Here is a 57,671-nt window from a genome sequence, read left to right as displayed (position 1 = left end):
TACGGCGCTTACATTTCAAGTGGGGTTATTTTGATGCCTAGTTATGTAAATATTGGTGCGTATGTTGACGAAGGAACAATGGTAGACACTTGGGCAACCGTGGGTAGTTGTGCTCAAATTGGTAAAAACGTACACTTAAGTGGTGGTGTTGGTATTGGTGGTGTTCTGGAACCATTGCAAGCTGCTCCGGTAATTATAGAAGATGGTGCTTTTATTGGTTCACGTTGCATCGTAGTTGAAGGAGTTCACGTTGGGAAAGAAGCCGTTCTTGGTGCCAATGTTTGTTTGACTGCATCTACAAAAATTATTGATGTTACAGGTGAAACTCCTATTGAAATGAAAGGTTTTGTTCCTGCTCGTTCGGTAGTAATTCCAGGAAGTTATACAAAAACGTTTCCAGCAGGAGATTTTCAGGTGCCTTGTGCTTTAATCATTGGAACACGCAAGCCTTCAACAGATTTGAAAACTTCATTGAATAACGCTTTACGTGAATATGACGTAGCGGTATAGTGCGTTTTTAAAATCTTTAAACAAAAAACTATTGGATATTTCAATAATTATTGTCAATTACCGGGGCTGGAAAGCCTTAAATGAATGTTTAGAATCTATTGAAGTAATAATTTCAAGTGCTTTCACATTCGAAGTCATCATTGTTGATAATTTTTCTAATGACCGGCAATTTCCTGTTTTTAAACAAAAATATTCCAAGTTTACATTTATAGAAAATAATGGTAATAATGGTTTCTCAAATGGTTGCAACTTTGGTGCAGGCATTGCTACGGGAAACCATTTCCTTTTTTTAAATCCCGATACAAAACTTACTCTTGAAGCCCTTGAAACCCTTTTAAAAACAACCGCTTCCCATCCAGAAATTGGAATTTTATCCTGTTTGCAAATAAACGAAAACGAAGTTTTTTACAAACAGAATAATTTATTTCCGGTTTTAGGACGCTTTTTTGGAATCTCAAGATCTATTTACAGAAAACTAAATAAGGCAAAATTAGAAAAACGTTTTAATAACAACAAAGATTTGTTTTACCCAGATTGGGTTACCGGAGCGGTCATTTTCATAAGCCGAGAATGGTTTAACAAAATTAAAGGCTGGAACGAAGATTATTGGCTGTATTTCGAAGATGTTGACCTTTGCAAAAAAGTTTGTAATCTTGGAGGAAAAGTTGCCGTAACCAGAAAAGCTACTATTTTTCATCAACACGGTGGAGCATCTCGATTAAATGTCAAGACAAAAGCACTCACAAAAACAGAAGTGATTATCTCTAAACATGTGTACATTAGCAATCAATTTTCAACAGCAATACAACTCTATTTGCATTCATTATTAATTTTAGGAGTCCTTAGTGAAAAACTATTTTTGTCGCTTTTAAGCGTACTTTTATTTTTTAATCCAAAATTAAAAGTAAACCGATTAATGCTTAAAAACTTATCCGTTTACTATTTTAATGCGCTCCAAAAACAAACCTGGATTAGTCCCCGTGCAATGAATTACTTGAAAACAAAAGCATAATTTTTTCAAATTTACTTCAAATGAAAATACTTGTAATTCAACAAAAAATGATTGGAGATGTTTTAGTAAGCTCCATATTATGTGACAATTTGCGCAAAGCATATCCAAAAGCGCAAATTGATTATATGGTGTACGAATCAACAATTGCTGTTTTACAAGGAAATACAAGTTTTGATAATCTTATCCTTTTTAGAGAAAAACATCAAAAAAGCAAGTGGGAATATTTTAAATTATTAAAATCCATTCGTGCAGAAAAATATGATATTGTCATTGATGCCTATTCCAAATTAGAAAGCTGGCTGGTAGTATTATTTTCTGCTGCCAAACAAAAAATATCGTATTGGAAAAAAGGAAGAGATTTTCTTTATACGGATACCGTGAAACGAAAAAAAATAGCTACTACTAATTTGGGTTTAATAATTGAACAACGATTAGCATTACTAAATCCTTTGCATCTGGATATTGAATTAGAAACATTTCCCAGAATTTATGTCACGAAAGAAGAAAATGATTTTGCCACTTCACTTTTTAAATCGCACGGAATAAACCAGTCTAAAAAAACGATAATGGTCAGCATCATTGGAAGCAGTACAGACAAAACATATCCTCGGAAATACATGTCGCAATTAGTTGATTTTATTGCAGACAAACGAGATGTAAATATTCTTTTTAATTATTTTCCAAAGCAAATTGAAGATGCGAAAAAAATCTATGATGGATGTAAAGAAAGCACAAAACACAAGATTTATTTTTCCATTTTAGGCAAAAGCATCCGAGAATTTATCGCCATTATGAATCATTGTGATATGATAATTGGCAACGATGGCGGGGCAATAAATATGGCAAAAGCTTTAGAAAAATCCTCTTTTATTATTTTTTCGCCATGGATTGACAAAAAAGGATGGGCTACATTTGAAGATGGAATTAATCATGTTTCACTTCATTTACAAGAGTTTAAACCTGATTTATTTGAACGCAAAACGGCTAAAATAATAAAAAAAGAAACCATTGCGTTTTATAAAGAGTTTACTCCCGAGTTGATTTTTCCTGCTTTACATACTTTCTTGAAAACACATATAGAATAATGCTCTATTTTTGTAAAACATCCAAAAATTAATGAAATACGATCACAACACGAACATTTCAGTTTTAATAATTACATTAAATGAAGAGAATCAAATGAAAGCACTTTTAGCTGACTTGGATTTTGCTTCCGAAATTATTGTTGTTGATTCATTCAGCACAGATAGAACTGAAGTTATTTGTAAAGCTTTCAAAAACGTAAAATTCATTCAAAATCAGTTCGAAAATTATTCTTTACAAAGAAATTTTGCAATTGCTCAGGCAAAAAATGATTGGATTTTATTTCTCGATGCCGATGAAAGATTAACTCCTGAATTAAAAAAAGAAATTGTAGACACTGTAAAAAATAATGAAAACTACGCCGCTTTTCTATTTTGTAGAACTTTTATGTATGAAAGCGAAGTACTACGTTTCAGCGGGAATCAAAATGATAAAATATTTAGACTTTTTAAAAAAAATAAAGCTAAATATACCACAGACAGGCTCGTACATGAAAAATTAAAAGTGAATGGAAAAGTAGGTGTTTTAAAAAACAAACTGATTCATTACTCCTACTCGAATTTTCAAGCTTATAAATCAAAAACCATTCGTTACGGAAAATTAAAGGCTCAAGAAAAGTTTATAAAGAAGCAAAAGCCTTCCGTATTATTACATTTTTTGCATCCTGCCTATAATTTTTTGTTTAATTACATTGTTAGATTAGGATTTCTTGACGGCAAAAAAGGACTGGTTATTTGCTATTTAAATGCAAATTCCATTTATATCCGATATCAAGAATTACAACGACTTTGGAATCAACTATAGCTATCGCCAAAACAATAATTTCTTTTTGCGTGCCATTTTTCGATGAAATTTCGTTTGAAAATCATTAGTATAAAAGCACATTTTAGCAAAAACTTCATCGTATTTCTTACCGTACAATTTTGCATACTCATCACTCATCACAGCTAGCATTTCAGTTTTTGGCGTAAGCCTATTGAAATTTTTCATTCGGGAATCAAAATCCATTACACTATCAAAATTCATTCGGTTTAAATCCACTAAATAGAAATTATAGTTGCCTTCGATTCCTTTTTCTATCAAGGTGTTTCCCGGAGAATGATCTAAAAATTCAATTCCTTTTTGATGTAAATCAAATGTAAATTGGGTAAACTGACGCAATATATTCTCATGGTCAGGGCAATCCGGATTTTGTACCAATTCTCTAAAAGTCAATTCCGCCAGAAGGTGTTCACTAATGTAAAAACTGTTTTCCAGTCCTGACACTTTAAAATTTTCAGCATAAGCAATGGGCTGCGGAGTTCTTATACCGTTCGTGATTAATTTATTTGCATACTCGAAAGAACGTCTGGCTTTTGATTTTCTAAAATATTTATAAGCTACTTGATTTATAACGTTGGGAATTTTAAACGATTTGATATTAATCATTTTGTTTTCTAAATCAAAGAGTTTAATTTTATTTCTTTGACCGTCACCAAATAAAGTTCCCTGCTTATCAAAATTATTTACACAGTTCCGAATTTGTATCTCAAAAGATTTAAAAGAAGGGTTAAAAATATATTTCATAAAATGTAGAATTGATTGACAAAAGTAGGTATTGAATATAAGACTTAAAATAATTAATGTAATTTTACCTGAAATTATGCCTAAATCATGCTGTAGTATCACATGTATGAGAACGTTTAGGAGGATCGAATTAAATAAATGTTAGAATTATGAATAAACTTTCTAATAAAAACCAAAAATTATTAAAGAAATTTAAACAATAAAATCAATATATGACCATTCTACATATATCTGCAGTAAAAAGTTGGGGAGGTGGCGAAAACCATATTGAAACCTTATGTTATGAATTGAAACAATCCAATCCTGAAATAAAAAATATTGTCTTATGTGTTGAAAACACTCTATTTCACGAACGTCTAAATGAAACCCTAATAGAATTTCAAACTGCACCTTTGGCTTATAATTTAGATCTACGTTTTTCATTAAAAATCATTAATTTATGTAAAACCAAAAAAGTTGACATTATTCACATTCATGATCCATCTGCAATTGCGTTGACTATTATTGCGGATAAATTCGTTAATTTGCCACCTTTTATTTTTAGCAAGAAAACATCATTCCCAATAAAAAACAAAAAGTTGACACTCTACAAATACAATTATTCTAAGATTAAAAAATATTTATGTGTTTCAGACGAGACTAGAAGAATTACTTTACAGTCAATTAAAGATCGAGATAAAGTAATTACAGTTTACCAAGGCACCTCTATTACCAATAAAAGTACTGCAACAGATTTTTTATTACGCGAGAAATTTGCTATTGATGACTCTAAAAAAATAGTAGGGACAATAGGAAATCACATTAGGGCTAAAAATCTTGAGACATTCATAGAAACAGTTAATCTAATTGTGAATGTAAAAAAAAGAACAGATATGATATTTGTGCAAATTGGCTCTTTTACGGAGCGCACAGAAGATTTATTAATAAAAATTAAAGAATTAAAATTAGAAAACTACATCCATTTTTTAGGATATGTACCAAATGCTTCTAATTTCATCCCACAATTTGATGCATTATTAATGACGTCTCAAAGCGAAGGCATACCCGAAGTAATTTTTGAAAGTTTTTATCATAAAAAACCTGTAATAAGCACTAATGTCGGAGGAATTCCTGAAATTATACAAGAAGGTATTAACGGTCTTTTAACCCCCAAAGAAGATTTTGAGATGCTGTCAGAAAAAATAATTTATTTGTTTAACAATAAAGAGCTTAAGGAAAAATTTGTAACGCTTTCTTACGAAAAATTAATTTCAAATTATACCGCTTCAGTTATGGCTCAAAAAACTTTACAAGAATATAAAACTACATTAAATGGAAATTAACGACGAAATACATAAAGCTTACGAAGTTATAAAAGAAGGCGGAATCATCCTGTATCCTACTGACACCGTTTGGGGAATTGGTTGTGACGCCACAAATCCTGAAGCTGTAGCCAAAATATACAAGCTCAAGAAAAGAATTGAAACTCAAAGCATGATTGTTTTGATGAATGGTGAAAAAATGATGTACAATGTCTTTAAAGACATACCAGAAGTGGCCTGGCAAATAATGGATTTAGCTGAAAATCCAACCACTTTAGTTCTGGACAAACCAAGAAACGTAGCCCCAAATTTAATTGCATCAGATAATACGTTGGGAATTCGAATCGTGAAAGAGCCTTTTTGCTTCAAGTTAATGGAAAAAATGAAAAAACCGTTAGTTTCAACATCGGCAAATATCTCCGGACAACCTACTCCAAAAAGTTTTAAAGAAATCAGTCCTGAAATTATAAAAGGCGTGGACTATGTTGTAAATTTGCATCGCGAAAAAATTGCCGGAAAACCTTCTACAATTATAAAATTAACGAACGATTCTCAGGTAAAAGTGATCCGTAAATAGTAATGAGTTTTCAGTCGCAGTTTTCAGTTTTCAGGACTTAAAACCTTAAACTTCAAACTTTAAACACATAAGAATGAATATTAAAACTTGCTATAAAGAGTTTTTAAACAATAAAATTTTCGAGGTCATCTCTCAAGCTTCCCAAGAACTTAACGTTGATAGTTATGTGATTGGTGGTTTCGTAAGAGATTTACTTTTGAACAGAGACTTTAAAAAAGACATTGACATTGTTGCTGTTGGCAGCGGAATCGAACTGGCTTTAAAAGTTTCTCAACTACTCCCTAACAAACCAAAAGTTCAGGTTTTCAAAACCTACAGAACAGCGATGTTGCGTTTTGAAGACACCGAAATTGAATTTGTAGGCGCCAGAAAAGAGTCCTATAATCTCGATAGCCGAAACCCCGTTGTAGAAAACGGAACATTAGAAGACGACCAAAATCGCCGCGATTTCACTATTAACGCTTTGGCTTTATCCTTAAACGTAAAGAATTTCGGAGAATTATCCGATCCTTTTAATGGACTGGAAGATTTAAAACACAAAATAATCAGAACACCTTTAGATCCTGATATTACTTTTTCTGATGATCCGTTACGCATGTTGAGAGGGATTCGTTTTGCGAACCAATTGGGGTTTGAAATCGAAGGAAATTCGTTGAACTCAATAACCAAAAACACAGACCGAATCAAAATCATTTCCGGAGAACGAATCGTCGATGAATTAAATAAAATTCTCTCGACAGACAAACCTTCTGTAGGATTCTTGTTGTTGTTTAAAACCGGACTTTTAGATATTATTCTTCCTGAATTGACTGCTCTGAATCAAGTTGAAGAAATTGAAGGCCATACACATAAAAATAATTTCTATCACACGCTGGAAGTTGTAGATAATATTTGTCCGCATACGGATGATGTTTGGTTGCGCTGGTCAGCATTATTGCACGATATTGGAAAAGCACCAACGAAACGCTTTAATAAAAAACAAGGCTGGACTTTTCATGGACATGAATTTCTTGGTGGAAAAATGGCGAAAAAGATATTTGAGCGATTGCACATGCCATTGAATCACAAAATGAAATTTGTACAGAAAATGGTAATGATGAGTTCACGTCCGATTGTTTTATCTCAAGACACGGTTACAGATTCAGCGGTGCGCCGTTTAGTTTTTGATGCTGGTGAAGATGTTGAAAATTTAATGACGTTGTGCGAAGCAGATATCACTACCAAAAACCCAAATAAATTCAAAAAGTATCACAGCAACTTCGAAATCGTCCGTAAGAAAATTGTGGAAGTCGAAGAACGTGATCAAGTGCGAAATTTTCAACCGCCGATCTCGGGAGAAGAAATCATGGAAATATTCAACTTGAAACCATCCAAAGAAATTGGGATATTAAAAGAAGCGGTAAAAGAAGCCATTATAGAAGGTGAAATCCCAAATGAATATCAAGCGGCTTATGATTTTGTTCTAAAAAGAGGAGAGAAATTAGGGCTAAATAAAGTTTAACTAGTGTTTAGTTTAAATTTTTAAAGATTTTATTTAAATTTACTAAAAATTAGAAACATGAATATTTCCGATTTAAAACGAGATCTGATTAAAAAAATATCTGAAACTGAGGACAGTGTTTTGTTGCTACAAATCAATACTTTATTGAACGAAAAAAACGAAAATGAATCAGAAAAAAATATGTCTTCAGTTCATGAACCTGAATTAAAATATGAAAGTGTCAGAATTTTTTCAGCAGAAGAACAGCGAAAAATAAACATCGCCTTAAAACAAGTTGAAAATGGCGAATTTATTTCTAATGAAGAAGCCCAAATTGAAATAGAAAAATGGTTCGAAGAACAAGAAAAGTAGTTTGGACTACATTTGCAAGAGAATCAAGAACTGCAATTTTTTTATATTGGAAGAAGAGAAATAAATCTACGAATTACAGTAAAAAACTTCATGTCTTATTTCAAGATTCAATACAACAACTTACGGTTTTTCCTGAAAGCTCTATAAAATCTAACAACGAAAATGTACGACTCAAAATTGCAAGTCATTTCGAAATTATCTACACTATTTCAGATACTCAAATTTTTGTTTTAGACATTTGGGACACAAGACAAAATCCTCAAAATTTTCCAATTCAATAAATGAAAAATAAAAATAAATCCGTAATTATCTGGCTGCTTTCAGGATGCTTATTATTGTTTATGATGGTTGTAGTAGGGGGAATCACCCGATTGACCAATTCCGGTTTATCCATGACCGACTGGCATTTAGTAACCGATACTTTTCCGCCTTTGACAGAGGAAAAATGGTCACAAGCTTTTGCCGAATATAAAAAATTTCCAGAGTATCAAAAAATCAATGTTCACAATGATTTTACGCTCAGTGATTATAAATTTATCTACTTCTGGGAGTGGTTTCACCGCTTAATAGGACGAATTATTGGTTTGGCATTTATTATTCCTTTTGTCTATTTCTTGTTCAAAAAACGTCTTTCACCAGAAACAATCAAAAAATGCATTGTACTGCTATTTATGGGCGGTTTTCAGGGCTTCCTGGGTTGGTTCATGGTGCGTAGCGGATTAATCGACAATCCGGATGTTAGCCATTTTAGATTGGCATTACATCTCACATTTGCCTTTTTAACGTTTGCTTACACACTTTGGGTAGCTTTAGATTTAATTTACCCAAACAAAACTGCAGTTATCCAGCCATTGCGAAATCTTGCGCGTGTCACATTAGTTTTTCTGATTATCCAAATCATTTATGGCGGTTTTGTTGCCGGTTTGAACGCCGGATTAATTCACAATCATTGGCCTTTAATGAGCGACGGACAATTCATTCACGACAGTGTGTTCATTGAGAAAAGCAACTTGTTTTTAAATTTTATCGAAGGAAAAAGCGGCGTTCAATTCGTACACCGAACCATGGCGTATGTTGTGGTAGGATTAATTCTCGCACTTTATTTCATCAGTAAAAAACATGTTGTTTCCTCACTTCAGAAAAAAGGAATCAATATCTTAGTGTTGATTGTATTTTTGCAGTTCCTATTAGGCGTGTTTACTTTACTTTATGGTGTTCCACTTTGGCTGGGATTGTTACATCAAGTAATGGCCTTCTTTTTACTAGCGGCAATGACATTCACTTTACATCGATTATCAAAATAAAAGCATAACAACTGTTACACCTGACTATATTGTCGCATTTCATTGTTTATTAACGTAAATGTCTAAACTTGCCGCTCAAGATAAATTTCTGGATTTATCAGATTATGGAAGAACCTTCGGAAAGTTCCTAGCCAATCAATTAAAAAACACCCGCTTTACTCCCATACATGTTACGTTGCTTTTTGGTATTTGCGGTTTGATAGCCATTTATTTTATTCTGGACGGATCTTACTTTTTAGCCGGTTTTTTCATTTTGTTGAAATCAGGAATTGATGCTGCAGATGGCGAACTGGCAAGACTAAAAAAAACGCCCTCTTACACCGGAAGATATTTAGACAGTGTATTTGATATCATCCTAAATTTTCTCTTTTTGATGACAATTTGTTACGTTTCAAAAACGAATATCTGGATGACAATTTTGGCCTTTATCGGCATTCAATTACAAGGCACTTTATACAATTATTACTATGTCATTTTGAGAAACAAATCGGTTGGCGGAGATACAACCAGCAAAATTTTCGAAAATAAATCTCCTGAAGCTTTACCCGGAGAAACCCAAAAATCAGTTGATATTTTATTCCTAATTTATACTATTGTATATGGTGCTTTTGATAAAATAATTCACACACTTGATAAAGATGCTTACAAAGTAAAAACGTTTCCAAACTGGTTTATGACTCTGGTTTCTATCTACGGATTAGGCTTTCAATTATTGATTATAGCTGTAATGTTACCTATGAATTTAATAGAATATATCATTCCGTTTTTTATATTTTATACCACATTAATTTTTGTTATTATTGGTATTCGAAAAGTATTTTTTAAGGTTTAAGCTCATCATAGACATAATCTATATCACAAGCATAAAAACTACATTACCAGTATTTTAGATAATTAAACCTACACTAATAATTTAATACTTGTTTTAATCAAGTTCCATACATTGCAACAAAATAGTAAAATGTCATTTATCGGAATTATATAATAGTTCCATTTAATTGTATAACAATTTTATGGTTTAAAATTGCAAAATTTGTCAAGAACAAATAGTAATTTAAAACTTGTATATTATGCCCAATTCAAAAGAGATTGAAGGAAACTGGAATGAGTTAAAAGGAAAACTTAAACAAAAATTTGCCGATTTGACGGATGATGATTTATTATACGATGAGGGTAAAGAAGATGAAATGTGGGGTAAATTACAACAAAAATTAGGCAAGACACAAAAAGAAATTAAATCATTACTTGATTAATTTTTAAATCCTAAACTTACTTAAACTGTTTCGATTGCAAGGGTCAAAATTTTTCCTTTTCAGGATTTTTTTAACCGCATTTGAAACAGTTTTTTTTACGCTCTAAAACTACCCAATCCAGGTTTTAAAATCGGATACTTTTTCCCTGCTTACAATCACATCTTCTTCTGAAAAGGAAGGCAAAATAACTTTTAATCGGGAGTTACTGTAGACTACAATTTCTTTTATTGCTTTAAGAGGAACTATAAATTTTCGGTTAATCCGAAAGAAATTGGCGGGATCTAATTCCTTTTCTAAAAGTTCCAAAGTACATTCAATTAAATAATCCCTTTTATCAAAAGTGTGAATGTAAGTTCCTTTATTTTCACTAAAAAAACATTCGATTTCATCTATTGAAATCACTTTCAAATGTTGGCCTATTTTTACCGTAAACCGTTTTTTATAATTTTTCTCAAATGGATTGATTAACATCTTTTTGATTTGCTCAAAATCGATTCCAAGGCTCTGTGATTGTATTTCCTCTTTTGGCAAAAGCGATTTGAATTTCGCGACAGCAATTTTTAAATCGTCCTCATCAATGGGTTTCAAAAGATAATCGATACTGTTCAATTTGAAAGCGCGAAGGGCATATTCATCATAAGCCGTTGTGAAAATTACGGCACTCTTAATTTCAACTTTTTCAAATATTTCAAATGACAACCCATCCGACAATTGAATGTCAAGAAAGATCAAATCCGGGTGCCCATTTTTAGAAAACCATTCTATAGATTCTTCCACGGAATGAAGCATCACTCCTACTCCAATATTTAGCTTTCCTAGTTTTCTCTGAAGCAATCTCGCAGCTGGTTTTTCGTCTTCTATTATTATTGTAGTCATATTTGGATTTTGGGTTTTAAGCTTTGGGTTACAATACTACGGTCCAGACACCTATTTATTACTCCCATTTTTCGCTTTTTTCTTTATCCATCAACTCCCTGATTTTTCTATCTTCCCAGTTTCTTCCAAAAATCCAGTTTGGCAAGAAAACAGAAAATCCATGTGCCACTATTCCTACTCCCCACACAAATGCCGTAAAGAAATTTTCTATTTTGAAATAACTTTCTCCTGGATCCAAATCTCTAATATTGATGAATACAATCATTGTATTTACGGCTATATACACTATTAAATGCGTATAAAAACCTTTCAATCGCTTCACTTCCTGTTTGGCGGCTGCGTACTTATCTTCCGGTTGGAATTCTCCAAACTCAAAATTATAATTTCTTTTCATTTTGATATTATTAAGTGTCATTTGAATTAAAAAAAAAAGCAATTCTATTTTAGTGCAAAAATGGGATCTTACGTCCAAGTATCTTTTCTCCCATTTTCTTTATCCATCAACTCCTTAATTTTTTGGTCTTCCCAATCTTTACCAAAAAATGGCATATAATTAAAGACTTTCATACCATGAAAAATCACTCCAATTCCCCACCCTAACAGAGGCCAAAAAAACCATAAATGCTCGGGAGATGTCACTAAATTTATGATTAGGAGAGCAATATTAACGACCACATAGGCAGTCAAATTCCCATAGAAACCTTTAATTTCTTCCACTTGTTTTTTCGCTTCAAAATAGCGCTCTTCATTTTGATATGTATTTTTCATGATTCTTTATTTAAATTTTTCTATGTTTAAAACGCATCTGATTCTTATCTCCAAGTTTGCTTATGCTCTTCTTTGCGCAAAATTTCCTGAATTTTTCTTTCTTCCCAATTGGAACTGTAACCAAAAACCTTGAATGCATGCATCGTCAATCCAAATCCCCATCCGGCTGCAGAAAACCAAAACCATTGAAACTGTGGTGAAAACGTTAAATTTATGTAGATTAAAAATGGAATTACACAACAGTAAGAAATCAAGTTTCCGTAAAATCCTTTTAGCGCTTCCACTCGCTTTTTGGCTCTATAATAGGCGCTATTTTCATTGGTGGTTGTCGTTGTTTCCATAACCGAAATTTGTTTGGTTAAAATAGGTATTTTAACCGTAAATGTTTTTTCGTTTTGAGCAATCAAAACTTTTCTATTGGTAATAATTCCATAACGATTGATGATATTTTGCAAACCAACTCCTTGACGCTCCTGCAAAACTTCTTTCTTTTGATAATCATTTTGAATAGCAAGATAATCTCCTTCAATAGTAATGCGAATGTGTAAAGGCCTTTGTTCACTCACGACATTATGTTTTACGGTATTCTCCAATAAAAGCTGTAAAGAAAGTGGAACTACCTTGGCCTCAGGATTGATGTCTGCTGCAGGTAATTCGTAAAATAAACTGTTCTCAAAACGCATTTTGAGCAGGTTCATATAAGTTTTAGCGAAAGCCAATTCTTCTTCTACAGAAATTAATTCTTTATCTTTTTGTTCTAATACATACCTGTAAATTTTGGACAAGGAAGTCGTAAATCGTTGCGCATTGTCTGGATTTTCTTCGATTAAAGAACTTAATACATTCAAACTGTTGAAAAGAAAATGAGGATCAATTTGGTTCTTTAAACTTTCAAACTTCGCATTTGCTGTTCCTGCGATAATTTTCTGTTCTTTGACTTTGTTTTCATTATACGCTTTGTAAAATGTAATAGTGTAAATGGATAATGTGACAAAAAAAGTGATTATTATTGATCCTAAATAGCTAGAGGGCTTTTCGTTAGTCAAGAAGTAGTCAAAAGAGTTTTTATTGTACACCACTTCCTCAAAAACGTGCATTAAAAAAATGACCAACAATGAAACCAAAAACGAACCTATAAAACCAAATGCTATTCTTTTTACTGAAAAACGTTCTTCAAAATAAGAGTCTAATTTCCAAAAAAGAAACATGTTTGCAGCATATAAAGAGAAAGTATACATCATTGTGAAAAAAAAATTGATCAGCAGTCTCTTACCAAAATAGATTTCACTTCCCATTATCACATTGACTAATTGAATCACTGCAAAAATTAGTAGGGTCAGTTTTATTGCTCTTTGAAGTTCTTTATATATTCTACTCATTTTATTATGCTTTTAATTTAGAAGCTGCAATCACGAAAAGGCTTTGAAAGTTTTACTCTCTATCGTTTCATTTTCCTATTTACAATTTTTCTGTGCTGCTAATGCTCGGTCCAATCCCCATTTTGGAGAAAAAGGTGTTTCAGGTTTAAAAGTAGCAAAAAGTCCGATTGCTTTTTCAATTTGAAGGCATAAAGGTTTAGTATCAACCCCTGTCCAACTTGCACCACCTATTTCAAATTCAGCTTTACCAAAAACTACTCTTGGGTTTTCCGGAGCAATTGCCTGCGCTTTTCCGTACAATTCCATAACCGTTCTAGATAATTTTTGTCCGTTTGTCATTGGGTCAAAAACAATCCAAGCCGTGTAAATCATTGCTTGAATGACCAATAATTCGGCATTATTTGGATTTTTATCCAGTTCTATATCTAATGATTTTTGCGCTTTCAAAAGTAATAAATCCATTTGCTCTTTATCTTTTGTTCTAAAAGCAGTTGTCGTATTCACCAATGCAACATAATAATTTGGCAACCAACTTGTTTTTTCAGCACCAGAAATTCTTTCGAACAAATCAGAAGCTTCCGTGTTTTTTCCTTCGCCCCATAATTGGAACGCTTTTCCCATACCTTGTTCAAATTGCCCTTGAGCCGATAATAAACTACAGATAAAAAATGCGATTGTTGTGATAATTTTAGTCATGATTTCTTGTTTTTTTAAGGGTTGTTATTTTGATGATTGAAACATTGTGTTATTTATACTTCAAAAGTATCTCAGTTTTCATTAGATTAAAATTTATAAATACTGAACTGTCAATTTTGATGGATGAATTGTAATTTAGTCGAAAGTCATAAAGTTAAAAGTCATAAAGTGAAATAAATTTCCGTTTAATAGGACTTTATACTTTTGACATTACGACCATTTTTAAAGATTCCTCAACTGATTGTCTTTTTTATCGTTGCTTATCGTCCAAAAGAATCCGACAAAGAAAAAACGATCTGCCACAGGAATAATTTCTTTTCTTTTGTAAAAGCCGGAATTATCAGGATTGTTTGCATATTCGTATCCAAAAACATTTTGACTTCCTAGAACATTTGAAACCGAGAAGTATAAAATCTTTTGCTGTGATAGCAAATACGCCCAATTGAAGCTCAAACTGTTGTACGATTTGGTTTTTCCATTCATAAATTTCGCTTCATTTGGATTGTTGTATGGCCGTCCGGAACTGTATGAATTCGTGAAACCTATTTGCGATTTCCATTCATTTATCCAGTATTTCGTAACTACCGACAAACTGTGATCCGCCACAAAACTTGGTGTCACTTGAGAACTGAAATTTTTATAATCTCTTTCGGTATCGATGTAGGAATAGGAAACCCAATATTCTAAATTTTTGATTGATTTTCCATCTCTCCAAAACAAATCCAACCCTTTGGCATAACCAGAACCGGTATTATTGTAAACCGAATTATATGCGGCCATTTGGGTGTCGAATTTTACTAAATCGCGATAGTCTTTATAATAGGTTTCTGCACGAAATGTTTTCCCGTTTTTATTGTATTGAAAATTCAAAATGTAATGCGACGCTTTTTCGCTTTCAAACTGATTGTTGTTGGAATACTTGATATATTCCGCGTTTGGAGTTTGGGTGAAATCGCCATAAGCAAATGAAAACTGACTGTTCTTCGCCATTTTATAAGCAAATGAAATTCGGGGGGAAATAACATTTTCATTCAGCAAATCGTTATTTGAAGCTCTTAAGCCTACTTTTGCAGCCCATTTTTTAGAGAAGAAAATATCAGCTTCCGTGTAAACAGCCGCAATGTTTGCATCGTAACCATTGGTAAAAACCGACCCTGAATTTTGCTTGAAATTTTCATTGAACTGGGTAATAAAATAATCGGCTCCAAAGGAAATTTTTACTCTTTCAGAAAAACTTTTTTTCAATTTTAATTTTAAATGAGCCGCATTTTCATCATTTGCCACTTTATCTGAATCAATGTTTATTTTATTATTGCTGTAGCCATAACTCAACCCGGAAGTAATTTGCCAATTATTCCCAAAAACGCCTTTGTAAGATGAATTCAAATAGAAATTATTGTTGTTTAAATCAACTCTGATTTTTTCCGGCGAATTGATATTTTCCTGATTACTATCGAATTTTGAAGAGTCAAAAGCAGCGTATACTTTCAAAATCCCATTATTAAAATTATAACGGTACACCGTTTCTCCAGACAAAGATTGAAAAGGACTGTTCCAAGCCACATTTTGTGGAATCAAAGCCTGATACGGCGCTAAATTGATGTAATTCGCATTTGCGCTAAAAGAAGTTTTTTTCCATTTTTGGGTATTTCCAATTCCTAAACCCACAGTCATCAATGCTATTTCAGTTTTATTTTGGTCTGGGTCATCTTGTGTATTCAAAAGTAAAACACTGGATAATGCTTCGCCGAATTCCGCTGAATACCCGCCAGTAGAAAATGATATTCCGCTGAATAAAAAAGGAGAAAACCTTCCTCGTGTAGGCAGATTATTCGTGGTTGCGCCGTAGGGTTGCGCCACCCGAATCCCGTCAACAAAAGTTTGTGTTTCATTAGCCTCTCCGCCACGAACAAACAATCGCCCGTCCTCGCCTACCGTTTGTGTTCCCGGCAACGTTTGCAAAGCCGCAATAATATTTCCCGCTGAACCCGCTGTAGTTACGATGTCTAATGGTTTCAAGACCGAAACTCTAGCTTTATCGCCCGCTTCTAATGTTCCTGCCGTAATCACAACTGCATCTAGCGACGTCACGCTTTCTCTTAATTTGATGGTTTCATTTCTGAAATTAGCGACATCAATTATGATTTTTGAAGTTTCATAAATCAGGAAACTCACTACTAAAGTTTTATTTCCAGTTGTTGTAGTCGTAAAACTAAAATCACCCGTTTCACCGCTGGAAGCGCCGTCATAAGTTCCTTCGATAAAAATATTAGCTCCAGAAACCGGTTTTCCTTTCTCATCCACCACTTTTCCCGAAATCATATTTTGTGAAAAAATAGTCAAGCTGAATAATAAAAAGGCAAATAAAAAAATTGAATTAAGACTTTTCTTGGAATGATTTGGCTGTTTCGTAAATGTTAGTTTCATCGTATTTGAATTTTTGATGAAGTAAATATATTTTAGAAAATAAGGTTGCAGAACAATACTATACTGAACTGTTGAAATACGAGGATGAGTTGTAATAATTTTAATTTTAGATTATATTTACAACGCACTATTGCGCTTCAGTAGCAGGATTAGCATGAGGGATAGTAGTGAAAATCCTTTCTTGGCTCGCTGTTCAAGCGAGCCAAGAAAGATTGTAACGAATAGCCCGACCGGAGCTTTTGCGCAGGGCATGCCCAAAAATAAAAAAACTAAGTATGGAAATAAAAACCGAAAAAGAAAAAATGATTGCCGGAGAATATTACTTGGCAGGTGATCCTGTTTTAGTAAAAGACCGACGAAAATCTAAAAATTTACTCCACCGATTAAATGTTATTGAGTACAGAGTGACCAAAAAAGCGCGGGAAATACTAAAAGAGTTGATTCCTACTGCAGGAGGAAATCTTTATATTGAACCTCCATTTTTTTGCGATTACGGCTACAATATCAGTTGTGGTGAAAATGTATATTTCAATGTAAACTGTGTTGTCTTAGATTGTGCCAAAGTCACTATTGGTTCGAATGTCTTTTTTGCACCGGGAGTTCAATTGTACACCGCCACACATCCGCTGGATGCCGAACTGAGAAAAACGTTGGAAAATGCATTACCAATAACCATTGGCGATGACTGCTGGATTGGCGGAAATTCAGTTATTTGTCCCGGTATTACCATTGGCAATGGATGTGTAATTGGCGCGGGCTCTGTGGTTACAAAAGATATTCCAGACAATTCTTTGGCAGTGGGAAATCCGGCAAAAGTGATTCGGAAATTGAATGAGTAATGAATTTCAAAAGCAAAATAGGAATTATTCAAAACTAAATTTTATTATATTTGTTATCACAAATTAACCTTAAATAACTCATAATGAAACCTCTAAAAGTATTTCTAGTCTTGGCAATTCTTATTGTCGCAAGCTCTGTTTCGGCACAATCCACTTTTGACAAATGGCCCGCCATAAAAGAATTTCACGAAGTTATGTCGCAAACATTCCATCCGGCAGAAGAAGGGAATTTAGCGCCAATAAAAGCACGTTCGGAAGAAATGATGAACAAAGCAACGATGTTATTAAAATCTGATATCCCAACAGAATTTAGAACGGACGCTATATTAGTTTTAGCGGAACGATTACAACTTAAAAGCAAAGCGCTTCACAAATTAGTAAAGTCTAGTGGAACTGATGCCGCAATTGTAAAATCAATTACGGACTTACACGACACTTTCCATCAAATTATAGGACTTTGTTCCGATGCAAAAAAATAAAAACCTAAAGCCTAATCAACCGACTAGGCTTTTTACATTTTACACCTAATCCATTCAAAAAATATGTCGTAATTAGTATCTAAACTTCAGAACGTTCCCATTGCAATCGTTAGGAAATTCTTGGAAAAAGATAAACCTTTTCAAGTTGAAAATAATATGTTTTCGGAAGATAATTAGCAAAATGCAGATGATGACAATGAAGAGTTATTTCTTTTACGTATCAAAGATATTGATGAAACCAAAGCGCTGATTCATAAACTGAATTCTGACTCTTTGACCCGAGATCCCAACGCAAATATTCCTGTAATAACTTTTTTAAAACAACATGCTTCAACTTAATAAAATTCATCATATTGCCGTTATTTGTTCGGATTATCAGAAATCTAAAACGTTCTACACAAGAATTTTAGGGCTTACAATTATTCAGGAAATTTACCGTGAGGAAAGACAATCGTATAAACTTGATTTGGCACTTGACGGTGAATATGTAATAGAATTATTCTCATTTCCAAATCCACCAAAACGTCCTTCTTTTCCTGAAGCGGCTGGAATGCGCCATTTAGCTTTTGAAGTGAACGATATTCAATTAACTCGCGATTTTTTAGTCCATAAAAATATCAGTTCAGAGGAAATTCGTGTTGATGAGCACACTAAAAAACGTTTTTTCTTCATTGCAGATCCCGATGAATTACCGATAGAATTTTATGAAAAATAAATCATTTTTATTCACAAAAAAGTAAAAATAGTATCAATATCATAAAAGGAAATTGTCAAACTCTTTTTTCATTTCAAATCTGATTTTGTTTCTTTAATTTTGTAATAATCAGATACATTACTTTAAATGATTGCTCTTTTATTTAGAGTATATAAAGATCGCAAACAATTTTAAATGAACAATACCGCAAAAATTAAAAAGAATTATCATTTCATTAAATTTCAAAAACTAGTTATTGTATCCATTCTAATTGGTTTTCTTTCTGCTTTTTTAGGTGTTATTTTAAAAAACACAACAGAGTATTACGAAGAAATCTTTTTTCATCAAACGATTGTAAATCCAATATTTTTTGTTGTTTTTCCAGTTTTTGGCTTGTCAGTTATTTATTTTTTACGGGAATATTTATTCAAGAAAAAGGAAAATAAGGGAATAAAAGAAGTTTTTGAAAGTACTAATTCCATTTCGAAGAATTTACCCAGCTACAAAATTCCATCTCATTTCATTAACGGGTTGTTAACCGTAGTTTTTGGTGGCTCTACAGGAATAGAAGTTTCGACAGTTGTCGCTTCGGCTACTATTGGTTCCGTTGCACAACGCAAGCAAAACGTTTTTAGACAATATAAAACCGAATTAATTTGTGCGGGAGTTGCGGCGGGAATTACCGCATTATTCAGCAGCCCAATTGCCGGAATTTTATTTTCGCTGGAAGTAATCTCGAGAAAAGTAACTCGGGCATTTATATTGACTAACCTAATAGCTGTTTCAATCGCTTTTGGACTCATTTATTTGTTGGACGAAAAACCTTTGTTTGCAGTACACAATATCACTTGGCACGTAAGAGCAATTCCCTACTTCATCATTTTGGGAATTATAGCAGGAATAAATTCGGTTTATTTAACGCGCTGCGTGTTATTTTTTAAAGAACAATTTTCTAAAATAAAAGTACCTTATTTCAAAATCATCCTTGGATCTGTGATTTTAAGTATTTCCCTTTTTGTATTTCCACAGCTTTACGGCGAAGGATATCATGCCATCAAAACTATTTTTATAAATCCAAATGATATGGTGCTGTCGCTATCATTGGTGTTAACTTTTATCGGGATTATAATTTTGAAACCTATTGTTACTTCAGTTACTTTAGCGGCAGGAGGAGATGGCGGTGTTTTTGCCCCAAGCCTGTTTATTGGTGCGTTTTTAGGACTATTAGTTGCCTTAATTCTGAACAAGTATTTCAATGCAAATGTGATTCCGATAAACTTCATTATTATTGGTATGGCAGCGGTTTTGAGCGCCAGTATTCATGCGCCTTTTACCGCTATATTTCTAGTTTGTGGCTTAACCAATGATTATACACTGATTCTTCCTAGTTTACTGGTTTGTTTAATTTCAAAATATACAGCTAAAATCATCTATCCGTTCACAGTTTATTCGTATTCCCCAAGTTTAGCAAAATAATTTTCGATGAAAGTTCAAAAAATAAAAAGGAATTACCGTAAAACCAAATACATTCTGTACAAAGAAACTTTGGTTGATTTCAAAGAACATTTCTGGGCTTTTCTCGGTTCTTTTATAGGTATTGGAATAATAGCGTACTTGCAATCTCAAACGCTGTCACAATCTGATATGGTTTATTTGATCGGTTCTTTTGGCGCATCCAGTGTTTTAGTTTATGGTGTCATTCAAAGTCCGCTAGCACAACCCAGAAACCTTATTGGAGGACATTTGATTTCGGCAATTATTGGTGTTACAGTCTATAAATTCGTTCCGGATGTAGTTTGGTTAACCGCTCCGCTTGCTGTTTCTCTGTCTATTGTTTTTATGCAAATGACTAAAACATTGCACCCACCAGGAGGCGCAACCGCTCTGATAGCAGTCACTGGCTCAAACGAAATTAAAAATCTAGGTTACTGGTATGTGTTTTCTCCTGTTTTAAGCGGTGTACTTATTTTGCTTGCCGTAGCTTTAGTTTTTAATAACCTAGCTCATAGCAGGCAATATCCAAACCATAAAAAATACCATCAGGTCCGAAAAAGAATCGCTACTGTTTTTCAAAATAAGCCAAACCTTTAAAAAACTGAAGCTTCATCCTTACGAATAGTAGTTCGAATAAGAAAAACAATTCCTTTTCTGACTTCTAAACCTTTATTTTTGCATATTTTTTGGTCATGCAAACGCAAATATCTTATCAACAGATCGAGCTGAACCAATGCCAACAAATAACATTCATTTGCAAGTTAAAAACAGTCAGACATTTGGTTTTGATGTTTTTTAATATATCTATAATGAAGCTTATTTTAGTACTATTTTAGAATATAAACGCCGTTTAGCGAACAAACCGCATGAAGTTTATGATTACCGACCAATTGTGTTGTGGGGCACAAATCCTTATAATCGAATGGTTTGAAACTCACCTCTGTCAATTTTTATTCATTTAAGAACTAAAATTTACAGATTTTAAAAAGCATAATCTGTACAATAAAATAATCTTCAAAATAAAGAAATGAGATGCTAGTTTTATTCAAATTTTCTAACATAATAAAATATATTTTTTTCTTTTGTTAAATTGATTCCGATAAATTGGAACCGGATTTTGACAGTATAAAGTTATTACGAGAAGAAATCTCACTATCAATTTATAGAAATTCAGCAGTCAAATAAAATGTAATAACCTGTAAATTTTATATTTAAAGTAGTGGACTGATGTAATGAATTACAGAAAAATTAATTTCACATTCTTACTTAACAACTCACAAAAAACCATCGTAAGGAAAGTAGATATGAAATATAAAAAAAATCGGAAGTGGATGAATCCAGTTCCGATTTTATTATTGCTGTGATAGTCTTTTTTAGATTTTTTTCAGCCGTTTTATTCTAAAATAAAACTTACTAAAACATTAGCCGTGATATTAATTTCTCCTAAAGCAAGAGTTTCTCTTGGTTCACTTGCATCGCTTCTCTCCATTGTTTTCATTGCGGCATACATTGGCTGCGGATAATAGGTTTGCGAATTATCAGATATGGTCATTGCACGTCCTACTTTTTGTCCCAAAACAGATACATAATCTTCAGCTTTCATTTTGGCCTCTTTCATCGCTAATTTTCTAGCTTCAGATTGATATTGCGCTAATTTTGAAGATTGGAATGTTACTGCATCAATTCTATTAATTCCTTCGTTTACTAATCCTTCCATTAATTCATCATATTTTGACAAATCTCTCAATAAAATTTCAATTGTTTGAGTAGCATTGTAACTGTGTTTCTTTTTTTCATAATCGTATTGCGGATTCAACGAAACACGTTGCGTTTTATAATCTGCCGGTGCCAAATTCATTTTTTTAATAAACTTTAAAACAGCATCTATTTTTACATCATTTTCTTTTTTTACATCTTTGGCATTATTCCCTTTTGTTTCAACCGTAACAGCTATTGTAGCTTGATCCGGAATAACTTTTACTTTTCCTTCTCCATTTACATTTATTTGAGGAATTTGCTTTACTTCTTGTCCGTAAGACATCGAAATAAATAGAACAGACAGAATAAATAGTGCTTTTTTCATTTTTGTATAATTTAATTATTTGTACTAATTCCTTTTCAAAAGTTGTGCCATTATAGTTTTCCCATTTTTTCCATCACGAACAGAATAACAATTGGAACTGCTAATAATATAACCATCAAAGTGTGGTCTACAAACAAAGTAGGTTCTTTCAATAATGTAATTAAATAACCACCTACAGCACCGCCAAAATGAGCCGTGTGACCAATATTATCATTCTTCGCCTTCATTCCGTAAATAGAATACAATAAGTAAAGGATTCCAAAAATATAAGCAGGCATTGGAATAATAAAAAAGATTCCCAACATCATGTCCGGCTGTAACAATATTGCCGAATATAAAACTCCAGTTACCGCTCCAGAGGCTCCTACAGCTCTGTATCCATAATCATTTTTGTGAAAAACCATCGTCAGCAAACTCCCGAAAATTAAACTCCCAAAATAAACTAAAATAAACGAGAAATCACCCAAATAACTGATGACAACCGGAGCAAAAAACCAAAGTGTTAACATATTAAAAATCAAATGGGTCATGTCAGCATGCAGGAAACCAGAGGACAACAACCTGATTTGTTCACCTGATCGAATACTGCCAACATGGAATTCATATTTTCTGAAAAAAGAAAGGTCATTAAACCCTTTGTAACTAACTAACACATTTACTACAATTATTGCTATTAAAACGGTATTCATAAAGTATATTTATTGTGAAATGTAAAGATAGTCATTCTCAAATACGCAGACCGTAGGCACTCAAAATTTATCTCGACAATCATTTTTACATTATATTTGCAAAAAAAATTCTGCATGCAATTACTTATTTTTATCTTAACCTTTCCTTTTTTATGGATTATTTCCATTCTTCCGTTTAGGTTTTTTTATTTGTTTTCTGACCTCATCTATCTAATTGTTTACCATATTATTGGATATCGCAAAAAAACGGTTAAATATAATTTGGCACTGGCGTTACCTCATCTTAGTTCCGAAGAGCGTCTTGTAATCGAAAAAAAATCATATCATCATTTGTGTGATATGTTTTTAGAAATGATAAAAACGATGACTATTTCATCTGCTGAAATGAACAGAAGATTCGTGGTAACCAATATTGAATTGGTAAAAGAATATGAAAAAAAAGGAAAAAGTACTGTTTTATTAGCATCTCATTACGCGAGCTGGGAGTGGTTATTGTCCATTAATGAGAAAACTAAATTTAAAGGAATAGGCGTTTATAAAAAAATTGCCAATAAATATTTTGATAAATTACTACGAGACATTCGATCCAAATATAATGCTGAATTAGTAGAAACTAAAAAGGCGATTCCGTTAATGGCAGAAAATCAAAAAAATGGAATTCTTAGCATGTATGGATTAGCCAGTGATCAGTCTCCAAAATTAAACAGAGCTTTTCATTGGGATACATTTATGGGTGTCGAAGTTCCCGTTCATACCGGCGCCGAAATGCTAGCCAAAAAATACGATTTGAATGTTCTATTTGTAAAAGTAAAAAAAGTAAAAAGAGGTTTTTACGAAGCTACTTTTGTTCCTATTACTGATAACCCTAAATCTATTCCTGATTTTGAAATCACCAGTATCTTTTTACGAGAAGTAGAAAAACAAATTCTCGAAGCACCTGAATATTATTTCTGGACGCATAAAAGATGGAAACACAGAAAATAGTGTTCAGTTAGCAGTATCTAACAACAATTTTCAAAAAAATCACATAGTATAAACAATTACGTTTATGCAATGTGATTTTTTTGTTTCTTTTATACCTCCGCTTTCAAGCTCTATCAACAATATTTTCAATTCTCATTTACTCTTTCAACTGAATCAACAATGCGGTTTTTTTCATCTGAAGAAACCCTATAATACCGCTGTTTTCCGTTGCAACTTCATAACACGGACTTCGAATTTCGGTTTCCAATAAAAAAACCAACAAAAAAATTAATCTTTATTGGTTTTAATAATTGAAAAGATATAGGATTGCTTTATTTATTTTTTCCAAACTCTACCTGTGAAGGCTGCATCAACTTCAGCATTAGTAATGTGATTGGAGTAATTACTCATTAATTTTACTGCAATTCCTGCAATAATACCCAACACATGCACTTCTTCATATCCAGCTGCTAAAAAAGAATCTACGTCTGATTGGGAAGCATTACCACGCGTTGAAGTAAGAATTCTTGTTAATGTAGTCAGTGCTGCTAATTTTGCATCCGGAACTTGTTTTCCATCACGGATGGCGTTTGTTACTTCTAATGGAACTTTTGACATTTGATCCGCAATAAAACTGTGAGCTGCAACGCAATATTCACAATTATTCTCGAAGGCAGCTGATAAAAAAATAACTTCTTGTTCTACAGAATTAAAACCTGAATTAGCTCTGAAACTATTGTAAGAATAAATATAAGAATCCAACAAAGCAGGATTTTGTCCCATTTTTGTATACATATTGGGGATAAAACCTAAACCTTTTTGTGTTTCATCAAAAATTTTCTGTGAAATTGGAGAAATTGGATTATTTTCTAATTTTAAATGTGCCATTTTTTTCTTTTTTAAGTTAAATAACGGCTGTGCTATCTAACAAAACAAAGATAGGCTGAATCGGTCGAAAAAACTTTTGTAATTAGTTCAACAATTTGCCTATTTGGTTCAATCGATATGCTGAAGGAGTACAATTAAATTTATCGTGAAAGAGAGTGGAAAAATTCGCCAAATCTTTAAAACCGCAATCAAAAGCAATATCCGTGATTCTCTCTTCAGAAATCAATAATAGGTCTGCTGCTTTTTCTAACTTTTTATTCCGAATATAATTCGCGGGACTGTCATTGTAATTTTTTTTGAATTCTCTTTTAAAAGAAGAAAGACTAAGATTTGTCATTTGTGCAAAGTCATCCATAGTAAAGTGTGAAAATAAATTATTCTCAATAACTTGTTTAAAAGAATAACTTGTTGGAGAAAAAAGTTGAGATAAAATTTGCTGAATTACAGGAGCATTTTTTGTCTGACACAATAACAAAACAATCTCTTTTAACTTTATCACCAAAATATCCTCATTTACAAGCGTTGGATTATCAAAGTAAAACAACATGCCTTCAATGTATTTTTGTATTAGAAAATCATTGTTGATTTTTCCTAAACTTACACTTAGATCTCTTTTCGCAGGCTCTTGAAAAATCTTGGGTAAATCCGTATCATAAATTTTTTTTAAGATTTCAGGATGAAAATGAACAATTACAATCTGATTATTTTTTGACGTTGTACTATTTCTGATTTGGCTAAAATAACTACCGCACTTTAACATTACAGCATCACTAACTGGAATAGTAATGCTTTTATCTTCAATTTCATACTTAATTTGACCCTCTACCATGTAAATAAAACAAGCTTCCTCTGGCATTGGATTTGGTATTTTAAAAGGGGCTTCAATAATCACTTTCTCAAAAATGATTTTTCCAAATAATTCATATTGTTTTCTAAAGCGTATCATTAATATGTATTGGTTTCCGTTTAATAACGACAAAAAATTACAATTGCAAAATTAGCATTTTTTATTTACGTTAAAAACTGTAGGCTTTTATAAACTTAGAATAGAATTTTATTTTGGACAATTAAATTCGTAATAGGTTGACCTAATGTCTTTATTTTACTTTTCATACAAGTTTATCTTCGTTGTATTATTTATTTATCCAATCTAAAAAAATAATAATGAAACAAATGTTCAGTCTTATAAAGAAAACCAATTTTTAACCAATTCATCTTCTAAAGGTTCTGCGTGATGATGCACAAACTCATTGGTAATCGAATTATAATCATAATCCAAAGCCCAACTTTTATGGTTTTCTGCCAATGCTTTTATTCCGGTACAAACAAATTCAATTTCCGCATTTGTAGTTGTGGGATGAATAGACATTCTGATCCAGCCCGGTTTTCTGATTAAATCTCCAAGACTAATTTCGTCAATTAATTTATGCGATGTTTCTTGATCTACATGCAATAAAAAATGTCCGTAGGTTCCCGCGCAACTGCAACCGCCACGAGTTTGAATTCCGAATTTATCATTCAATAATTTCACGCCCAAGTTAAAATGCAAATCTTCCACAAAGAAAGAAATCACTCCTAACCTATCCTGGTGTTGACCTGCCAGAATTTTAATGTTTGAAATACTTCCTAATTCCGAAAAAATATAATCTACTATTTCGTGCTCTCTTTTCAAGATATTTTCAATTCCCATTTGCTCTTTCAACTGAACAGCCAATGCGGTTTTTATTACCTGAAGAAAGCCGGGAGTACCACCATCTTCCCGATCCTCAATATTATCGATGTATTTGTGTTCTCCCCATGGATTCGTCCAACTTACCGTTCCACCACCTGGATTATCGGGAACTAAATTTTGATATAATTTTTTATTAAATACTAAAACGCCGCAAGTCCCAGGTCCGCCAAGAAATTTATGTGGCGAAAAGAAAATGGCGTCCAAATAACTTTCGGCGTCTTCTGGATGCATATCGATTTTTACATAAGGACCGGAGCAAGCAAAATCCACGAAACAAAGTCCGTTATGTTGATGCATTATTTTTGCCACTTCATGATACGGAGTTTTGATTCCCGTAACATTTGAACAAGAGGTGATCGACGCTATTTTAAAAGGTCGCTCATTATATTTTTCAAGTAACAATTCAAGATTTTCTATGCTGAACAATCCGTCTTGCGAAGAAGGAATAACTTCAACATCTGCAATAGTTTCCAGCCAGGAAGTTTGATTGGAATGGTGTTCCATGTGCGAAATAAAAACAATTGGTTTCTTTTCGTCTGGAATAGTAATATAATTTTTTAAGTTTTCGGGTACTTTTAAACCTAAGATTCGTTGAAATTTATTGACAACGCCTGTCATTCCTGTTCCATCAGTAATCAATACATCGTCAGCACTCGCATTCACATGATGTTTGATAATATGACGCGCCTGATGATAAGCTTTAGTCATCGCCGTTCCGGACACGGTCGTTTCTGTATGGGTATTGGCCACAAAAGGACCAAATTGGTTCATTAGTTTTTCTTCAATAGGACGATACAAACGACCACTAGCTGTCCAATCAGTATAAATAATTTGTTTATGTCCATAAGGAGATTTAAACCCTTGATCTATTCCAATTATGTTATTGCGAAACTGTTGAAAGTACTGCTCTAATTGTGTTGGCGCTTCTTTGGAAATCATTGTATGTCTAATTTGAATTCAAAGATATAGGTTTTCTAGGTATTTCTGAAATTAGAAACTTATTTGGAGGATCAGTTATGAAATTCGGTAATACAATTTTCTAATACTTCCAAAAAAGGAACCATTCTTTCCAACTTTAGCCCCGGTTGCAGTGTAAATCCTTTTCCTTTTTTCTTTAAAAAGGAAAAGATTACAACGGAAAACGGGAACAATATCTCTGAAAAATATCCAATAACTCGCTCCCTAACAGGAAAAAAATTTGGCTTAAAATCAAAATCCTTTCAAAAGTTTACACTCTGAAAGAATTTTTATTTTAAAACTAATTACGATTACAAATCAAAGCCTAATGAGAACTGCAGTACTCTGTTTTGTGCTTTGCCTTCATCGTATAAATCTCCTAAACCTAAATGATAACGCACTCCTAAACTAATACCAGAATCCATTTTAAATCCTCCTCCAAAATTCATCCCCCAATCAAAATTATTGGGATCATACTGCTGTGAACCACTAAAAAGTCCCTCATATTCTTCTTTATGTGAAATTGCTAATCCAATCTGTGGCCCCGCTTCCAAAAAGAAATTTTTAGAAGGATAGGCTTTTAGCATTAATGGCAAATTTATATAATCTAACTTTTGCGTAAAAGTCCCACTGCTATTTGTTATTTCGTATCCTTGCTGTGAATACATTAATTCAGGTTGAATAGAAAAACTTTCGCTAATAAAGGACTCGCCATAAACTCCTATATGAAAACCATGTCGTTGTTCAGTTTCTCCATCTCCGTCAAAACTTACGGCTGCTAAATTATAACCTCCTTTTATCCCTCCATTTGATTTGTGAACAGTACTGTCCTGGGCATTCATTGTTGCTATTACACCAAAGAATAACGCTATTGCCATATATTTTATTTTCATCTTTTTTGTTTTTGATTGTAGAAATTATACACTTATTTTCCTCCGTTGGCACGAAGATCAGCAATACATTGCGCATCTAATTGTGGAGCTGCGCCAGATGAAACCATGTTTGAAATACCGCCTCCTGTTTCTGAAGACCAATACATCAAACACGTTTTTTCAATACAATGTTTTGGATGCGCTGCATCTTCATGATTGCTTTGCAAGGCTGTGCCAAGGTTTGTCAATCCAAGAATATGACCAAATTCATGGGTAATTACCGTTGTTTCTAATAAACTTCTGTTGGGTTCAAATGGACTGTTACTTAAATTTTGAATAGTTTGTTCATATATGACAAAAGAAGTATTTCTGTAAGCAGTTCCAAGAATAACTGATGTATCAGTGTCTTTCGAAGATTTTCCATCTGCAAAAAATGCCCAAACCGCTATTTGATCTGAAGTATTGTATTTTGTTCTGTTAGCATCTTCAATACTTACAATCTCCTCACTGGTATAAGGTGAATTTCCTGGAGATGGTATAGAACGTTTGATAACACTGATACCGTTTGGTTTGTATGTTCTTGCTGTAAGAAAATTTACAAAATTATTAATTGCTGTACTGCTTGGTTCAAAACCGGCTACATACACGATTTCAATAACCATGCTTTTGAACTTTTTATCAGATAATAAATCGTTAGAAGAACTTCCTGTTTGCTGTTTATTCGTAATAGGATTTACTGCAACTGAGTTATCTATGGGATCATCTTCTTTTGAACAAGATGCTACTGAAAGGAATAAACCTATAGTCAGCAAAGTAAGTACTTTTTTCATTTATTATTTTTATTATTTAGTTAATTTATATAAAAACAGCTACATTATTTCAGGCAGCTGTTCTTACTAAACTACCAACTGAAATCCAGCTATATTTGTTTCAATACTAATGTAACCCCTGCATTAGTAGTGCTCTGCAATGTGATTGTCGAAGCAGTAAAACTTGTTACTTTCCAAGTATTATTCAACAAAACAAACGAAGCATTTCCTGAAAAATTTAGTTTTAGTAAAACATCTAATTCTGAACGTACTGCATAGGTACCATTTACAGTGGTAGTTAATAAATTTACAGCTGTTACCGATAAATTATTTGCAAAATCTATTGTAAAATCTTTATAATTAGTTGCTGAGTTTACTCCTGCACTTACGTATGAATCAACTTTAAACTTTCCGTTAACCAAAATTGTTTCTAATTTTTTACCATTTTGCACTGCTGCTGCCATCGTTGCTTCTGTTTTTAAAGAGGCAGTAATAGCGGCTTGCAATTCAGCGTCACTGGATATCGTCATTTTGCTTCCATCGGCGATCGTCACTGAAATTGGGTAATTTACCGAAAATAGTTCCGTACTGCTTACATTAGACATATACGTATATAATTGTTGTTCGGATGTGATGACAACACTTCCTGTTTGTACTAAACTAACATTATACGTTAAAATTGTAATTGGAAAGGTGATATTTACCGAAGAAATAGCATCTTGTCCAGAAGCTTCCGCAGATGTACACGCATTAAGAATAGCATTATATTCGGTTTGATTAGTAACGGTGACCTCAGTGTAGTTACTTAATCTTACTTTTAAAGGAAATTGTAATACAACAGTATCTTGGTCATTGTTAAGCTGTCCAAAAATAGAAATAACTTGTTGGTAGTCTAATTGACTTAGGATAGAAACCTGAACTCCATTTACTTTAGCGGTAACTGGTAACAAAATTGAAGAACAAGATGCTCCATCCAAGAAATCATCAAATGAACCATCGTACATGGAAGTACGTTTCAAGTTAGTTGTTGTAGTTGAATTAGCCGAATTAGTATTTGGATTTTCTCCTTGTACGTCATCAATTTCACTTTGACATGATGTAAATCCAAAGATAGCCATCAATGCAATTCCTGTAATCGTTTTTAATTTTTTCATAATTTTCAAATTTAATGTATTTTTATATTTACAAGCGTTGTTTTTAGCGCCTTTCTGTTAGTAAGACAACTAAGCTTATTTTTACCCTATCAAAATTTTAAAAAAAATATAAAACTTTACAAATAAATTCTTAAAATACTATTAATCAATAAATTAAATTTTAAACTATTTTTTCATAAAAAAGCAATTATTAGTAACGCAACTGCTTTTTAAAAAAATAATTTACATTTACAGCCTACAAAAAATGAATTAATACTCAATGAGCGCCGAAAAAAGTACACTTTGCGAAGAAAATCACTTTAGAGACTTTTACTTAAAGCATGTGCAATCAGCCACTAATTTTGCGTATTACAAATGTGGTGATGATGAAACTGCATTAGATTTAGTGCAAGATGCTTTTACCAAAATTTGGGAAAATTGTTCCAAAATTGACTTTATTAAAGTCAAAACATATTTGTTTACCAGCATTAATAATTTATTCCTGAATAACATAAAACATCAAAAAGTGGTATTGAGGTACGCCAAAGATGCGCCTAACCTAGATACCAATATTCAAAGTCCCGAATATTTATTCGAAGAAGAAGAATTTAAACAAAAACTCACAAAAGCTATTGCATCATTAAGTGAGGCACAGCGTGAAGTATTTTTATTGAATCGAATAGATGGAAAAAAGTACCGGGAAATAGCAGAGTTACTCGATATTTCTCAAAAAACCGTAGAAAAAAGAATGTCGGGTGCGCTGCAACTATTAAGAGCCCAAATAGAAAATATATAATTACTCATTCATCTGTAGGGTAATTTAAAAGTTAGTTGTCTTATAAACATAGAGATACAAAATGAAAAACGAAAAAGAGATCTTAAAATGGTTAAATAATGAGCTTTCAAGCGAAGAAATTGAAGATTTAAAACAATCTGAAGATTTGCAAACACTTGAAAAGATTGCTCATTATTCATCACAGCTGGAAACTCCAAAAGTAGATGCTTTCGCTGCTTTAGAAGCTTTTAAGACCCGAAACCAGTCTAAAAAGAAAACAAAAGTCAGAACTTTAAACTTTAAGGCATTCTACAGAGTTGCCGCTATTCTGGTTGTTATGTTAACCTCTACTTATTTTTTATTTTTTAATAACGTCAAATCTTTTGAAACTCAAATAGCGCAAACAAAAACAGTCACGCTTCCTGATAATTCTGAAGTAATATTAAACTCTGCTTCAAAATTAAGTTTTAACGAAAAAAAATGGGCTGATAAAAGAGCTTTAACGTTAGAAGGAGAAGCTTATTTTAAGGTACAAAAAGGACAAACGTTTAGTGTAAACACAGCTGCTGGAGTTGTTACCGTTTTAGGGACACAATTTAACGTTAAGGAACGCAAAAACTATTTTGAAGTGAATTGTTACGAAGGTTTGGTGAGTGTGACATATAATAACGAAACTATTAAATTACCTCCCGGCAAAACATTCCGAGTTATAAATGGGATTATCGAAAATGTTGAAGATTTTAACGAACAAAATCCTTCGTGGATGCAACAAGAATCAAGCTTTAATAAGATTCCGTTAGATCAGGTTATTGCAGAATTAGAGCGTCAGTATGACATAAAAATTAATGTAGAAGATGTCGACACTTCAAAACTTTTTACGGGAAGTTTTACTCATACTGATAAAGAAATAGCGCTTCAGGCGGTTACAATTCCGCTTCAATTGAGTTATAAGATAAAAGGCAAAACCATTATATTTTACAACTATGGTGTTAAATAAATGGCTGATTTATTTGCTGCTTTGCATTGGCAGTTTTTGTTATGGACAAAATACAGTTAAAAAAATACCATTAACTGAGGTAATCATTTCTCTCGAAAAACAATTCAATATTAAGTTTTCATATGCAGTTGAAGATGTAGCCACCATTAGAATTGACAAACCGAATGCATCTTTTACATTACAAGAAACAATTGATTATCTAAATTCGAAAACGCTTTTAAATTTCAAAGCTTTAGACAATCGATATGTGACCGTTTCTGTGCTAAACAAAACAATATCGGTTTGTGGCATTGTTTTTTCCGATGAAAAAAAATCCCGTTTAGTTGGTGCTTCTGTACTTGTAAATAACTTTGTAAGAAGTGCAATCACTGATGAAAAAGGTAAATTTATCTTTACAAATATTCCAATAAATGCGACGCTTACTGTTTCTTATGTGGGTTTTGAATCCAGACAGTTTTCGGCAAACGAATTGTTTTCAGCACAAAATAATTGTAAAGAAATTGTTCTTTCTACAAAAAACGAAGAGTTAAATCAGGTCCTGATAAATGTTTATTTAACGCCAGGATTACAAAAATACCTGGATGGAAGCACTGTTTTAAACACCAAAAAATTTGGTATTCTTCCCGGATTAATAGAACCTGATATTTTGCAATCCATTCAAGCGCTTCCCGGTGTGGAAAGCACCAATGAAAGCATTGCTAATATAAACGTGCGCGGCGGAACTAACGATCAGAATTTAGTTCTTTGGGACAATATTAAAATGTATCATTCCGGTCATTTCTTCGGGTTAATCTCCGCTTTTAATCCTAATCTTACTAACAAAGTTATTGTTGGCAAAAATGGAACAAGCGCTGAATATAGCGATGGTGTTTCCAGTACTATAAATATGCAAACTAAAGACCTGGTTTCAAATATATTTTTCGGTGGCGCAGGAATTAACTTAGTTAGCGCCGATGCTTTTTTAGAAATTCCAATTACTAAAAAATTAGAACTTCATATTTCGGGACGTCGCTCAATTACTGATTTGTTTAAATCTCCTACATATACTAAGTACTTTGATCGTAGTTTTCAGGATACAGAAATCAATGCCGATAGCAATCAACGCGATACGTCTTCTGATTTTTACTTTTATGATTATACCGCTAAATTGCTTTTCGATTTAAATGAAAAACATCAATTCAGGGCGAATATTATCGGTATCAATAACGCTTTGGATTATTCGGAACGAAACATTAAAAACTCAAACCAAACTCAATCTAAAACCAGTAATTTAACTCAGAAAAATATTGGCTACGGCGGAAATTGGAAAGCACAATGGAATTCAAAATTAAGTTCAAACTTCATCACTTACTTTTCCAGATACAATATTGACGCTGCGGATTACAGAGTGGAAACAGACCAGCTTTTAACCGAAGCAAATGAGGTGCTCGAAACGGGAGCTAAACTTAATACACATTACAAAACTAATGACAACTTAAATTTCTTGTTTGGGTATCAATTTAATGAAACAGGGATGTTAAATCAAACTACCGTTAGTGCTCCGTTGTATTCTAGCACTAAAAAAGATGTTTTATTGAATCATGCCATATTTTCTGAAGTGGAGTACAATAAAAACAATACCTATTTGAGAGTTGGATTGAGGTTAAATTATTTTCAAAAATTTGAAAAGCTTTTGGTCGAGCCAAGAATAAACATTCGACAAAAATTATCAGATCAATTTGCTTTAAAATTAGAAGGGGAATTCAAAAATCAATCTACTACACAAATCGTAGATTTCGAAGATGATTTTTTAGGTGTCGAAAAAAGACGTTGGGTTTTAGTAAATGATAAAGATATTCCGATTGCAACGAGTAAACAAGGTTCTTTTGGTTTGGAATTCAATAAAGACAAACTAAATATTGAGGCTACGGGTTTTTATAAAATTGTTGACGGCATTACTGCTTCTAATCAGGGTTTCTATAACAGCTTTCAGTATACCACCGCAAATGGAAGTTACACCGCCAAAGGTTTAGAATTTTTAGCCAACAAAACAGCCCGTCAATATAGCGTTTGGGTAAGTTATACGTTTAGTATAAACGACTATGAATTTGATACTTTTACCCCTTCCACTTTTCCTAATAATGCAGATATAAGGCATTCTTTTTCACTTGGTTTCTATTACAATATTCTTAAAACTTTAAAAATAGCTGTTGGTGGTATTTATAGAAATGGACAACCGTATACAAAACTGATTGCAGGTAAAGAAACCATACAAAACGGAAATAACACTTTAGTGAATTATGATTCTCCAAACAGTGAAAACCTGGATAATTTCATGCGATTAGATGCTTCCATAAATTACAATTTCAATCTGTCGGAATCTATAAAAGCTTCGGTTACTGCCGGTGTAATTAATTCTACCAATAAAAATAATGTTATCAATCGCTATTACAAAGTGAATCCAAATGACCCAAATAATGCTCTCCAAGTAGATAATAAATCGCTTGGATTAACGCCAAATATAAGTTTTAGAGTGAATTTTTAATTCCAAATTATACCGTATAATAAAACATAAAACCCTTTCAAATTTTATTTTGAAAGGGTTCCTTTTATATTAAAACATAAAATTAAATTCCAGCTATTGCTTTTATTTCATCAATAATTCTTAGTGCCAAAGCATCTGCTTTCTCTTGTGAAGCCGCTTCGGTATATATACGAATGATTGGCTCCGTATTCGATTTTCTGAGGTGAACCCAATTTTCAGCAAAATCAATTTTTACACCGTCAATTGTTGTGATATCCTCATTTTTGTATTTCTCCGTCATGGCAACAAGAATCGCATCAACGTCAATTTGTGGCGTCAATTCGATTTTGTTTTTGCTCATGTAATATTCCGGATACGAAGCACGCAAAGCAGAAACCGTCATTTTCTTGTTGGCCAAATGCGTTAAAAACAGCGCCACGCCTACCAAACTATCACGACCGTAATGCAGTTCCGGATAAATGATTCCGCCGTTTCCTTCACCACCAATTACAGCATTATTTTTTTTCATTAATTCCACGACGTTCACTTCACCTACGGCACTGGCTTCATAGGTTCCGCTATGCCCATTAGTCACATCACGCAAGGCACGGGAAGACGACATATTCGAAACCGTATTTCCTGGTGTTTTACTCAAAACATAATCGGCGCAAGCCACCAACGTATATTCTTCACCAAACATTTCACCATCTTCGCAAATGAAAGCCAAACGATCCACATCAGGATCCACAACAATTCCTAAATCCGCTTTTTCTTTAACTACTAATTCTGAAATATCAGTCAAATGTTCTTTTAAAGGTTCGGGATTGTGAGGGAAATGACCATTCGGTTCACAGTATAATTCTACTACTTCAACGCCCATTAATTTTAATAATCTTGGAATAATAATTCCTCCAGACGAATTCACGCCATCAACAACCACTTTAAATTTGGCTGCTTTTACTGCATCAACATTTACCAAAGGCAAATTCAAGACTTCATCAATATGAATATCCATGTAAGCGTCATTAATCATAATTTCTCCCAAATCATCCACATCTGAGAAATCAAAAGCTTCCGCTTCCGCAATTTCAAGAATTTTCAAGCCTTCTTCTCCATTCAGGAATTCTCCTTTTTCATTCAATAATTTCAAGGCATTCCATTGTTTTGGATTATGTGAGGCGGTAAGGATAATGCCCCCTTCGGCTTTTTCTAACGGAACAGCAACTTCAACCGTTGGCGTTGTTGAAAGACCTAAATCAATCACGTCAATTCCCAAACCAATTAAAGTATTTACCACCAAATTGTGAATCATTGGTCCCGAAATACGGGCGTCACGACCTACAACTACAGTAATTTTTTCTTTCCCGATATATTTTTTCAACCAAGTTCCGTACGCCGCGGCAAATTTAACCGCATCAACAGGTGTCAGGTTATCCCCTACTTTTCCTCCTATTGTTCCACGTATTCCCGATATTGATTTTATTAAAGTCATTAATTATTATTTTAAATTTTGAATTATAAAGTATAAATTGCTTACAAATATAATGATTGAGGGTTTATAAAAGTCATTTAGAATTCAAAATTAACCATTTAAATTCCTAAATTAGGCGAATGAATTTTCTAGCACACATCTATCTTTCCGGTGAAAATGACTTGATCAAAATTGGCAATTTCATGGCCGACGGAATTCGTGGAAAACATTTTGAGAATTATCCTTTAGAAATTCAAAAAGGAATTATTCTGCATCGTGCCATTGATACTTTTACTGATGCACATCCAGTTTTTAGACAAAGTACCAAACGGTTGCATGAACATTATCATCATTATGCCGGTGTTATTGTAGATGTTTTTTATGACCATTTTTTGGCAAAAAACTGGACGAAGTATTCCGATGAAAATCTAGTGGATTTTGTGGAACGATTTTACCAATCCTTGCATTATAATTACGAAATGCTGTCAGAACGAACCAAAGGACTAATGCCTATCATGATGAAAGAAAATTGGCTGGTGAGTTATCAAACGGTTGAAGGAATTAAGCATATTTTGACTCAAATGGACCATCGCACCAAAAACGAATCTAAAATGCGGTATGCTACCAATGAGCTTTCGGAATTTTATTCGGAATTTGAAAAGGAGTTCACCGAATTCTTTGAAGAATTGAACGCTTTTGCAAAACAAAAAAGAATTGATTAATGATTTTTTTTTACCACATAGAATTATAGGTTTGTTACATTATAGTGAAAGATTAGAAAATAATTTTTAAACATAGTAGTATTACAAAGACAATATTATATTTAAATCAACAACGCTTTAAGAAGATTAATAATTCGAAAGGACTAAAAGGATGATTACACAAAAATATCTAAATGAATTAAGCTTTCAAATTATTGGGGCAGCAATAGAAGTTCATAAAATCATGGGTAGAGGTTTATTAGAAAGCGTCTATCACCAATGTATGAAAGAGGAATTACGGGTGCGGAATATTAATTTTATTTCAGAGCTTAAAATACCTGTCATTTACAAAGGCAAAATCATGGAATCTGATTTTAGATGTGATTTGTTAGTTGAAAACTTAATTGTTATAGAGTTTAAAGCCGTCTCAGAAATACATCCTGCTTTTGAAGCAAAACTTTTGAATCATATGAAATTATTAAAATCACCAAAAGGTGTTTTGATAAATTTTAATTGTTATAATATTTTCAAAGAGGGGCAAAAGACTTTCGTTAATGAATTTTATAAAATTTTACCAACAGAATAAGTAAATCCGTCTATGAAATCTATTTTTAAGCGAAGTTTTTTTACACACAAACTATAATTCTATGACTCTATGTGGTCAAACCATTTAATGCATTACAATCTAAAACAACCAAAACAATACACCTAAAACCAAAATATATTAGACAATGAAAAAAATAATGTTCCTGCTTTTACTTATCGTTTTAGGTTGCAAATCAAATGAAAAAACCGTTGAACCAACTGGTTTAGTAACTTCAAAAGCTATGGTCGTTTCCGCTCGTGAAGAAGCGTCGCAAATTGGAGTTAAAATTATGAAAAAAGGCGGTAATGCTTTTGATGCTATGGTTGCCATGGAACTGGCTTTGGCGGTTTCACATCCTCAGGCGGGAAATATTGGTGGTGGCGGCTTCATGGTTTTTAGAAAAGCAAATGGTGAAACTGGAGCTATCGATTACAGAGAAAAAGCAACTTTGGCAGCGTCTAAAGATATGTTTCTGGACGAAAAAGGAAATGTAATTGAAGGAAAAAGTACCGAGACTGCTTTGGCATCTGGAATCCCGGGTACCATTGCAGGAATATTTGAAGTACACAAAAAATATGGCTCCTTGCCAATCAGTGAAATTCTCAAACCAGTAATTGCTTTGGCAGAAAGAGGTGTTGTTGTTACTAAATTTCAAGCCGAAAGTTTGGCTTATTACAGAGCTTCCTTTATAAAAAGTAATGGTAAGAACAGTTTGTTTTCCAAAACATATAAAGAAAATGATACGATAAAATATGTCGCTTTGGCAGCAACATTAAAACGAATTGCTAAAAACGGAAGAGATGAATTTTACAAGGGGGAAACAGCTAAAAAGTTAGTTGCTTTCCTTGCTAAAAAAGGTGGAAATGCCACATTAGAAGATTTAAAAAGTTATAATGCCAAATGGCGAACTCCAATTACTTTTCAATACAAAAATTTAAAAATTACCTCTATGTCGCCTCCCAGCAGTGGCGGAATCTGTCTGAATCAAATTATGAAAATGATTGAACCTTTCAATCTTTCGCAAATGGGACACAACAGCGTAAAAACAATTCAGGTAATTACAGAGGCAGAACGAAGAGCCTTTGCCGACAGAAATTATTTTTTGGGCGATCCTGATTTTATAAAACTGCCGTTAAAAGAATTAGTAAGTCCATCCTATTTAGAAAAAAGAATGGCTGATTTTTCATTCGACAAAGCTTCTAAATCTTCGGATATTGCGCACGGAGCAATAAAAGGATATGAAAGCAACCAAACCACGCATTACTCTATTGTTGATGCCGATGGGAATGCAGTTTCGGCAACAACTACTTTAAATGATAATTATGGTTCGAAAATATATTGTGACGAATTAGGTTTCTTTTTGAATAATCAAATGGACGACTTTAGTGCCAAAGCCGGCGTTCCAAACTTATACGGACTAACGGGAAGTGAAGCCAACAGTATTGCTCCCGGAAAAAGAATGTTGAGTTCCATGACGCCAACTATTGTCGAAAAAGACGGTAAACTTTTTATGGTTGTAGGTACACCGGGAGGCTCTACCATTATTACTTCGGTTTTACAAACAATATTAAATGTGTATGAATTTGATATGAGCATGCAAGAAGCGGTAAACGCTCCACGTTTCCACCATCAATGGTTACCCGATGAAATTACTTTTGAACCCAATTCTTTCGCCAAGGACGTGATAAAACAACTGAAAGGAAAAGGATATTTTATCAATGAAAAAAACAAAGAAATAATTGGCGAAGTAGATGCTATTTTGGTTCTTCCAAATGGAAAACTGGAAGGTGGCGCAGACAAAAGAGGTGATAATAAAGCCGTTGGTTTTTAAATTTATACTATTTCGAATGAAAAAAATGATTATTTTATTGAGTGTTTTTTCTATTGGTTGTAAAACCCAAAATGTAATGGTTCAACCCACAGGCCTGGTTGCTGATAAAGCAATGGTAGTATCGGCTCGTGAAGAAGCGTCCAAAATTGGAGTGGAAATCATGAGAAAAGGTGGTAATGCTTTTGATGCGATGGTGGCAACTGAATTGGCTCTTGCAGTCGCTTACCCGTTTGCGGGAAATCTTGGCGGTGGTGGTTTTATGGTGTATCGTAAAGCAAATGGCGAAGTTGGTTCATTGGATTACCGAGAAAAAGCACCATTAGCGGCTACAAAAGATATGTTTCTTGACGAAAAAGGAAATGTCATAAAAGGAAAAAGCACCGAATCTCCACTTGCTATTGGAGTTCCCGGAACGATTGCCGGCGTTTTTGCAGTTCATGAAAAATTGGGTTCATTGCCTATAGCTGAAATTCTAAAACCCGTAATTGCATTAGCAGAAAGAGGGGTCATTGTTACCAAAAAACAAGAAGACCGACTAAATGATTACCGAGCGAAAATCATAAAAGTAAATGGTGACAAAACGTTATTTGCAACTGTTTTTAAAGAAAATGATGTTATACAATATCCTGCGCTGGCTGCTACATTGAAAAGGATTTCAAAAAATGGCAGAGATGAATTTTACAAAGGGAAAACTGCTGAAATATTAGTTAAATATCTTCATGAAAAAGGAGCTATCATCACCTTGGAAGATTTGGCTCAATACCAAGCCAAATGGAGAACGCCACTCACTTTTGATTACAAGGATTTAAAGGTTATATCGATGCCTCCACCAAGTAGTGGCGGTATTTGTCTGGCTGAAATATTTAAAATGATAGCGCCTTTCGACCTGGCTAAAATGGGCCATAATTCAACTGAAGCCATCCAGGTTATTGTAGAAGCCGAAAGAAGAGCTTATGCAGACAGAAGTTATTATCTGGGTGACCCGGATTTTGTAAAAATTCCTATAAAAGCATTAATGGCAGATGACTATTTGAAACAAAGAATGTCGAATTTTAGTTTTGAAAAAGCCACATTATCATCGGAAATAAAAGAAGGAAAAGTAAATTATAATGAGAGTACAGAAACTACTCATTATTCGATTGTAGATCAATTTGGTAATGCTGTTTCGGCAACTACAACATTAAACGATGGATACGGTTCTAAATATTATTGTGATGAATTGGGATTTTTCCTCAACAATGAAATGGATGATTTCAGTGCCAAACCAGGTGAACCCAATATGTTTGGATTAGTGGGAAATGAAGCCAACAGTATTGCGCCACAAAAACGAATGTTGAGTTCTATGACTCCGACTATTGTGGAGAAAAATGGAAAATTATTTATGGTCGTGGGTTCTCCCGGCGGTTCTACGATTATTACATCGGTATTGCAAACGATTTTAAATGTTTCTGAGTATAATTTCAGCATGCAACAAGCAGTAAACGCACCCCGTTTTCACCACCAATGGTTGCCGGATTTAATCACTTTTGAGCCAAATACTTTCGATACAAAAACCTTTACGACCTTAAAGTCAAAAGGATATCTCATTAATGAAAAAACGACACCTGTAATAGGAAAAGTAGATGCGATTTTAGTTTTACCAAATCAAAAACTGGAAGGCGGCGCTGATTTTAGAGGTGATGACACAGCGGTTGGATTTTAGCACTTCGACTGTGATCAGAATAACGAAAAATTTAATATTTATGAATTTTACACGTGCCTTAGAAAACGCTTTTAAACAAAATAAATCCAGAAGCTGTGCGGAAGTTTTTGGCAAATTGTAATTTAAAACCATTAAGCATAAAAGAAGCGTTAAAAAATATTTGTTAGGATTAAAATAATAGTAGTTTTGCACCCCTTTTAAAAAATTATAATGTTCAAAAAATATATATCCAAATTAGAAGTAATAGTTGCCTTAGCGCAATCCTTGCTAACTCCAAAACAGTTTATATTTTTATCCGCAGTTTTAGTTGGTATTTCTTCCGCTTTTGCAGTAATTGTACTAAAAACTTTTGCCCACTGGGTTTTTTCTTTTGCCACGTATGTCAGTGGAATTTTGAAATTAGGATTTCTAAATAGTATTCTGCCAATAATTGGTATTTTGCTCACCGTTTTTGTTATCAAAAGAGTTTTGGGTGGATCAATACAAAAAGGAACTTCACAAATTTTATATGCCGTTGCTAAAAAGGCGAGTATTATTCCAAAAAAACAAATGTACGCCCAAATCATTACCAGCTCACTTACAGTTGGTTTGGGTGGTTCGGCAGGTTTAGAAAGCCCGATTGTTATTACCGGTGCCGCTTTTGGATCAAATTATGCCCAAAAATATAAATTGAGTTACAAAGACCGAACGCTCCTTATCGGTTGTGGTGTTGCCGCAGGTGTTGCCGCAGCTTTTAATGCACCAATTGCCGGGGTTTTATTTGCGATCGAAGTGTTATTGGTTGATGTTAGTATTGCCGCTTTTACACCCATTATGATTGCAGCGGCAACCGGTGCTTTGGTATCTGTAATTGCATTAGATGAGGAAATATTGCTTTCTTTCAAACAGCAACAAAGTTTTGATTATCATAACATTGCTTATTATATTCTTTTGGGCTTATTCACAGGATTCATTTCGGTTTATTACTCCCGTAATTTTCAGAAAGTCGAACATTTTTTTGCCCGACTTAAACTCTCTCCCTACAAAAAAGCGTTGTTTGGCTCTTCTATTTTAGCCATCCTTATTTTTATTTTTCCAACACTATTTGGAGAAGGATATGATAGTATCAAAACATTATCTGACAATGATCCCGGACAATTATTGGAAAATACATTATTCAGCAGTTTTAGAAATAACAGCTGGGCACTTTTACTTTTTGTAGGATGTACAATGATGATAAAGGTTTTTGCCACAGGAATCACTTTAGGCAGCGGCGGTAATGGAGGTAATTTTGCCCCTTCGTTATTTCTGGGTTCGTATGTTGGTTTTTTCTTTTCTAAATTTTTAAATTTAACGGGGCTTACAAAATTACCAGTAAGTAATTTTACATTGGTTGGAATGGCAGGGATTTTAAGTGGATTGTTTCATGCGCCGTTAACAGCGATTTTCCTTATTGCTGAAATTACGGGCGGCTACAACTTAATGATTCCCCTGATGATTGTTTCTTCTATTAGTTTTGCTATTTCTAAACGTTTTGAAAAACATTCAATGGATGTGAAAAATTTGGCACAAAAAGGACATGCATTCACTAGTAATAAAGATACAAATGTACTCTCTACTTTAGATACAAATTCCATTATCCAAACTGATTTTTTGACTATTGCCCCCAATGAAAATCTGGAAAAATTAGTTGATTTAATTTCCCATTCAAACCAAGTGATATTTGCCGTTGTAGATGATGAAAATCAACTTCTGGGAATTGTACATTTTAATACAATTCGGGAAATCATATTTAATTCCTACAGGGTTAAATACACTCTGATAAAAGAAATTATGATGAAGCCTATTGAAATTGTCACTCCGGATGAAAGTATGGAAACTGTCATGGATAAGTTCGAAAAATCCAAAGTTGCATTCCTTCCGGTACTCAAAAACGACAAGTATTATGGGTTTATAAGCAAATCTATTGCACTTGAAGCTTATAGAACTAAACTCAAATCACTGACAATAGATTAATTTTAATATTCTAAAATTTCACCTTTTACATCAAAAAAAATGTGATTTGGCTTTAAATAAAAAAAATGCAGACCTGTAAGCCGGATTCTGTCTCCAATAAATTAGAGCCTCATCATTTATCTAGATCCCGCATTACTGCGGGACTCAAGCTATCTACCCTTCAACAACGGACGAGAAGCCCTTAAATGCTGATATACTTGATATTTCACCGCATAGAGTTTACCTGGTTTCACTACAGCATTACCTGTACATACTTTCTGTTGCACTTGTCCTAATCCCGATAAATCGGTACCGACGGGTATTACCCGCTATGCTTCCCTTTGGTGTCCGGACTTTCCTCCCTTTTGAATACTCAAAACGGCGATAAGGCGGTCTGCGGTGCGAAATTACATTATTTTTTCGTGTATCTCTATCTTAGACAATTTACTTTAACAAGCTTTTTATAACGACTTAATAATAAATTAGTTACCTTTATAATTCACAATTAATCTTCCGTTATTTATGAAACCATCCTATCATTACACCACAGTTTTGGAAGCTTTGGAGGATTTGAAAGAAAAAAGTTTTACCTATGATTTTAATATTCATCAAGAAGACATTAAAACTAATCCACACAATTACGAAGTGAATCATGTATATCGCTACGAAGGTGATACTGATCCAGCAGAAGAATCAGTGGTTTATGGCATAACTTCAAATTTAGGTATAAAAGGAGTTTTTGTATCAGGATTTTCAGCTAATTCAGATAATGATGCGGCATTTTTTTTAGAAAAATTATGTATCGATGGCGGCGGACAGTGCAAACTCTAATTTTGCTCTATTATTTTTGTAACAATGTAAAACTGCTTTTTGAAAGTATCAATAAAATATTTATTTAATCGTGGTGCAGTTATCCGAAATAATAATAAAACGAATCAAAAAAGAAGGGCCAATATCTTTTAAAGATTTTATGGAAATGGCATTGTATTATCCAAAATTGGGCTATTACAATGCCACGCAAAATAAAATTGGAGCTGATGGTGATTTTTACACGAGCCCTTATATCTCTGCTGATTTTGGTGCCATGATCGGGCGGCAAATTGAAGAGATGTGGAAAAATTTAGGAAAAGAACCTTTTAAGATTATTGAATATGGAGCTGGCACGGGTTTATTGTGTCACGATATTTTAGAATATCTCAAAAACAATAATGCTTTATATGATACCTTAAACTATTGCATTATTGAAAAAAGTGTTAGCATGCGCGAAATTGAAAAGCGTCATCTGAAAGAAAAAGTCAGTTGGTACAACTCAATTCAGGATATTCCCCAAATTAACGGCTGTATTTTATCAAATGAATTGATTGACAATTTTTCTGTACATCAAGTCATTATGGATGAGAAACTTAAAGAAATATTTGTAGATTACAAAGAGGGTTTTGTGGAAATTTTAAAGACTGCAAATAAAAAACTGATTCATTATTTTAAAACATTAAACGTACAACTACCGAAAGGTTTTCGCACAGAGGTCAATTTACAGGCAATTTCATGGATAAAGGAAGTTTCTTCTTCGTTACAAAAAGGATACATTATTACGATAGATTATGGATCATTGTCGAGTGATTTGTACACTAACCGTCGAAGTTGCGGTACACTATTGTGTTATCATAAACATCAAAAAAACGACAACCCCTATCAATTTATTGGTGAGCAAGACATTACAACACATATAAATTTTTCCGCTTTATCCCAATGGGGTTTAAATTATGGCATGGAAAGTTGCGGAATGGTAGACCAGGCACAATTTTTATTAGGTTTGGGTATTAAAGAGTATCAAAATATTGCTTTGGTGAAAAATCAAAATAATTTACAGTTAGCAGCCCATGAAGCACTTATGAATTATAGATTATTAGTCGATATGGGGATAAAATTTAAAGTTTTAATTCAACAAAAAAAAGTACCTAAACACACTTTATCAGGATTGAAGTTTCTAAATTCATCATTAGTTATCTCACATTAAAAATGAAATCATAAACATTCTGCACAACCCACAAACAGTTGTGACAGAACTAAAAATTAAAAGTGAAAAATTTTAAACTACTTGACAATATTTATATAAAAACTTATATCCCTCATAAGTATACCTTTAATTAAATAAAATTAACCCATAAAAAAAATATCATGGATAAGCGAATGTATCACTATGCGACTGTTTCTAAAGCACTGGAAGAATTAAAAGAAAAAGGATTTACAATCGATTTTAACGTTCAAGAAAAAAGGATAATTGACAGTCCGGATGATTTTGAAATTGTGCATCTATATCGGTATGAAGGAGAGAGTGATCCTGGAGATGAAGCTACGGTTTTTGGTATTAAATCAAGTACGGGAGAAAAAGGTGTTTTTGTAGCAGGACTATCTGCATTTACTGATAATAGTGCCGCTATGGTTTTAAATGAACTGACGATAAAAGGAAGAGAAGATCGTCCAGAATAATATTACAGGACAATGAACCGCTTACAATCTAAGCTAGAAAAAATGGGTCGGGATCCCATAATTACAGCAAAAGCCGTAAGTCTTCGCTATTGTGTAAATTATACTAAAGGTTATTTTAGAATCAAAAAAAACGACACTTATCATTACATTGATCAAAATGAGAATTCAATTAATGATCCTGAAATCCTAACCCGAATTTTAAAATTAGTGCTTCCTCCAGCATGGGAAAACGTATGGATTTCGCCTTATGAAAATGGTCACTTACAAGCTACAGGCATAGATTCTAAAGGCAGAAAACAGTATCGTTATCATGAACAATGGAACAAAATCAGAAATCAATCTAAATTTTATCGCATTCAAAGTTTTGCTTTAGCTTTGCCTTTGATTCGAAAACATGTGGAACAAGATTTAAAAAATAAAAATTTAACTTACGAAAAAGTTATTGCGCTGGTAATAAAATTAATAGAGATAACAAATATTCGTATTGGAAATGAAACATACAAAAAATTATACGGGTCATTTGGATTAACTACTTTACAAGATAGACATGTAAAATTTCAAAATTCAAATATTCGATTTGAATTTACAGGTAAAAAAGGTGTCAAGCATAAAATCAGTTTTATCAGTAAAAAATTAGCGACATTAGTCAAAAGATGTAAAGATATTCCCGGACAAGATCTATTCCAATATTATGACTTGCAAGGAAATCATCATACAATTGGTTCGTCAGATATAAATAATTACTTAAAAAACATAACAAACCAAGATTTTACTGCTAAGGATTTTCGGGTTTGGTCAGGAAGCGTAAACGCATTAAGTGCGTTCCAACAATTAAAACCACCAGTAAGTCAAACGGAATCCAAACGCAAAATAATTGAAGTAATTGATGAAGTTGCCTTAAAACTGGGCAATACAAGATCCGTTTGTAAAAAATATTATGTTCATCCAACTGTTATTGCTGCATTCGAAAAAGGTTCTATCTGGCAATACAAATCCAAAAAAATTAATGCTAAATTTCTGCCGGAGGAATACGCATTACTAAAGCTACTTGATAAAGAAATAATTGCAAATATTTAGAATAAATTTTTAAGAAATCTAGATTTAATTTGTCTCAGGCCAACACTTAAATTCTGTTTTATTTTTTGTTATTTGACTCACCAAAACCTATATTTGTGCTTGAATTAATTTTTATGGAACAATTTGTTGTATCGGCACGTAAATATCGACCTCAAACATTCAAAGATGTTGTAGGACAAAAAGCCATTACCAATACTTTACTAAATGCCATAGAAAGCAACCATCTTGCTTCTGCACTCTTATTTACAGGACCACGCGGTGTTGGTAAAACTACATGCGCTCGTATTTTGGCCCGAAAAATAAACCAGCCAGGGTACGATGATCCCAACGAAGATTTTGCTTTTAATGTTTTCGAATTAGATGCAGCGTCCAACAACTCTGTCGATGATATCAGGAATTTAATAGATCAAGTTCGGATCCCACCACAAACAGGACAATACAAAGTATATATTATTGATGAGGTTCATATGTTGTCATCGGCAGCTTTTAATGCTTTCTTAAAAACACTGGAAGAACCGCCTAAGCACGCCATTTTTATTTTGGCAACGACCGAAAAACATAAAATTATTCCAACGATACTTTCTCGTTGTCAGATATTTGATTTTAAAAGAATTACCGTAAAAGATGCTAAAGAACATCTTGCCGAAGTCGCCACCAGTCAAGGCGTAGTTTTTGAAGATGACGCTTTGCATATCATTGCTCAAAAAGCGGACGGCGCCATGCGAGATGCTTTGTCTATTTTTGACCGAGTCGTTTCTTTTTGTGGAAAAGATTTAACGCGTCAGGCTGTGACGGAGAATTTGAATGTGTTGGATTACGAAACGTACATCAACATTACCGATTTGATTTTAGAAAATAAAATCCCGGATTTATTAATGGCTTTTAACGAAATTCTTTCTAAAGGATTTGATGCGCATCATTTTGTTTCCGGATTGGCTTCCCATTTCAGAGATTTGTTAGTTTCTAAAACACCTGCAACGTTAACTTTATTAGAAGTTGGTGAACAAGCACAACAAATGTATGGTGTGCAAGCACAAAAATGCAATCAAGACTTTCTTTTGAAGGGAATCGAGATTGCAAATGATTGTGATTTAAAATACAAACTGAGCCAAAATCAGCGACTTCTTGTTGAACTTTGCCTGATGCAACTAGCCTCTATCACTTTTGATGGAGAAAAAAAAAAGTTGAACAATATATAATTCCACCTACTTATTTTAAAAAGAATGATTATTCAATAACGGATCAAACAAAAATTGAAGATTCAAAATCTGCTATCCCAGTTATAGAATTAATTCAAATAAAAGAACCGGAAACTACAACTGCTATTCCATCAATTCCAGTTCCTACCCCTGAAGTAAAAATTAACATTCCACAATCGAATGAACCAAAGGTTTCTGCGTTTTCATTAGCCAGTATTCGTGCTAAAAAAGCATTAGAAGAAAGCAGTAAAGGAATTGTAAAAGAGGTGCTTCATTTGCCAACTGAACCATTCACAGAGACAGAAATGCTGTTGCAATGGAACAAATACGCGCAACGTTTAGGAGACAAAGGTTATAAAATTATGGAATCGTTGTTGCTCATCAACGATCCAAAATTAAATGGAATCGCAATTACCATTGAATTGCCAAATGAAGGCTCAAAATTAGATTTTGAAAAAGAAATACATGGCCTTTTGGGACATTTGAAAGGACATCTACACAATCATGACATCACAATTGAGGTTGTTGTAAATGAAAGTATAGAAAATAAAAGAAGTTTTAATGACCAAGATCGCTACAATAGATTATTGGAGATAAATCCAAACATTGAGCTGTTACGCACAACATTTGGATTAGATTTAGACGCATAATCTATATTAAAATTAAATTTTACCGTAGTACATTGCTTTTACAATTCCATCCGAAAGACCAATTTTTGGTACATAAATATTTCTTGCTCCACTCCATTTCATGGCATTCAGATAAATTCTTGTGGCAGGAATAATTACATCGGCACGATCAGGATTGAGACCTAGTTCAGATATTCTTTGCTCATAAGAAAGAGAATTTAAAAAAGTATATTGAGAATTCATGTAAATGTAAGAAAGCGGCTTATCTTGTAATTTCCCCGACATTTTAAAAAGCTTATTTATATTTCCACCAGAACCTATCAACGTAACTTCATCAAATTCTTGCGTATTTGTTTTAATCCATTTTTCAATTTCATCCCACACTATATCGCAGACCATATCATTCAGTAAACGAACGGTTCCAGCTTTAAAAGATCTTGAGTTGATCATTTTACCATTTGAAAATAACGTAAACTCAGTACTTCCACCGCCAACATCGACAAAAAGATAGGTTTGATCCGTTTTTAACAAATGATGTAAATCGGTCGATGCAATTAAGGCAGCTTCTTTTTTACCATCAATAATTTCTATTTTTATATCTGCTTTTTTCTTTATCAATGCTACAACTTCTTTACCATTATAGGCTTCTCGCATCGCAGAGGTTGCAAAAGCCATGTAGCGTTCCACTTTATGCACTTTCATCAAAAGATTAAAAGCCTTCATGGCATCACACATTCTTTCGATATTCTCTTCTGAAATTTCACCAACTGTAAAAGCGTCCTGACCAAGACGAATAGGTACACGAACGAGGGAACTTTTGTTAAACTGAGGCTCTTTACCTTCTTGTTCCACAATATTAGCAATCAACAAACGCATGGCATTGGAGCCAATATCAATTGCTGCATATTTTTTTATTTTAATCATTTCCAATTCATTATTTACTGATTATAGTGTAGATTTCTTAATTATATGAGTGCAAAATCTCATCCAGATATAAACAATTTATTATACTTTTTCTTCATCAGGCACTACTTCTTGCTGTTTTTTTTGATAGTATTTGTACGTTTCAAATTGCGCTCTAAAAACAGGATTATGATTTCTTGTACGGTATTTATTATCTAGTTTATATGAATGGAAACGGGCTTTTACATTACCTTTCCAGCCAATGTCAAAATTATCAATCAGTTCATTTTTTATTTCCTGATCATAAATAGGACACGTTACTTCGACCCTTCCATCAAGATTTCTGGTCATAAAGTCTGCTGATGAAATAAAAACTTCCGTTTGCCCTGCATTGCCAAAAATATAAATTCTGGAATGTTCCAGATAATTATCCACAATACTTATTGCCTCTATATTATCACTCATTCCTGGAATTCCGGGAATCAACGAACAAATCCCTCTTATTTCAAGTTGAATTTTTACACCGGCTTTACTTGCTTCATATAATTTATCAATCATTGCAAAATCAGACAAACTATTCATTTTCAATTTTATATGCGTTTTTCTTCCTGCCAAAGCATGTGTAATTTCCCGATCAATCAACTTTACAAATCTCGTTCTGGTGTAATGAGGTGAAACAATAAGGTGCTTGTAGCGATGCACTCTATAATTGATGTCAAAGAACTCGAATATCCGCATGATGTCTTTTAAAATCTGTTGATGAGATGTAAAAAGAGTAACATCAGTATACACTTTCGCAGTAGATTCATTAAAGTTGCCGGTTGAAATAAAACCATATCGTTTTATTTTGTCATTCTCAATTCTTTCGATAACACATATTTTACTATGTACTTTAAGTCCTTTTATTCCAAAAATGAGTTCAATACCTTCCAATTGCATTTGTTCAGCATAAGAAATATTGGAAGCCTCATCAAAACGAGCTTGCAATTCAATTTGGACCGTTACTTTTTTTCCATTTTTTGCCGCATTTATGAGCGAACTAATAATTTGAGAGTTTTTTGCCAATCTATACAAAGTGATTTTAATCGAAATTACTTTGGGATCCAACGCCGCTTCACGCAAAAACTTGGTCAAATAGGAAAAGGATTGATAAGGAGCATTTAATAAATAATCTTTCTCGCTTATTTTTTCGAGCATACTTCCTTCAAGACTCAATCCCGGAATAGGAAGGGGATCATTCGTTTGGTATAACAAATCATATCTTCCCAGATTTGGAAAATTCATATAATCACGTCTGTTGTGATATCTTCCGCCAGGAATGATGCTGTCAGTGGACACAATTTTCATTTTGTCCAAGAAAAAATTCAATGTATCGTCTTCGATTAATTGGTCGTAAATAAAACGTACGGGTTCTCCAATCCTTCTGTCTTTTACACTTAGTGATATTTTTTCAATCATACTTTTACTCAAATCACTATCAATGTCAAGTTGCGCATCTCTGGTGATTTTTATCATGTGAGCCGAAACGTTTTTGTAGTCAAAAATATTAAAAATGCTGCTCAGGTTGTGTCGGATAACATCATCCAGAAGAATGACGTACTGTTTTTCGTTATTAGACGGTAAAACAACAAAGCGGTTAATCGTTTTGGGAATTTCGATAACTGCATATCGAACTTCTGAATTTTTATTCATAACCAGTTTGATGGCTAAATATCCCGAAGTATCTTTCAATACTGGAAATTCAGCTAAATCATTTAAGATAATTGTTACCAATTCAGGGCTCACTTTTTGAATAAAAAAATCTTTTAGAAAAATTTCTTGTTCATTCGTAATATCCGATTCGGTAATGATAAATATGTTTTTAGTTTCAAGTTCGCTTTCGATAATATTTAAAATTCGTAAACTTTCAGATTGTTGCTGTATGACAATTTCAGTAATATCTTTAACTAATTGTTGCGCTGAAATACCTCCCAAATATTTTTCTCCAGATATTCCCGTTAAACTCAATCGTCGTATAGCTGCAAAACGAACTCTGAAAAACTCGTCTAAATTATTTGAAAAAATACCCAAAAAACGCAACCTGTCTAATAACGGAACTGAATGATCGCCAGCTTCTTGAAGTACTCTTGCGTTGAATGCCAACCAACTTTTTTCTCTATCAATATATTTATATTCTAATACTTTATTCATCTTAGATTTTTGGGGAATATTATTTTTTTTATTTTACCATTTTTTATTTTTTTCCAATCATCAGCATCAAATTTTAAAGATACAAAACCAGCTGTAGGAACATTTTCGATAAAAATGTCTCCAAATCTATTAACAAAATCTGTAATTGCCGCATTATGTCCAAAAAGAATAACACTTTCAAAAATATTACTGCATGATTTAATAACGTTCTCTAGATTCTTTTCATCAAAAGTATAAAGGTCGTCTTTGTAAACAATGCTTTCAATAGGATATGAAATATTTTGAGCAAAAATTAACGCAGTATCAGTGGCTCTTTTTGCAGAACTACTCCAGATTATATAGGTTTTCGGAATTAAATCTTTGGCTTGAGCGGCAACAAGATGAGCATCTTTTATTCCTTGACAGTTTAAAGCACGATTTTTATCATGGATGGGAACCTCCCAACTTGATTTTGCATGGCGAACCAAAATTAAGTTTTTCATGTCGGAAAAATTTCTGTTTTCGATTAGTAAAATTGATGAAATGTAATTTACAAAACAAAAAATTATAATATTATTTTTTAACTTTTTATTCTATAAAATATTCATTAAAATTTTCAAAAAGTTAACTAATAAAAGACTGAAACAACTCCTAATATAAAGTTAAACAAAAAAGAGTAATTGTTATTAAAGGCTGATATTACTGCAGATAGCTTAATAATTTGATATGTTTTTTTAAGATTGATTTAACAAAAACATGCACTTAACCGAGTATTTAGGTTGTTTGCAGAAAAAAGAAACAACTGTAATTTATTACATATAATTTAGTTCTTTATTAATTTCATAATTCATAAAAAACCTAATTTTAATCCTCATAACATTCATGGAAAAAAAATACTTTACCTCAAAAAATAGGGTTTCAGACTTTTCTAATTTTTTTAAAAATTCATCAATTGAACTTTTAAAAAAATTAGTTTTCGTTTGTTTTGCATTATTGGCAAGTTCAGCTTCTGGTCAAGTATTAAAATCCAGTGATGAAACGCCTCAAGTGCTGGAGATAAAATCTCTTTTAGCAGCAATGAAAAAATCTGAGCAAAATTCGAGATCAGTAAATCCTGAATCAAAACGTTTGGAAAATTTGTTGAATGATGTGCAACAGACCGTTTATTTTTATTCTGGCAAGGTTGAAAGTTATGGAGATAAACCAAACTCTTTATTTACAAATACAAAATCTTTGAACGCAATTGCCTCGTCCAACATCGACATTGAAGATATTGAAATAGTAACTATCAAAATTGACAGCAACGCTGATGTAAATATTCCAATTGATTTATCAGTACTTTCTCTATTTTCTAAGTTAAAGTACGTTTACATCCTTTCTAATATTAGTAGTAGCGAAACTTCTGTAATCAAACTTATTAAAAACATAAATCCTCGATATACTGTTTTTTATAAAATAGACCAAAGCGAATAAATCTAGATGAGATAACAACCTACAATAATTATTATGAAAAAACTATACTCTGAATCTAAAATAGTTTACCCAATATTTCTTCTATTTTTTATAGTAATCTTTTTTTTAGGATTCGCGTTTTCTTTGAATGCGCAGGTAAAAATTCCTTTTAAAGAGAGGACATCGACATTTTCACCACTTAAGAAAACGTATAATGTAAAAGGTGATTTTACCATGATTGGTAATACCAATTTAACATTACAGAATTATGGTGACAATGTTACCAATGATAATCCAATGATTTATGTTGACATTGATAACGATTCAAAAACTTGGAATTCATCCTCGTCAACCTTATCATTACCTACAGATAATGGATCTGCTTCTTCTTGTTCAAATATTGTGTATGCAGGATTATACTGGACAGGACGAGCGTCAGATAGTGATACCAATAATTATATGGTAGCTGCATCGAACGGTGGTGTTAACAAAAATTTTGACAAAAGAGTTGTCTCATTAAAAGGACCTGGAGAATCCAATTACACGAATATAACAGCAAGTTCAATAGGGAACGTTAATGAAATTTATTATCCAAATAATTCAGATGGATATATGTATTCTGCTTATGCAGAAGTTACACAGTATGTAAAAGATCACGGAGTCGGAGAGTATTTTGCGGCTGATATTGCTCTGAAACAAGGAAATGGTGGTGGAACTGGATTTTATGGTGGTTGGGGATTGATTGTTATTTACGAAAATTCAAGCATGAAAAATCGTGACATCACTGTTTTTGATGGACATGCTTATGTAAAAGGTTCTAAAACAATAAATCACGAAATTGATGTCACAGGTTTTAATGCAGTACCTTCAGGAAATGTTGGTATTAAACTTGGAATGATTGCTGGAGAAGGCGATAGAGGAATATCTGGTGATTATTTTCAGATTCAAAAAAAGAATTCCTCTAACTATTTAAGTCTTAACCATTCCGCAAATTCGACCAACAATTTTTTTAATTCTTCGATACAAACGGGAGGAAATCAAAGAAATCCATCACTTGCAAATAATACTGGATTAGACATAAGTATGTTTACCATTCCTAATGCAGATAATTCCATAATAGGTAATAATCAGACAGCAACAAAATTCAAATACGGTTCAACACAGGATACCTATGTCATATTTGCAATAGCAATGGCTGTTGATGCCTATGTTCCCGATATCGAAGGTATTATTACGGCTACAAAAATCGATAACGTTCCTGTTTCTGGCACTAACCCAACAAAAGCTTTACCTGGCCAAGAGTTAGAATATAAAATTCAAATAGAAAATCGAGGTACAGAAGCCATCAATAATACAAAAATTGTAATACCAATACCTTATAATGCCACCTATATTGCAAATAGTGCTTCTAAAACCATCAATTTCACACCAAACCCTTCTCCTAATACCTTAGTTTACGAACCCACTACTGGAGCAAATGGTTCCGTTGTTTGGGATTTTGGTACTTTACCGCTACCTGTTAACGGAGATAAAAATAGCATCTTAGCAGAACTTACGTTTAAATTTAAAATTACTGAAGATTGTACATTATTAAAAAATATTAACTGTAATAATGTAGTTTCAGTCATTGGTTTTTTAAGTGGTACAGGATCAGTATCTACAGTAAAAGTTATCGATAAATCTTTAATTCAAGGCTACACCTCAGGAGGTAATTGTCAAGGAACCGCAATTCCAACGCCTTACACAACAACAATCGATGCTGCTGCTTATGTTAATACAAATTGTCAGGCTACTCCACCGATCACGGCGTTTACATTTTGTAACGCTGGGCGTTACATTGCGATTACCGCTGTAGCAGGAGCATTTCCTACTGGAGCAACATTTTACAACTCGTATCCAGTTGTTAGAGGAACAACAATTCAATATACCATAAACAAACCATTTCCTGCAACTGTTGGAACTTCTACATATTATGCAGTACCTCCAGGGGTTGGCAGTGATTGTTATTTCCAATTTACGATTACCGTTTCAAGCATTACGTCATTGCCTCTAGTAACTGATGTAAAATATTGTATTGATGAGAATACAGTACCGCTAATCGCTACTGCAAGTAATCCTTCCTATGATTTATATTATTACACTAGTGAAACATCATCAGCTCAAATGTCTATTACTCCATCGTCAACTACTGTTGGAGAAACTACATATTATGTTGCCGAAGGTCAAACTAATTCTTGTATCGGTCCAAAAAAACCAATTAAAGTTACTGTTTATCCAAAACCAACAGTTGTCGCACCTGTAAATAAAACTTTTGAAGGATGTGAAACTGATGCATTAACTGGTTTGCCTTATAGTGAAACAGACATAAATATTACATTATCACAGTTTATAACAGCCGGAGGTACTTTTCCGAATAGTAGTAACGTTAGCACCTATTCCATTTCCTATAAAGATTCAAAAAGTGGAAGTTGCCCAATAAAGATTGAAAGAACCTTTAAAATTACAACAATCTGTGGTTCTACTATTGTAAAACAAACTATTAAAATTCAAGATACAACTGCACCGATCATTACTGGTACTTTATCTGATGTAAATAAAGAAGGTTGTTCTCTTACCGATCTTCCCCCAGCTGTAAAAACAGTAGCAGCTTTAGAATCATTAGGCTTATTAATTAGTGATAATTGTACAACTGATTTAAATATGACTGTTACAAATTTAGATATTATAAATGGAAATTTACCCACTGTTATTACCAGGACTTACACAGTATCTGATCAATGTAATAATCAAACTGTAGTAAATCAAAAAATTATTATAAAAGATACTGTTGCGCCTGTTACTCCCGTTTTGGCAGATGTAACCGGACAATGCGCTGCTACTGCGACCGCTCCAAAAACTACCGATGTTTGTAGTGGAAATTATATTGTAGGAACAACGTTAGACCCTCTTACCTATACAACTCAAGGTACCTACACCATCACTTGGACTTTTAAAGACGGGAACGGAAATACAACTACCGCTACTCAAAAAGTAATTGTAAAAGATACTGTTGCGCCTGTTACTCCCGTTTTGGCAGATGTAACCGGACAATGCGCTGCTACTGCGACTGCTCCAACAACTACGGATGTTTGTAGTGGAAATTATATTGTAGGAACAACGTTAGATCCTCTTACCTATACAACTCAAGGAACTTATGTTATTACTTGGACTTTTAAAGACGGGAACGGAAATACAACTACCGCTACTCAAAAAGTAATTGTAAAAGATACTATTGCGCCTGTGACTCCCGTTTTGGCTGATGTAACCGCACAATGCGCTGCCACTGCGACCGCTCCAAAAACTACCGATGTTTGTAGTGGAAATTATATTGTAGGAACAACGTTAGATCCTCTTACCTATACAACTCAAGGAACTTATGTTATTACTTGGACTTTTAAAGACGGGAACGGAAATACAACTTCCGCTACTCAAAAAGTAATTGTAAAAGATACTGTTGCGCCTGTGACTCCCGTTTTGGCAGATGTAACCGGACAATGCGCTGCTACTGCGACCGCTCCAAAAACTACCGATGTTTGTAGTGGAAATTATATTGTAGGAACAACGTTAGATCCTCTTACTTATACAACTCAAGGAACTTATGTTATTACTTGGACTTTTAAAGACGGGAACGGAAATACAACTTCCGCTACTCAAAATGTTATTGTAAAAGATACTGTTGCGCCTGTGACTCCCGTTTTGGCAGATGTAACCGGACAATGCGCTGCTACTGCGACTGCTCCAAAAACGAAGGATGTTTGCAGTGGAAATTATATTGTAGGAACAACGTTAGATCCTCTTACCTATACAACTCAAGGTACCTACACCATCACTTGGAGTTTTAAAGATGGGAACGGAAATACAACTACCGCTACTCAAAAAGTAATTGTAAAAGATACTGTTGCGCCTGTGACTCCCGTTTTGGCTGATGTAACCGCACAATGCGCTGCTACTGCGACTGCTCCAAAAACTACCGATGTTTGTAGTGGAAATTATATTGTAGGAACAACGTTAGATCCTCTTACTTATACAACTCAAGGTACCTACACCATCACTTGGAGTTTTAAAGATGGGAACGGAAATACAACTACCGCTACTCAAAAAGTAATTGTAAAAGATACTGTTGCGCCTGTCACTCCTGTTTTGGCAGATGTAACCGGACAATGCGCTGCTACTGCAACCGCTCCAACAACTACGGATGTTTGCAGTGGAAATTATATTGTAGGAACAACGTTAGACCCTCTTACTTATACAACTCAAGGAACTTATGTTATTAATTGGACTTTTAAAGACGGGAACGGAAATACAACTACCGCTACGCAAAAAGTAATTGTAAAAGATACTGTTGCGCCTGTTACTCCCGTTTTGGCAGATGTAACCGGACAATGCGCTGCTACTTCGACCGCTCCAACAACTACGGATGTTTGTAGTGGAACAATTACAGGAACAACATCTACTGTTTTTCCTATCACAACTCAAGGAACCACCGTAGTGACCTGGACTTTTGATGACGGAAAAGGAAATAATATCACAGCTACTCAAAATGTTATTGTAAAAGATAACATAAATCCAACTATAACCTGTGCAGCGCCGGTAACGGTGCCTGTGGACGTGGCTTCCTGTACTGCGGCTAAAGCCAATGTAACTCTTGGAAATCCAACTACTGCTGATAATTGTGAGGTAAAATCTGTAACCAACGATGCGCCTACCGTTTTCCCTGTCGGAAACACAACCGTAACTTGGACTGTAACAGACCATGCAGGAAATACTGCTACTTGTACTCAAATTGTAACGGTGGTAGACAATATAAATCCAACCATAACCTGTGCAGCGCCGGTAACGGTGCCTGTGGACGTGGCTTCCTGTACGGTGGCTAAAGCCAATGTAATTCTTGGAACTCCAACTACTACTGATAACTGTGAGGTGAAATCTGTAACCAA

Annotated in this window: 53 protein-coding genes and 1 other RNA gene (1 of these 54 running past the window's edge); 34 read left to right on the top strand and 20 right to left on the bottom strand. The window is 33.5% G+C overall.

Annotation, left to right across the window (positions count from 1 at the left end; all coding sequences use genetic code 11):
* The 4 genes in view from ACP7AQ_RS05280 to ACP7AQ_RS05265 are tightly spaced (at most 31 nt apart) and all read left to right on the top strand, a layout consistent with a single transcriptional unit that may run on beyond the window.
* Positions 1-510: the 3' portion of a 2,3,4,5-tetrahydropyridine-2,6-dicarboxylate N-succinyltransferase gene (locus ACP7AQ_RS05280; RefSeq protein ID WP_426094669.1), read on the top strand. The gene continues 306 nt to the left of window position 1, outside the view; only the last 510 of its 816 coding nucleotides appear in the window; its start codon lies off the left edge, out of view; its stop codon occupies positions 508-510.
* 31 nt (positions 511-541) lie between these two features.
* Positions 542-1,522, top strand: coding sequence for a glycosyltransferase (locus ACP7AQ_RS05275; RefSeq protein ID WP_426094668.1), 981 nt, complete (start codon positions 542-544; stop codon positions 1,520-1,522).
* 20 nt (positions 1,523-1,542) lie between these two features.
* Positions 1,543-2,607: a glycosyltransferase family 9 protein gene (locus ACP7AQ_RS05270; protein ID WP_426094667.1), complete on the top strand. Its 1,065-nt coding sequence runs from the start codon at positions 1,543-1,545 to the stop codon at positions 2,605-2,607.
* Between the two features lie 31 nt (positions 2,608-2,638).
* Positions 2,639-3,409, top strand: a complete 771-nt coding sequence (locus ACP7AQ_RS05265; RefSeq protein WP_426094666.1) for a glycosyltransferase family 2 protein — start codon at positions 2,639-2,641, stop codon at positions 3,407-3,409.
* Here ACP7AQ_RS05265 and ACP7AQ_RS05260 read toward each other — a convergent pair whose 3' ends face one another.
* Entirely contained in the window at positions 3,410-4,171 is a 762-nt protein-coding gene (locus ACP7AQ_RS05260; protein WP_426094665.1) for a lipopolysaccharide kinase InaA family protein, read from the bottom strand.
* 212 nt (positions 4,172-4,383) lie between these two features.
* Here ACP7AQ_RS05260 and ACP7AQ_RS05255 point away from each other — a divergent pair, with 212 nt between their 5' ends.
* The 8 genes from ACP7AQ_RS05255 to ACP7AQ_RS05220 all read left to right on the top strand — a co-directional run bounded on the left by ACP7AQ_RS05255 (position 4,384) and on the right by ACP7AQ_RS05220 (position 10,458).
* Positions 4,384-5,493 (top strand): glycosyltransferase family 4 protein, encoded by a 1,110-nt coding sequence (locus ACP7AQ_RS05255; protein WP_426094664.1) that lies wholly within the window; start codon positions 4,384-4,386, stop codon positions 5,491-5,493.
* Complete coding sequence (locus tag ACP7AQ_RS05250) at positions 5,483-6,049, top strand: L-threonylcarbamoyladenylate synthase (protein WP_426063876.1); 567 nt, start codon at positions 5,483-5,485, stop codon at positions 6,047-6,049. The genes ACP7AQ_RS05255 and ACP7AQ_RS05250 overlap by 11 nt, the downstream gene beginning before the upstream one ends.
* A gap of 73 nt (positions 6,050-6,122) precedes the next feature.
* Positions 6,123-7,550: a CCA tRNA nucleotidyltransferase gene (locus ACP7AQ_RS05245; protein ID WP_426094663.1), complete on the top strand. Its 1,428-nt coding sequence runs from the start codon at positions 6,123-6,125 to the stop codon at positions 7,548-7,550.
* A 57-nt stretch (positions 7,551-7,607) separates the two neighbouring features.
* Positions 7,608-7,901: a hypothetical protein gene (locus ACP7AQ_RS05240; protein ID WP_426094662.1), complete on the top strand. Its 294-nt coding sequence runs from the start codon at positions 7,608-7,610 to the stop codon at positions 7,899-7,901.
* On the top strand, positions 7,877-8,182 hold the full coding sequence (locus ACP7AQ_RS05235) for a type II toxin-antitoxin system RelE/ParE family toxin (protein WP_426094661.1): 306 nt from the start codon (positions 7,877-7,879) through the stop codon (positions 8,180-8,182). The genes ACP7AQ_RS05240 and ACP7AQ_RS05235 overlap by 25 nt, the downstream gene beginning before the upstream one ends.
* Positions 8,183-9,205: a COX15/CtaA family protein gene (locus ACP7AQ_RS05230; protein ID WP_426094660.1), complete on the top strand. Its 1,023-nt coding sequence runs from the start codon at positions 8,183-8,185 to the stop codon at positions 9,203-9,205.
* A gap of 58 nt (positions 9,206-9,263) precedes the next feature.
* Positions 9,264-10,037 (top strand): CDP-alcohol phosphatidyltransferase family protein, encoded by a 774-nt coding sequence (locus ACP7AQ_RS05225; RefSeq protein ID WP_426094659.1) that lies wholly within the window; start codon positions 9,264-9,266, stop codon positions 10,035-10,037.
* A gap of 238 nt (positions 10,038-10,275) precedes the next feature.
* Positions 10,276-10,458, top strand: a complete 183-nt coding sequence (locus ACP7AQ_RS05220) for a CsbD family protein (protein WP_091208473.1) — start codon at positions 10,276-10,278, stop codon at positions 10,456-10,458.
* Between the two features lie 108 nt (positions 10,459-10,566).
* Here ACP7AQ_RS05220 and ACP7AQ_RS05215 read toward each other — a convergent pair whose 3' ends face one another.
* The 6 genes from ACP7AQ_RS05215 to ACP7AQ_RS05190 form a co-directional block, all read right to left on the bottom strand.
* Positions 10,567-11,334, bottom strand: a complete 768-nt coding sequence (locus tag ACP7AQ_RS05215) for a LytR/AlgR family response regulator transcription factor (protein ID WP_426094658.1) — start codon at positions 11,332-11,334, stop codon at positions 10,567-10,569.
* A gap of 58 nt (positions 11,335-11,392) precedes the next feature.
* The gene (locus tag ACP7AQ_RS05210; RefSeq protein ID WP_426094657.1) at positions 11,393-11,728 is read right to left on the bottom strand and encodes a 2TM domain-containing protein; all 336 of its coding nucleotides are present in this window, start codon (positions 11,726-11,728) and stop codon (positions 11,393-11,395) included.
* A 68-nt stretch (positions 11,729-11,796) separates the two neighbouring features.
* Positions 11,797-12,102, bottom strand: a complete 306-nt coding sequence (locus ACP7AQ_RS05205; RefSeq protein WP_426091353.1) for a 2TM domain-containing protein — start codon at positions 12,100-12,102, stop codon at positions 11,797-11,799.
* A gap of 44 nt (positions 12,103-12,146) precedes the next feature.
* Positions 12,147-13,481 carry a 2TM domain-containing protein gene (locus ACP7AQ_RS05200; protein WP_426091352.1) on the bottom strand — a complete coding sequence of 445 codons (1,335 nt, stop codon included), beginning with the start codon at positions 13,479-13,481 and terminating at the stop codon, positions 12,147-12,149.
* Positions 13,482-13,556: 75 nt separating this feature from the next.
* Positions 13,557-14,177 (bottom strand): hypothetical protein, encoded by a 621-nt coding sequence (locus ACP7AQ_RS05195; RefSeq protein ID WP_426094656.1) that lies wholly within the window; start codon positions 14,175-14,177, stop codon positions 13,557-13,559.
* Positions 14,178-14,399: 222 nt separating this feature from the next.
* Positions 14,400-16,499, bottom strand: coding sequence for a TonB-dependent receptor (locus ACP7AQ_RS05190; protein WP_426094852.1), 2,100 nt, complete (start codon positions 16,497-16,499; stop codon positions 14,400-14,402).
* A gap of 386 nt (positions 16,500-16,885) precedes the next feature.
* On the opposite strand from ACP7AQ_RS05190, the gene ACP7AQ_RS05185 reads away from it, so the two are divergent.
* The 5 genes from ACP7AQ_RS05185 (at position 16,886) to ACP7AQ_RS05165 (ending at position 20,707) form a co-directional block, all read left to right on the top strand.
* Positions 16,886-17,443 carry a sugar O-acetyltransferase gene (locus ACP7AQ_RS05185; protein WP_426094851.1) on the top strand — a complete coding sequence of 186 codons (558 nt, stop codon included), beginning with the start codon at positions 16,886-16,888 and terminating at the stop codon, positions 17,441-17,443.
* 83 nt (positions 17,444-17,526) lie between these two features.
* Complete coding sequence (locus ACP7AQ_RS05180) at positions 17,527-17,922, top strand: hypothetical protein (RefSeq protein WP_426094655.1); 396 nt, start codon at positions 17,527-17,529, stop codon at positions 17,920-17,922.
* A 325-nt stretch (positions 17,923-18,247) separates the two neighbouring features.
* Complete coding sequence (locus ACP7AQ_RS05175; protein WP_426063864.1) at positions 18,248-18,637, top strand: VOC family protein; 390 nt, start codon at positions 18,248-18,250, stop codon at positions 18,635-18,637.
* A 174-nt stretch (positions 18,638-18,811) separates the two neighbouring features.
* The gene (locus tag ACP7AQ_RS05170; RefSeq protein ID WP_426094654.1) at positions 18,812-20,092 is read left to right on the top strand and encodes a chloride channel protein; all 1,281 of its coding nucleotides are present in this window, start codon (positions 18,812-18,814) and stop codon (positions 20,090-20,092) included.
* A gap of 6 nt (positions 20,093-20,098) precedes the next feature.
* The gene (locus tag ACP7AQ_RS05165; RefSeq protein ID WP_426094653.1) at positions 20,099-20,707 is read left to right on the top strand and encodes an HPP family protein; all 609 of its coding nucleotides are present in this window, start codon (positions 20,099-20,101) and stop codon (positions 20,705-20,707) included.
* Positions 20,708-21,503: 796 nt separating this feature from the next.
* Here ACP7AQ_RS05165 and ACP7AQ_RS05160 read toward each other — a convergent pair.
* Both ACP7AQ_RS05160 and ACP7AQ_RS05155 read right to left on the bottom strand, forming a co-directional pair.
* Positions 21,504-22,193 carry an SIMPL domain-containing protein gene (locus ACP7AQ_RS05160; RefSeq protein ID WP_426094652.1) on the bottom strand — a complete coding sequence of 230 codons (690 nt, stop codon included), beginning with the start codon at positions 22,191-22,193 and terminating at the stop codon, positions 21,504-21,506.
* 50 nt (positions 22,194-22,243) lie between these two features.
* Positions 22,244-22,882, bottom strand: coding sequence for a rhomboid family intramembrane serine protease (locus ACP7AQ_RS05155; RefSeq protein ID WP_426094651.1), 639 nt, complete (start codon positions 22,880-22,882; stop codon positions 22,244-22,246).
* A 114-nt stretch (positions 22,883-22,996) separates the two neighbouring features.
* Between ACP7AQ_RS05155 and ACP7AQ_RS05150 the strand changes: the two genes are divergently transcribed.
* On the top strand, positions 22,997-23,866 hold the full coding sequence (locus ACP7AQ_RS05150) for a lysophospholipid acyltransferase family protein (RefSeq protein ID WP_426094650.1): 870 nt from the start codon (positions 22,997-22,999) through the stop codon (positions 23,864-23,866).
* A gap of 315 nt (positions 23,867-24,181) precedes the next feature.
* Here the strand turns inward: ACP7AQ_RS05150 and ACP7AQ_RS05145 are convergent, their stop codons facing one another.
* The 6 genes from ACP7AQ_RS05145 to ACP7AQ_RS05120 all read right to left on the bottom strand — a co-directional run bounded on the left by ACP7AQ_RS05145 (position 24,182) and on the right by ACP7AQ_RS05120 (position 30,257).
* Positions 24,182-24,733, bottom strand: coding sequence for a carboxymuconolactone decarboxylase family protein (locus ACP7AQ_RS05145; protein ID WP_426094649.1), 552 nt, complete (start codon positions 24,731-24,733; stop codon positions 24,182-24,184).
* Positions 24,734-24,815: 82 nt separating this feature from the next.
* A complete protein-coding gene (locus tag ACP7AQ_RS05140; RefSeq protein WP_426094648.1) occupies positions 24,816-25,679 on the bottom strand; it encodes a helix-turn-helix domain-containing protein in 864 nt (287 codons plus the stop codon).
* 237 nt (positions 25,680-25,916) lie between these two features.
* On the bottom strand, positions 25,917-27,404 hold the full coding sequence (locus tag ACP7AQ_RS05135; protein WP_426094647.1) for an aminotransferase class V-fold PLP-dependent enzyme: 1,488 nt from the start codon (positions 27,402-27,404) through the stop codon (positions 25,917-25,919).
* 329 nt (positions 27,405-27,733) lie between these two features.
* Complete coding sequence (locus ACP7AQ_RS05130; protein ID WP_426094646.1) at positions 27,734-28,315, bottom strand: porin family protein; 582 nt, start codon at positions 28,313-28,315, stop codon at positions 27,734-27,736.
* Between the two features lie 32 nt (positions 28,316-28,347).
* A complete protein-coding gene (locus tag ACP7AQ_RS05125) occupies positions 28,348-29,124 on the bottom strand; it encodes a membrane metalloprotease (protein WP_426094645.1) in 777 nt (258 codons plus the stop codon).
* A gap of 89 nt (positions 29,125-29,213) precedes the next feature.
* Positions 29,214-30,257 (bottom strand): hypothetical protein, encoded by a 1,044-nt coding sequence (locus ACP7AQ_RS05120; protein ID WP_426094644.1) that lies wholly within the window; start codon positions 30,255-30,257, stop codon positions 29,214-29,216.
* A gap of 259 nt (positions 30,258-30,516) precedes the next feature.
* On the opposite strand from ACP7AQ_RS05120, the gene ACP7AQ_RS05115 reads away from it, so the two are divergent.
* The 3 genes from ACP7AQ_RS05115 to ACP7AQ_RS05105 all read left to right on the top strand — a co-directional run bounded on the left by ACP7AQ_RS05115 (position 30,517) and on the right by ACP7AQ_RS05105 (position 34,532).
* Complete coding sequence (locus ACP7AQ_RS05115) at positions 30,517-31,032, top strand: RNA polymerase sigma factor (protein WP_426094643.1); 516 nt, start codon at positions 30,517-30,519, stop codon at positions 31,030-31,032.
* Positions 31,033-31,093: 61 nt separating this feature from the next.
* The gene (locus ACP7AQ_RS05110) at positions 31,094-32,008 is read left to right on the top strand and encodes a FecR family protein (RefSeq protein WP_426094642.1); all 915 of its coding nucleotides are present in this window, start codon (positions 31,094-31,096) and stop codon (positions 32,006-32,008) included.
* Positions 31,995-34,532: a TonB-dependent receptor gene (locus ACP7AQ_RS05105; RefSeq protein ID WP_426094641.1), complete on the top strand. Its 2,538-nt coding sequence runs from the start codon at positions 31,995-31,997 to the stop codon at positions 34,530-34,532. Before ACP7AQ_RS05110 ends, ACP7AQ_RS05105 begins: the two co-directional genes overlap by 14 nt.
* Positions 34,533-34,614: 82 nt before the next feature.
* Here ACP7AQ_RS05105 and glmM read toward each other — a convergent pair whose 3' ends face one another.
* Entirely contained in the window at positions 34,615-36,003 is a 1,389-nt protein-coding gene (gene glmM, locus ACP7AQ_RS05100; RefSeq protein WP_426094640.1) for a phosphoglucosamine mutase, read from the bottom strand.
* A 119-nt stretch (positions 36,004-36,122) separates the two neighbouring features.
* On the opposite strand from glmM, the gene ACP7AQ_RS05095 reads away from it, so the two are divergent.
* The 5 genes from ACP7AQ_RS05095 to ACP7AQ_RS05075 all read left to right on the top strand — a co-directional run bounded on the left by ACP7AQ_RS05095 (position 36,123) and on the right by ACP7AQ_RS05075 (position 42,797).
* Positions 36,123-36,704, top strand: a complete 582-nt coding sequence (locus tag ACP7AQ_RS05095) for an ACP phosphodiesterase (protein WP_426094639.1) — start codon at positions 36,123-36,125, stop codon at positions 36,702-36,704.
* Between the two features lie 151 nt (positions 36,705-36,855).
* Positions 36,856-37,269: a GxxExxY protein gene (locus tag ACP7AQ_RS05090; protein ID WP_126454889.1), complete on the top strand. Its 414-nt coding sequence runs from the start codon at positions 36,856-36,858 to the stop codon at positions 37,267-37,269.
* 145 nt (positions 37,270-37,414) lie between these two features.
* A complete protein-coding gene (gene ggt / locus ACP7AQ_RS05085) occupies positions 37,415-39,100 on the top strand; it encodes a gamma-glutamyltransferase (protein ID WP_426094638.1) in 1,686 nt (561 codons plus the stop codon).
* Positions 39,101-39,116: 16 nt separating this feature from the next.
* The gene (ggt, locus tag ACP7AQ_RS05080; protein WP_426094637.1) at positions 39,117-40,802 is read left to right on the top strand and encodes a gamma-glutamyltransferase; all 1,686 of its coding nucleotides are present in this window, start codon (positions 39,117-39,119) and stop codon (positions 40,800-40,802) included.
* A gap of 210 nt (positions 40,803-41,012) precedes the next feature.
* On the top strand, positions 41,013-42,797 hold the full coding sequence (locus ACP7AQ_RS05075; protein ID WP_426094636.1) for a chloride channel protein: 1,785 nt from the start codon (positions 41,013-41,015) through the stop codon (positions 42,795-42,797).
* A gap of 60 nt (positions 42,798-42,857) precedes the next feature.
* Here the strand turns inward: ACP7AQ_RS05075 and rnpB are convergent.
* An RNA gene (gene rnpB / locus ACP7AQ_RS05070) (RNase P RNA component class A) lies at positions 42,858-43,177 on the bottom strand.
* A 121-nt stretch (positions 43,178-43,298) separates the two neighbouring features.
* On the opposite strand from rnpB, the gene ACP7AQ_RS05065 reads away from it, so the two are divergent.
* From ACP7AQ_RS05065 to ACP7AQ_RS05040, 6 genes are all read left to right on the top strand, one after another.
* The gene (locus ACP7AQ_RS05065) at positions 43,299-43,607 is read left to right on the top strand and encodes a hypothetical protein (RefSeq protein WP_426063843.1); all 309 of its coding nucleotides are present in this window, start codon (positions 43,299-43,301) and stop codon (positions 43,605-43,607) included.
* Between the two features lie 166 nt (positions 43,608-43,773).
* The gene (locus tag ACP7AQ_RS05060; RefSeq protein WP_426094635.1) at positions 43,774-44,793 is read left to right on the top strand and encodes a class I SAM-dependent methyltransferase; all 1,020 of its coding nucleotides are present in this window, start codon (positions 43,774-43,776) and stop codon (positions 44,791-44,793) included.
* A gap of 161 nt (positions 44,794-44,954) precedes the next feature.
* A complete protein-coding gene (locus ACP7AQ_RS05055; RefSeq protein WP_426094634.1) occupies positions 44,955-45,266 on the top strand; it encodes a hypothetical protein in 312 nt (103 codons plus the stop codon).
* 12 nt (positions 45,267-45,278) lie between these two features.
* A complete protein-coding gene (locus ACP7AQ_RS05050) occupies positions 45,279-46,343 on the top strand; it encodes a DNA topoisomerase IB (RefSeq protein ID WP_426094633.1) in 1,065 nt (354 codons plus the stop codon).
* 113 nt (positions 46,344-46,456) lie between these two features.
* On the top strand, positions 46,457-47,542 hold the full coding sequence (gene dnaX, locus ACP7AQ_RS05045; RefSeq protein WP_426064031.1) for a DNA polymerase III subunit gamma/tau: 1,086 nt from the start codon (positions 46,457-46,459) through the stop codon (positions 47,540-47,542).
* 266 nt (positions 47,543-47,808) lie between these two features.
* Complete coding sequence (locus ACP7AQ_RS05040; RefSeq protein ID WP_426094632.1) at positions 47,809-48,192, top strand: DNA polymerase III; 384 nt, start codon at positions 47,809-47,811, stop codon at positions 48,190-48,192.
* 12 nt (positions 48,193-48,204) lie between these two features.
* On the opposite strand, the gene ACP7AQ_RS05035 is transcribed toward ACP7AQ_RS05040, so the two are convergent.
* From ACP7AQ_RS05035 to ACP7AQ_RS05025, 3 genes are all read right to left on the bottom strand, one after another.
* On the bottom strand, positions 48,205-49,095 hold the full coding sequence (locus ACP7AQ_RS05035; RefSeq protein ID WP_426063839.1) for a Ppx/GppA phosphatase family protein: 891 nt from the start codon (positions 49,093-49,095) through the stop codon (positions 48,205-48,207).
* Between the two features lie 81 nt (positions 49,096-49,176).
* Complete coding sequence (gene ppk1 / locus ACP7AQ_RS05030) at positions 49,177-51,264, bottom strand: polyphosphate kinase 1 (RefSeq protein ID WP_426094631.1); 2,088 nt, start codon at positions 51,262-51,264, stop codon at positions 49,177-49,179.
* A complete protein-coding gene (locus ACP7AQ_RS05025) occupies positions 51,261-51,746 on the bottom strand; it encodes a SixA phosphatase family protein (protein ID WP_426094630.1) in 486 nt (161 codons plus the stop codon). The genes ppk1 and ACP7AQ_RS05025 overlap by 4 nt, the downstream gene beginning before the upstream one ends.
* A gap of 379 nt (positions 51,747-52,125) precedes the next feature.
* Here ACP7AQ_RS05025 and ACP7AQ_RS05020 point away from each other — a divergent pair, with 379 nt between their 5' ends.
* Both ACP7AQ_RS05020 and ACP7AQ_RS05015 read left to right on the top strand, forming a co-directional pair.
* Positions 52,126-52,716, top strand: a complete 591-nt coding sequence (locus ACP7AQ_RS05020; RefSeq protein ID WP_426094629.1) for a hypothetical protein — start codon at positions 52,126-52,128, stop codon at positions 52,714-52,716.
* A gap of 33 nt (positions 52,717-52,749) precedes the next feature.
* The coding region (locus ACP7AQ_RS05015) for an HYR domain-containing protein (protein WP_426094628.1) at positions 52,750-57,671 on the top strand (4,922 nt) is incomplete at its 3' end.

The sequence above is a fragment of the Flavobacterium sp. DSR2-3-3 genome (genome assembly GCF_049896585.1).
Lineage (GTDB): Bacteria > Bacteroidota > Bacteroidia > Flavobacteriales > Flavobacteriaceae > Flavobacterium.
Note: the sequence above shows the minus strand (reverse complement) of the source record. Positions and strands in the feature narration are given on the sequence as shown.

Bases quoted from the DNA above. Each gene is read 5' to 3' on its own strand.
- ACP7AQ_RS05115 (WP_426094643.1), top strand. From the start codon at position 30,517: ATGAGCGCCGAAAAAAGTACACTTTGCGAAGAAAATCACTTTAGAGAC.
- ppk1 (WP_426094631.1), bottom strand. From the start codon at position 51,264: ATGAATAAAGTATTAGAATATAAATATATTGATAGAGAAAAAAGTTGG.
- ACP7AQ_RS05220 (WP_091208473.1), top strand. From the start codon at position 10,276: ATGCCCAATTCAAAAGAGATTGAAGGAAACTGGAATGAGTTAAAAGGA.
- ACP7AQ_RS05195 (WP_426094656.1), bottom strand. From the start codon at position 14,177: ATGACTAAAATTATCACAACAATCGCATTTTTTATCTGTAGTTTATTA.
- ACP7AQ_RS05155 (WP_426094651.1), bottom strand. From the start codon at position 22,882: ATGAATACCGTTTTAATAGCAATAATTGTAGTAAATGTGTTAGTTAGT.
- ACP7AQ_RS05160 (WP_426094652.1), bottom strand. From the start codon at position 22,193: ATGAAAAAAGCACTATTTATTCTGTCTGTTCTATTTATTTCGATGTCT.
- ACP7AQ_RS05205 (WP_426091353.1), bottom strand. From the start codon at position 12,102: ATGAAAAATACATATCAAAATGAAGAGCGCTATTTTGAAGCGAAAAAA.
- glmM (WP_426094640.1), bottom strand. From the start codon at position 36,003: ATGACTTTAATAAAATCAATATCGGGAATACGTGGAACAATAGGAGGA.
- ACP7AQ_RS05265 (WP_426094666.1), top strand. From the start codon at position 2,639: ATGAAATACGATCACAACACGAACATTTCAGTTTTAATAATTACATTA.
- ACP7AQ_RS05120 (WP_426094644.1), bottom strand. From the start codon at position 30,257: ATGAAAAAATTAAAAACGATTACAGGAATTGCATTGATGGCTATCTTT.
- ACP7AQ_RS05095 (WP_426094639.1), top strand. From the start codon at position 36,123: ATGAATTTTCTAGCACACATCTATCTTTCCGGTGAAAATGACTTGATC.
- ACP7AQ_RS05055 (WP_426094634.1), top strand. From the start codon at position 44,955: ATGGATAAGCGAATGTATCACTATGCGACTGTTTCTAAAGCACTGGAA.
- ACP7AQ_RS05025 (WP_426094630.1), bottom strand. From the start codon at position 51,746: ATGAAAAACTTAATTTTGGTTCGCCATGCAAAATCAAGTTGGGAGGTT.
- ACP7AQ_RS05170 (WP_426094654.1), top strand. From the start codon at position 18,812: ATGAACAATACCGCAAAAATTAAAAAGAATTATCATTTCATTAAATTT.
- ACP7AQ_RS05215 (WP_426094658.1), bottom strand. From the start codon at position 11,334: ATGACTACAATAATAATAGAAGACGAAAAACCAGCTGCGAGATTGCTT.
- dnaX (WP_426064031.1), top strand. From the start codon at position 46,457: ATGGAACAATTTGTTGTATCGGCACGTAAATATCGACCTCAAACATTC.
- ACP7AQ_RS05230 (WP_426094660.1), top strand. From the start codon at position 8,183: ATGAAAAATAAAAATAAATCCGTAATTATCTGGCTGCTTTCAGGATGC.
- ACP7AQ_RS05130 (WP_426094646.1), bottom strand. From the start codon at position 28,315: ATGAAAATAAAATATATGGCAATAGCGTTATTCTTTGGTGTAATAGCA.
- ACP7AQ_RS05210 (WP_426094657.1), bottom strand. From the start codon at position 11,728: ATGAAAAGAAATTATAATTTTGAGTTTGGAGAATTCCAACCGGAAGAT.
- ACP7AQ_RS05225 (WP_426094659.1), top strand. From the start codon at position 9,264: ATGTCTAAACTTGCCGCTCAAGATAAATTTCTGGATTTATCAGATTAT.
- ACP7AQ_RS05110 (WP_426094642.1), top strand. From the start codon at position 31,094: ATGAAAAACGAAAAAGAGATCTTAAAATGGTTAAATAATGAGCTTTCA.
- ACP7AQ_RS05235 (WP_426094661.1), top strand. From the start codon at position 7,877: ATGGTTCGAAGAACAAGAAAAGTAGTTTGGACTACATTTGCAAGAGAA.
- ACP7AQ_RS05125 (WP_426094645.1), bottom strand. From the start codon at position 29,124: ATGAAAAAAGTACTTACTTTGCTGACTATAGGTTTATTCCTTTCAGTA.
- ACP7AQ_RS05180 (WP_426094655.1), top strand. From the start codon at position 17,527: ATGAAACCTCTAAAAGTATTTCTAGTCTTGGCAATTCTTATTGTCGCA.
- ACP7AQ_RS05105 (WP_426094641.1), top strand. From the start codon at position 31,995: ATGGTGTTAAATAAATGGCTGATTTATTTGCTGCTTTGCATTGGCAGT.
- ACP7AQ_RS05050 (WP_426094633.1), top strand. From the start codon at position 45,279: ATGAACCGCTTACAATCTAAGCTAGAAAAAATGGGTCGGGATCCCATA.
- ACP7AQ_RS05240 (WP_426094662.1), top strand. From the start codon at position 7,608: ATGAATATTTCCGATTTAAAACGAGATCTGATTAAAAAAATATCTGAA.
- ACP7AQ_RS05065 (WP_426063843.1), top strand. From the start codon at position 43,299: ATGAAACCATCCTATCATTACACCACAGTTTTGGAAGCTTTGGAGGAT.
- ACP7AQ_RS05135 (WP_426094647.1), bottom strand. From the start codon at position 27,404: ATGATTTCCAAAGAAGCGCCAACACAATTAGAGCAGTACTTTCAACAG.
- ACP7AQ_RS05175 (WP_426063864.1), top strand. From the start codon at position 18,248: ATGCTTCAACTTAATAAAATTCATCATATTGCCGTTATTTGTTCGGAT.
- ggt (WP_426094638.1), top strand. From the start codon at position 37,415: ATGAAAAAAATAATGTTCCTGCTTTTACTTATCGTTTTAGGTTGCAAA.
- ACP7AQ_RS05020 (WP_426094629.1), top strand. From the start codon at position 52,126: ATGGAAAAAAAATACTTTACCTCAAAAAATAGGGTTTCAGACTTTTCT.
- ACP7AQ_RS05075 (WP_426094636.1), top strand. From the start codon at position 41,013: ATGTTCAAAAAATATATATCCAAATTAGAAGTAATAGTTGCCTTAGCG.
- ggt (WP_426094637.1), top strand. From the start codon at position 39,117: ATGAAAAAAATGATTATTTTATTGAGTGTTTTTTCTATTGGTTGTAAA.
- ACP7AQ_RS05035 (WP_426063839.1), bottom strand. From the start codon at position 49,095: ATGATTAAAATAAAAAAATATGCAGCAATTGATATTGGCTCCAATGCC.
- ACP7AQ_RS05200 (WP_426091352.1), bottom strand. From the start codon at position 13,481: ATGAGTAGAATATATAAAGAACTTCAAAGAGCAATAAAACTGACCCTA.
- ACP7AQ_RS05245 (WP_426094663.1), top strand. From the start codon at position 6,123: ATGAATATTAAAACTTGCTATAAAGAGTTTTTAAACAATAAAATTTTC.
- ACP7AQ_RS05140 (WP_426094648.1), bottom strand. From the start codon at position 25,679: ATGATACGCTTTAGAAAACAATATGAATTATTTGGAAAAATCATTTTT.
- ACP7AQ_RS05250 (WP_426063876.1), top strand. From the start codon at position 5,483: ATGGAAATTAACGACGAAATACATAAAGCTTACGAAGTTATAAAAGAA.
- ACP7AQ_RS05090 (WP_126454889.1), top strand. From the start codon at position 36,856: ATGATTACACAAAAATATCTAAATGAATTAAGCTTTCAAATTATTGGG.
- ACP7AQ_RS05165 (WP_426094653.1), top strand. From the start codon at position 20,099: ATGAAAGTTCAAAAAATAAAAAGGAATTACCGTAAAACCAAATACATT.
- ACP7AQ_RS05270 (WP_426094667.1), top strand. From the start codon at position 1,543: ATGAAAATACTTGTAATTCAACAAAAAATGATTGGAGATGTTTTAGTA.
- ACP7AQ_RS05145 (WP_426094649.1), bottom strand. From the start codon at position 24,733: ATGGCACATTTAAAATTAGAAAATAATCCAATTTCTCCAATTTCACAG.
- ACP7AQ_RS05190 (WP_426094852.1), bottom strand. From the start codon at position 16,499: ATGATTTCGGGAAAAGTGGTGGATGAGAAAGGAAAACCGGTTTCTGGA.
- ACP7AQ_RS05150 (WP_426094650.1), top strand. From the start codon at position 22,997: ATGCAATTACTTATTTTTATCTTAACCTTTCCTTTTTTATGGATTATT.
- ACP7AQ_RS05260 (WP_426094665.1), bottom strand. From the start codon at position 4,171: ATGAAATATATTTTTAACCCTTCTTTTAAATCTTTTGAGATACAAATT.
- ACP7AQ_RS05255 (WP_426094664.1), top strand. From the start codon at position 4,384: ATGACCATTCTACATATATCTGCAGTAAAAAGTTGGGGAGGTGGCGAA.